The sequence below is a fragment of the Cupriavidus sp. Met-2 genome, assembly GCF_049843575.1.
Taxonomy (GTDB): Bacteria; Pseudomonadota; Gammaproteobacteria; order Burkholderiales; family Burkholderiaceae; genus Cupriavidus; species Cupriavidus metallidurans.
Window position 1 is genome coordinate 172,537 of sequence record NZ_JBBHZL010000004.1, and the last position, 56,237, is coordinate 228,773.

At 64.7% G+C, this 56,237-nt stretch carries 52 protein-coding genes and 1 tRNA gene (2 of these 53 only partly in view); 27 read left to right on the forward strand and 26 right to left on the reverse strand.

The genetic code is table 11. The features are described 5' to 3' along the window. Positions 1–1,068, reverse strand: partial view of an L-histidine N(alpha)-methyltransferase gene (gene egtD, locus WD006_RS11310; protein ID WP_011517146.1) — the 5' portion only. 21 nt of this gene lie to the left of the window's left edge; 1,068 of the gene's 1,089 nt are visible here — the first part of the coding sequence; the start codon lies at positions 1,066–1,068; its stop codon lies beyond the left edge, outside the window. Between the two features lie 569 nt (positions 1,069–1,637). On the opposite strand from egtD, the gene WD006_RS11315 reads away from it, so the two are divergent. From WD006_RS11315 to WD006_RS11325, 3 genes are all read left to right on the forward strand, one after another. After that, on the forward strand, positions 1,638–2,336 hold the full coding sequence (locus tag WD006_RS11315; RefSeq protein ID WP_011517147.1) for a TerC family protein: 699 nt from the start codon (positions 1,638–1,640) through the stop codon (positions 2,334–2,336). Between the two features lie 107 nt (positions 2,337–2,443). Further along, on the forward strand, positions 2,444–3,238 hold the full coding sequence (locus tag WD006_RS11320; RefSeq protein WP_011517148.1) for a thymidylate synthase: 795 nt from the start codon (positions 2,444–2,446) through the stop codon (positions 3,236–3,238). Beyond that, the gene (locus WD006_RS11325; protein WP_011517149.1) at positions 3,235–3,735 is read left to right on the forward strand and encodes a dihydrofolate reductase; all 501 of its coding nucleotides are present in this window, start codon (positions 3,235–3,237) and stop codon (positions 3,733–3,735) included. The genes WD006_RS11320 and WD006_RS11325 overlap by 4 nt, the downstream gene beginning before the upstream one ends. Positions 3,736–3,833: 98 nt before the next feature. Here the strand turns inward: WD006_RS11325 and pmbA are convergent, their stop codons facing one another. Further along, the gene (gene pmbA / locus WD006_RS11330) at positions 3,834–5,201 is read right to left on the reverse strand and encodes a metalloprotease PmbA (protein WP_011517150.1); all 1,368 of its coding nucleotides are present in this window, start codon (positions 5,199–5,201) and stop codon (positions 3,834–3,836) included. Between the two features lie 57 nt (positions 5,202–5,258). Here pmbA and yjgA point away from each other — a divergent pair, with 57 nt between their 5' ends. Together yjgA and mog are read left to right on the forward strand one after the other, a co-directional pair. Continuing rightward, the gene (gene yjgA, locus WD006_RS11335; RefSeq protein WP_017513869.1) at positions 5,259–5,858 is read left to right on the forward strand and encodes a ribosome biogenesis factor YjgA; all 600 of its coding nucleotides are present in this window, start codon (positions 5,259–5,261) and stop codon (positions 5,856–5,858) included. Beyond that, entirely contained in the window at positions 5,855–6,505 is a 651-nt protein-coding gene (gene mog / locus WD006_RS11340) for a molybdopterin adenylyltransferase (RefSeq protein ID WP_011517152.1), read from the forward strand. Before yjgA ends, mog begins: the two co-directional genes overlap by 4 nt. 57 nt (positions 6,506–6,562) lie before the next feature. On the opposite strand, the gene WD006_RS11345 is transcribed toward mog, so the two are convergent. Next, complete coding sequence (locus tag WD006_RS11345) at positions 6,563–7,444, reverse strand: AEC family transporter (protein ID WP_008649930.1); 882 nt, start codon at positions 7,442–7,444, stop codon at positions 6,563–6,565. 73 nt (positions 7,445–7,517) lie between these two features. Then, positions 7,518–8,135 (reverse strand): oligoribonuclease, encoded by a 618-nt coding sequence (gene orn / locus WD006_RS11350; protein WP_024569938.1) that lies wholly within the window; start codon positions 8,133–8,135, stop codon positions 7,518–7,520. Positions 8,136–8,287: 152 nt separating this feature from the next. On the opposite strand from orn, the gene WD006_RS11355 reads away from it, so the two are divergent. The 3 genes from WD006_RS11355 to WD006_RS11365 are packed head-to-tail and all read left to right on the forward strand — an operon-like array spanning position 8,288 to position 10,858. Continuing rightward, positions 8,288–9,538, forward strand: a complete 1,251-nt coding sequence (locus WD006_RS11355; protein ID WP_029307342.1) for a M48 family metallopeptidase — start codon at positions 8,288–8,290, stop codon at positions 9,536–9,538. Then, a complete protein-coding gene (rsgA, locus tag WD006_RS11360) occupies positions 9,535–10,506 on the forward strand; it encodes a ribosome small subunit-dependent GTPase A (RefSeq protein ID WP_029307341.1) in 972 nt (323 codons plus the stop codon). The genes WD006_RS11355 and rsgA overlap by 4 nt, the downstream gene beginning before the upstream one ends. A 34-nt stretch (positions 10,507–10,540) precedes the next feature. Next, positions 10,541–10,858 (forward strand): putative signal transducing protein, encoded by a 318-nt coding sequence (locus tag WD006_RS11365; RefSeq protein WP_017513151.1) that lies wholly within the window; start codon positions 10,541–10,543, stop codon positions 10,856–10,858. A gap of 96 nt (positions 10,859–10,954) precedes the next feature. Here the strand turns inward: WD006_RS11365 and WD006_RS11370 are convergent, their stop codons facing one another. Beyond that, a complete protein-coding gene (locus tag WD006_RS11370; RefSeq protein WP_011517158.1) occupies positions 10,955–11,935 on the reverse strand; it encodes a CobD/CbiB family protein in 981 nt (326 codons plus the stop codon). 195 nt (positions 11,936–12,130) lie between these two features. After that, entirely contained in the window at positions 12,131–12,829 is a 699-nt protein-coding gene (locus WD006_RS11375) for a pirin family protein (protein ID WP_029307340.1), read from the reverse strand. A 144-nt stretch (positions 12,830–12,973) separates the two neighbouring features. Between WD006_RS11375 and WD006_RS11380 the strand changes: the two genes are divergently transcribed. Next, positions 12,974–13,909 (forward strand): LysR family transcriptional regulator, encoded by a 936-nt coding sequence (locus tag WD006_RS11380; protein WP_017513153.1) that lies wholly within the window; start codon positions 12,974–12,976, stop codon positions 13,907–13,909. A gap of 41 nt (positions 13,910–13,950) precedes the next feature. Continuing rightward, entirely contained in the window at positions 13,951–14,883 is a 933-nt protein-coding gene (gene gluQRS / locus WD006_RS11385) for a tRNA glutamyl-Q(34) synthetase GluQRS (protein WP_017513154.1), read from the forward strand. On the opposite strand, the gene WD006_RS11390 is transcribed toward gluQRS, so the two are convergent. Further along, positions 14,826–16,322, reverse strand: a complete 1,497-nt coding sequence (locus tag WD006_RS11390; protein WP_029307339.1) for a DEAD/DEAH box helicase — start codon at positions 16,320–16,322, stop codon at positions 14,826–14,828. The genes gluQRS and WD006_RS11390 overlap by 58 nt on opposite strands. A 257-nt stretch (positions 16,323–16,579) precedes the next feature. On the opposite strand from WD006_RS11390, the gene WD006_RS11395 reads away from it, so the two are divergent. Then, positions 16,580–18,187, forward strand: a complete 1,608-nt coding sequence (locus WD006_RS11395) for an alkaline phosphatase D family protein (RefSeq protein WP_029307338.1) — start codon at positions 16,580–16,582, stop codon at positions 18,185–18,187. 68 nt (positions 18,188–18,255) lie between these two features. Here WD006_RS11395 and WD006_RS11400 read toward each other — a convergent pair whose 3' ends face one another. Together WD006_RS11400 and WD006_RS11405 are read right to left on the reverse strand one after the other, a co-directional pair. Further along, on the reverse strand, positions 18,256–19,269 hold the full coding sequence (locus WD006_RS11400; protein ID WP_011517164.1) for a Bug family tripartite tricarboxylate transporter substrate binding protein: 1,014 nt from the start codon (positions 19,267–19,269) through the stop codon (positions 18,256–18,258). Positions 19,270–19,338: 69 nt separating this feature from the next. Further along, complete coding sequence (locus tag WD006_RS11405) at positions 19,339–20,982, reverse strand: acyl CoA:acetate/3-ketoacid CoA transferase (protein ID WP_011517165.1); 1,644 nt, start codon at positions 20,980–20,982, stop codon at positions 19,339–19,341. A 175-nt stretch (positions 20,983–21,157) separates the two neighbouring features. Here WD006_RS11405 and WD006_RS11410 point away from each other — a divergent pair, with 175 nt between their 5' ends. Beyond that, entirely contained in the window at positions 21,158–21,946 is a 789-nt protein-coding gene (locus WD006_RS11410) for an IclR family transcriptional regulator domain-containing protein (protein ID WP_029307337.1), read from the forward strand. Positions 21,947–22,135: 189 nt separating this feature from the next. Here WD006_RS11410 and WD006_RS11415 read toward each other — a convergent pair whose 3' ends face one another. Continuing rightward, a complete protein-coding gene (locus tag WD006_RS11415) occupies positions 22,136–22,744 on the reverse strand; it encodes a glutathione S-transferase (protein WP_029307336.1) in 609 nt (202 codons plus the stop codon). A 270-nt stretch (positions 22,745–23,014) separates the two neighbouring features. Between WD006_RS11415 and WD006_RS11420 the strand changes: the two genes are divergently transcribed. The 4 genes from WD006_RS11420 to WD006_RS11435 all read left to right on the forward strand — a co-directional run bounded on the left by WD006_RS11420 (position 23,015) and on the right by WD006_RS11435 (position 27,136). Next, positions 23,015–23,998 carry a 2-keto-3-deoxygluconate permease gene (locus WD006_RS11420; RefSeq protein ID WP_008649893.1) on the forward strand — a complete coding sequence of 328 codons (984 nt, stop codon included), beginning with the start codon at positions 23,015–23,017 and terminating at the stop codon, positions 23,996–23,998. Next, entirely contained in the window at positions 23,995–25,227 is a 1,233-nt protein-coding gene (locus tag WD006_RS11425; protein ID WP_029307335.1) for a four-carbon acid sugar kinase family protein, read from the forward strand. Before WD006_RS11420 ends, WD006_RS11425 begins: the two co-directional genes overlap by 4 nt. A gap of 30 nt (positions 25,228–25,257) precedes the next feature. Next, positions 25,258–26,259: a 4-hydroxythreonine-4-phosphate dehydrogenase PdxA gene (gene pdxA / locus WD006_RS11430; protein WP_011517169.1), complete on the forward strand. Its 1,002-nt coding sequence runs from the start codon at positions 25,258–25,260 to the stop codon at positions 26,257–26,259. Positions 26,260–26,359: 100 nt separating this feature from the next. Further along, on the forward strand, positions 26,360–27,136 hold the full coding sequence (locus WD006_RS11435) for a DeoR/GlpR family DNA-binding transcription regulator (protein WP_029307334.1): 777 nt from the start codon (positions 26,360–26,362) through the stop codon (positions 27,134–27,136). 39 nt (positions 27,137–27,175) lie between these two features. On the opposite strand, the gene WD006_RS11440 is transcribed toward WD006_RS11435, so the two are convergent. Then, the gene (locus WD006_RS11440) at positions 27,176–27,772 is read right to left on the reverse strand and encodes a hypothetical protein (RefSeq protein ID WP_035820460.1); all 597 of its coding nucleotides are present in this window, start codon (positions 27,770–27,772) and stop codon (positions 27,176–27,178) included. Between the two features lie 240 nt (positions 27,773–28,012). Between WD006_RS11440 and WD006_RS11445 the strand changes: the two genes are divergently transcribed. After that, a complete protein-coding gene (locus tag WD006_RS11445; RefSeq protein ID WP_029307333.1) occupies positions 28,013–29,251 on the forward strand; it encodes a glycosyltransferase in 1,239 nt (412 codons plus the stop codon). A gap of 117 nt (positions 29,252–29,368) precedes the next feature. Here WD006_RS11445 and WD006_RS11450 read toward each other — a convergent pair whose 3' ends face one another. Next, positions 29,369–30,682, reverse strand: coding sequence for a hypothetical protein (locus WD006_RS11450; protein WP_029307332.1), 1,314 nt, complete (start codon positions 30,680–30,682; stop codon positions 29,369–29,371). A 209-nt stretch (positions 30,683–30,891) separates the two neighbouring features. Here WD006_RS11450 and WD006_RS11455 point away from each other — a divergent pair, with 209 nt between their 5' ends. Both WD006_RS11455 and WD006_RS11460 read left to right on the forward strand, forming a co-directional pair. Beyond that, positions 30,892–31,149 (forward strand): hypothetical protein, encoded by a 258-nt coding sequence (locus tag WD006_RS11455; protein ID WP_011517175.1) that lies wholly within the window; start codon positions 30,892–30,894, stop codon positions 31,147–31,149. A 216-nt stretch (positions 31,150–31,365) separates the two neighbouring features. Continuing rightward, on the forward strand, positions 31,366–32,349 hold the full coding sequence (locus WD006_RS11460; protein WP_011517176.1) for a Bug family tripartite tricarboxylate transporter substrate binding protein: 984 nt from the start codon (positions 31,366–31,368) through the stop codon (positions 32,347–32,349). Between the two features lie 74 nt (positions 32,350–32,423). On the opposite strand, the gene WD006_RS11465 is transcribed toward WD006_RS11460, so the two are convergent. The 4 genes from WD006_RS11465 to WD006_RS11480 all read right to left on the reverse strand — a co-directional run bounded on the left by WD006_RS11465 (position 32,424) and on the right by WD006_RS11480 (position 37,761). Beyond that, positions 32,424–33,527, reverse strand: coding sequence for a CaiB/BaiF CoA transferase family protein (locus WD006_RS11465; protein ID WP_029307331.1), 1,104 nt, complete (start codon positions 33,525–33,527; stop codon positions 32,424–32,426). After that, a complete protein-coding gene (locus WD006_RS11470) occupies positions 33,524–35,650 on the reverse strand; it encodes an acetate--CoA ligase family protein (protein WP_011517178.1) in 2,127 nt (708 codons plus the stop codon). Before WD006_RS11470 ends, WD006_RS11465 begins: the two co-directional genes overlap by 4 nt. A gap of 104 nt (positions 35,651–35,754) precedes the next feature. Further along, the gene (locus WD006_RS11475; RefSeq protein WP_011517179.1) at positions 35,755–36,903 is read right to left on the reverse strand and encodes an acyl-CoA dehydrogenase family protein; all 1,149 of its coding nucleotides are present in this window, start codon (positions 36,901–36,903) and stop codon (positions 35,755–35,757) included. A 108-nt stretch (positions 36,904–37,011) separates the two neighbouring features. Further along, the gene (locus tag WD006_RS11480; RefSeq protein WP_011517180.1) at positions 37,012–37,761 is read right to left on the reverse strand and encodes an IclR family transcriptional regulator; all 750 of its coding nucleotides are present in this window, start codon (positions 37,759–37,761) and stop codon (positions 37,012–37,014) included. A 233-nt stretch (positions 37,762–37,994) separates the two neighbouring features. Between WD006_RS11480 and WD006_RS11485 the strand changes: the two genes are divergently transcribed. The 5 genes from WD006_RS11485 to WD006_RS11505 all read left to right on the forward strand — a co-directional run bounded on the left by WD006_RS11485 (position 37,995) and on the right by WD006_RS11505 (position 42,356). Then, entirely contained in the window at positions 37,995–38,399 is a 405-nt protein-coding gene (locus WD006_RS11485) for a Zn-ribbon domain-containing OB-fold protein (RefSeq protein WP_011517181.1), read from the forward strand. Continuing rightward, on the forward strand, positions 38,396–39,544 hold the full coding sequence (locus WD006_RS11490; RefSeq protein WP_011517182.1) for a thiolase family protein: 1,149 nt from the start codon (positions 38,396–38,398) through the stop codon (positions 39,542–39,544). The genes WD006_RS11485 and WD006_RS11490 overlap by 4 nt, the downstream gene beginning before the upstream one ends. A 73-nt stretch (positions 39,545–39,617) precedes the next feature. Beyond that, positions 39,618–40,409 (forward strand): enoyl-CoA hydratase/isomerase family protein, encoded by a 792-nt coding sequence (locus tag WD006_RS11495; protein WP_011517183.1) that lies wholly within the window; start codon positions 39,618–39,620, stop codon positions 40,407–40,409. 54 nt (positions 40,410–40,463) lie between these two features. Next, positions 40,464–41,276, forward strand: a complete 813-nt coding sequence (locus WD006_RS11500; protein ID WP_029307330.1) for an SDR family NAD(P)-dependent oxidoreductase — start codon at positions 40,464–40,466, stop codon at positions 41,274–41,276. Between the two features lie 51 nt (positions 41,277–41,327). After that, complete coding sequence (locus WD006_RS11505) at positions 41,328–42,356, forward strand: NAD(P)H-dependent flavin oxidoreductase (protein ID WP_029307329.1); 1,029 nt, start codon at positions 41,328–41,330, stop codon at positions 42,354–42,356. A 102-nt stretch (positions 42,357–42,458) separates the two neighbouring features. Here WD006_RS11505 and WD006_RS11510 read toward each other — a convergent pair. After that, positions 42,459–42,537, reverse strand: a tRNA-Ile gene (locus WD006_RS11510). Positions 42,538–42,547: 10 nt separating this feature from the next. After that, positions 42,548–44,827, reverse strand: coding sequence for an RNA polymerase sigma factor RpoD (rpoD, locus tag WD006_RS11515; RefSeq protein WP_029307328.1), 2,280 nt, complete (start codon positions 44,825–44,827; stop codon positions 42,548–42,550). Here rpoD and WD006_RS11520 point away from each other — a divergent pair. Continuing rightward, a complete protein-coding gene (locus WD006_RS11520) occupies positions 44,817–45,224 on the forward strand; it encodes a hypothetical protein (RefSeq protein ID WP_224445210.1) in 408 nt (135 codons plus the stop codon). The genes rpoD and WD006_RS11520 overlap by 11 nt on opposite strands. Positions 45,225–45,306: 82 nt before the next feature. Here WD006_RS11520 and dnaG read toward each other — a convergent pair whose 3' ends face one another. The 4 genes from dnaG to WD006_RS11540 all read right to left on the reverse strand — a co-directional run bounded on the left by dnaG (position 45,307) and on the right by WD006_RS11540 (position 49,553). Then, positions 45,307–47,148: a DNA primase gene (gene dnaG, locus WD006_RS11525; protein WP_011517187.1), complete on the reverse strand. Its 1,842-nt coding sequence runs from the start codon at positions 47,146–47,148 to the stop codon at positions 45,307–45,309. A gap of 227 nt (positions 47,149–47,375) precedes the next feature. Then, on the reverse strand, positions 47,376–47,825 hold the full coding sequence (locus WD006_RS11530) for a GatB/YqeY domain-containing protein (protein WP_029307326.1): 450 nt from the start codon (positions 47,823–47,825) through the stop codon (positions 47,376–47,378). Between the two features lie 124 nt (positions 47,826–47,949). Next, complete coding sequence (gene rpsU / locus WD006_RS11535) at positions 47,950–48,162, reverse strand: 30S ribosomal protein S21 (protein WP_029307325.1); 213 nt, start codon at positions 48,160–48,162, stop codon at positions 47,950–47,952. 149 nt (positions 48,163–48,311) lie between these two features. Further along, positions 48,312–49,553, reverse strand: coding sequence for an NAD(P)/FAD-dependent oxidoreductase (locus WD006_RS11540; protein ID WP_029307324.1), 1,242 nt, complete (start codon positions 49,551–49,553; stop codon positions 48,312–48,314). A gap of 149 nt (positions 49,554–49,702) precedes the next feature. Here WD006_RS11540 and tsaD point away from each other — a divergent pair, with 149 nt between their 5' ends. Beyond that, positions 49,703–50,743 carry a tRNA (adenosine(37)-N6)-threonylcarbamoyltransferase complex transferase subunit TsaD gene (tsaD, locus tag WD006_RS11545; RefSeq protein WP_029307323.1) on the forward strand — a complete coding sequence of 347 codons (1,041 nt, stop codon included), beginning with the start codon at positions 49,703–49,705 and terminating at the stop codon, positions 50,741–50,743. 181 nt (positions 50,744–50,924) lie between these two features. Here tsaD and folE2 read toward each other — a convergent pair whose 3' ends face one another. From folE2 to WD006_RS11565, 4 genes are all read right to left on the reverse strand, one after another. Further along, positions 50,925–51,728, reverse strand: coding sequence for a GTP cyclohydrolase FolE2 (gene folE2, locus WD006_RS11550; RefSeq protein ID WP_008649847.1), 804 nt, complete (start codon positions 51,726–51,728; stop codon positions 50,925–50,927). Between the two features lie 331 nt (positions 51,729–52,059). After that, entirely contained in the window at positions 52,060–53,973 is a 1,914-nt protein-coding gene (dxs, locus tag WD006_RS11555) for a 1-deoxy-D-xylulose-5-phosphate synthase (protein ID WP_011517195.1), read from the reverse strand. Positions 53,974–54,017: 44 nt separating this feature from the next. Continuing rightward, positions 54,018–54,902 (reverse strand): polyprenyl synthetase family protein, encoded by an 885-nt coding sequence (locus WD006_RS11560; protein WP_011517196.1) that lies wholly within the window; start codon positions 54,900–54,902, stop codon positions 54,018–54,020. Then, on the reverse strand, positions 54,899–55,207 hold the full coding sequence (locus WD006_RS11565) for an exodeoxyribonuclease VII small subunit (RefSeq protein ID WP_008649843.1): 309 nt from the start codon (positions 55,205–55,207) through the stop codon (positions 54,899–54,901). The genes WD006_RS11560 and WD006_RS11565 overlap by 4 nt, the downstream gene beginning before the upstream one ends. A 458-nt stretch (positions 55,208–55,665) precedes the next feature. Here WD006_RS11565 and WD006_RS11570 point away from each other — a divergent pair, with 458 nt between their 5' ends. Next, a protein-coding gene (locus tag WD006_RS11570) for an aromatic ring-hydroxylating oxygenase subunit alpha (protein ID WP_011517197.1) crosses the window boundary here: on the forward strand, positions 55,666–56,237 show its 5' portion. Its footprint extends 532 nt past the window's final position; the window shows 572 of its 1,104 coding nt (coding positions 1–572); the start codon lies at positions 55,666–55,668; its stop codon lies off the right edge, out of view.

Genomic DNA, 56,237 nt, shown 5'->3' on the forward strand with positions numbered 1-56,237 from the left:
GGCGAACCAGCCGCGTGGGTCGGTCCAGCTTACGGGGTCGGTGAAACCAGCCGACTCCAGCAGGATCGCGAAATCCTCGGGCCGATATTTGTGCGAGTCCTCGGTATGGATCCGCTCCCCTTTGGCAAAGTTGCGTTCACCATCAGGCCAGCGAACCGTCACCGCGCGCTCGGCCTCAAGGTGCATCTGGATGCGGGATGCCTGCTGATCGAACGATGCCACGTGGCGCCAGTCCTCGAGCGCGAAGTCGCTGCCCAGGATCCGGTTCACATTGCGCAGCACATTGCGATTGAACGCGGCCGTGACACCAAGGGCATCGTCATAGGCCGCGACCAGCGTATCAGCGTCCTTGTAGAGGTCCACGCCAATCAGCACACCATCGCCATGGCCCGTCACCGCGCGCAGCCGCTGCAGTAGCGCCAGCGCGTCGATCGGTGTGAAATTGCCGATGCTGGAACCCGGGTAGAACAGCAACCGGCGGCCCCGCCTGACGTTGGGTGGCAGGTCCAGTGGCCCGCACAGGTCCGTGCCCAGACCGAGCATCGGAATATGCGGATGCTGTTGCTGCAACCCGGACAGGGTGCCACGCAGGAAATCCACCGAGATATCGAGCGCAACGTACTGGGCCGGTTGCAGGCTCGGGAAAAGCCGGGCGGCCTTCTCGCAGTTGCCGGCGCCGAGGTCGATCAGCACGCAACCGCTGCCGGCACGCGCCGCGATCGCCGGGGCGACGCTGGCGAAGATCGACGCCTCGGTGCGCGTCGGGTAGTACTCCGGCAAGTCGGTGATGGCCTCGAACAGGCGCGAGCCGAGCACATCGTAGAAGAACTTCGGGCTGATACCCGCCTGCGACCGGAGCAATCCGGCGACGATCTCGGCGCGCAGCGCGTCACTGTTCTCGTGATATTGCTGAATGAACTCCGGCCTGAGCGCGGCATGGGCGCCGTTCGCCACGACCAGGCGTGGCGTCGGGTCCTGCGCGTGTTCGGGAGCGGAATGGTGGTTGGCGTGGTGGAGAGACTGAGGCTGGGGGCGAGACGGGTTCAGTGGTGTCGTAACAGCCGGCATGACGTTTCCTTATTGTCGATGGGCACTACGTGAATCCCTCAAAGACCGCATGGCACGACGGGCACACGGTTGGCGTGGGGTGCGCTCCTGTCGTGTCTGGCGCACACCGACCGACCGCCAATCCAACAAGCATAGGCGCATATGCATATGCGTGCGTCATGCATTGCATGGCCCGGCAGCCCGCTTTTGCCTACACACCTTGTCCATACATTCAGACACATTGTCGGTGACGCAACATTTTTCCCGCAGCTTCGGTATAATCGCGCCCAACGCAAAACGCCGGAGCATCCGGTGTCAGCGTCCCTTCCAAAGGGAAGTTAAAGGGGAGTAGCTTGGGGGCCCATGCCCTTAGCACAATCGTCATTCCGAGGCGCTGACCCGTCTCCGGTTGTGCTGACCCTGGTGCGCATACCGTACCAGCGTGTCGAGCAAGACCTTTGCAACCTGGTGTTACGGTTTGCAAAGGCAGTCCCGCCCTTGTCGGCAACTTCCGTCGCTCCGTAATCCCAGGTGTCAAAAAAACTTGCTGGCCCGACCGGCCCGCAGCAATTTGCACTTGAGGAGCCTACATGGAGTGGTTTACCGATCTGTTCACGATGCAGTTCCTGACAGCGCTGCTGTCGATCGTCGTCATCGACCTGGTACTCGCCGGCGACAACGCCATCGTGATCGCCCTGGCGGCGCGTAACCTGCCGCCGCACCTGCAAAAGAAAGCCATCGTCTGGGGCACCATCGGTGCCGTGGTCGTGCGTTCGGCGATGACCATCGGCGTGGTCTGGCTGCTGAAGATCCCCGGCCTGCTGCTGGTGGGTGGCCTGGCGCTGGTCTGGATTGCCTACAAGCTCCTGGCGGCCGAGGAAGACGGTGACGAGCATGGCAGCGGCGCCAGCACGCTGGTGGGCGCGATGAAGACGATCATCATCGCCGACGCGGTCATGGGCGTGGACAATGTGCTGGCCGTCGCCGGCGCCGCGCACGGCAGCTTCCTGCTGGTGGTGCTGGGTCTGCTGATCAGTATTCCGATCGTGGTCTGGGGCTCGAGCCTGGTGCTCAAGCTGATGGCACGCTTCCCGTCGATCATCTACGTGGGTGCCGGCGTGCTGGCCTTCACGGCTGTGAAGATGATCCTGGGCGAGCCGATCACCAAGCCGTTCTTCGAGGCGCAACCCATCATCAAGTGGGCGCTGTACCTGGTGATCGTCGGCGGCGTGCTGGGCGCCGGCTACCTGACGCAGAAGCGCCGGGAGCCGTCCACCCAAGCCAACTGACACCCCTCGTCTGACGCAGAAAGCCGCCTTCGGGCGGCTTTCTGCTTTCAGGCTAAAATCCCCGCTTGCGGCCCGCGCGCCGACGTCACTTCCCACTTCCTGTCCCGATGAAACAGTACCTCGACTTCATGCGCCATGTGTACGAGCATGGCACCGAAAAGTCCGACCGCACCGGCACCGGTACGCGCTCGGTCTTCGGCTACCAGATGCGCTTCGACCTGAACGAGGGCTTTCCCGTCGTCACCACGAAAAAGCTGCACCTGAAGTCGATCATCCATGAACTGCTGTGGTTCCTGCAGGGCTCGACCAACATCAAGTACCTGAAGGACAACGGCGTCACCATCTGGGACGAATGGGCCGATGCCAACGGCGAACTGGGCCCGATCTACGGCTACCAGTGGCGCGCATGGCCGACACCGGACGGTCGCCATATCGACCAGATCACCGAGGTCGTGCAGCAGATCCGCGACAACCCCGATTCGCGCCGGCTGATTGTGTCGGCCTGGAACGTGGGCGAGATCCCGCAGATGAAGCTGCCGCCCTGCCACGCGTTCTTCCAGTTCTACGTGGCCGATGGCAAGCTGTCCTGCCAGCTCTACCAGCGCAGCGCCGACATTTTCCTCGGCGTGCCGTTCAACATCGCCAGCTACGCGCTGCTGACGCACATGATCGCGCAGCAATGCGACCTGGGCGTGGGCGATTTCGTGTGGACCGGTGGCGACTGCCACATCTACAGCAACCACTTCGAGCAGGTGGAGACGCAGCTTTCGCGCGAGCCGATGAAGCTGCCAACGCTGCGAATCAAGCATCGTCCCGACAGCATCTTCGACTACAAGTACGACGATTTCGAGCTGGTCGGCTATGAGTCGCACCCCGCGATCAAGGCGCCGGTGGCCGTATGACGCTGCTGACACTGATCGTCGCGCGCGCGCGCAACGGCGTGATCGGCCGTAACAACACCTTGCCGTGGCGCCTGCCGGAAGACTTGCAGCATTTCAAGCGCACGACCATGGGCGCGCCGATCATCATGGGTCGCAAGACCTGGGATTCGATCGGCCGGCCGCTGCCGGGGCGCCGCAATATCGTGGTGACCCGCAACCGCGACCTGCATATCGAGGGCGCCGATGTGGTGGGATCGATCGAGGATGCGCAACGGCTGTGCATAGGTGCGGAACAGGTATTCCTGATCGGCGGCGCACAACTCTATGCGGAGGCACTGCCGAGCGCCGATCGCCTGATCGTCACGGAAATCGACGCGGATGTGGAAGGCGATGCGTTCTTCCCGGCCGTGGACCGCACGACATGGGTCGAGACCGCGCGTGAGCTCCACCATTCGGAGACGAATGGCTTCGACTATGCGTTCGTGACGTACGAACGGCCGGCTTCCGGGGAAGAATAAAAAAGGGCGGCGCAAACGGGTTCACCCGCTTGCGCCGCCCTTCGTCGTCCCTGATCGGCCCTTGTCGTCTCTCCCGTTTGGAAGAGACGCACAAACCATCAGTTCCCGGCGATCGTCATCTGCTCGATCAGGATCGAGCCAGTCTCCTTGGTGCCACGCACCAGCGCATCGGCACCAACAGCAACGATCTGGCGCAGCATCTCGACCATGTTGCCGGCAATCGTGATTTCCTCCACCGGATACTGGATCACGCCGTTTTCGACCCAGTAGCCCGAGGCGCCGCGCGAATAGTCGCCGGTCACGTAGTTCACGCCCTGCCCCATCAGCTCGGTCACCAGCAGACCGGTGCCCATCTTCTTCAGCATCCCGACGAAATCGTCGCCCGCTTGCGTCTGCGAGCTGGTCAGCGTGAGGTTGTGCGAGCCGCCCGCGTTGCCGGTAGTCTTCATGCCGAGCTTGCGTGCCGAGTACGTCGACAGGAAGTAGCCCTGCACCACGCCGTCGCGCACCACGTCGCGTTCGTGCGTGCGCACGCCCTCTTCGTCGAACGGCGCGCTGCCCATCGCGCCCGGCACGTGCGGCCGTTCGTAAACCTGGATGTGCGGCGCGAAAACTTCCTTGCCCAGCGTGTCATACAGGAACGTCGACTTGCGATACAGCGCGCCACCCGACACCGCCTGCACGAACGCGCCTAGCAGGCCAGCAGCCAGTGGCGCCTCGAACAGCACCGGGCACTTGCGCGTGGACAGCTTGCGGGCGTTCAGGCGGGCCAGCGCGCGCTCCGCCGCATAGCGGCCAATCGCTTCCGGCTCAGCCAGCGCTCCGGGAGCGCGCTTCGACGAATACCAGTCATCCCGCTGCATGCCGCCGCCTGAACCGGCGATTGGCGCACACGAGATGAAGTGGCGAGAGTAGGGATAGCCGCCCGAGAAGCCGCGCGACGTGGCCAGCACGAACTGCGAGTGCTGGGCCGACACGCTAGCGCCGTCGCTGTTGCGAATCTTCGGCGAGACGGCGAAAGCCGCCGCTTCGGCGCGGCGGGCAATGTCGATCGCGCCTTCGGCATCGATGGTCCACGGGTGGAACAGGTCCAGATCCTGGGGGTCGCGCTCCAGCAACTCTTCCTCGGCCAGGCCGGCGCAGTCATCCTCGGCCGTGAAACGGGCGATGTTGTATGCGGCTTCGGCCGTGGCACGCAGCGCGGCGGCCGAAAAATCTGACGTGCTGGCATTGCCGCGACGCTTGCCGATCATCACCGTCACACCCACCACCTTGTCGCGATTCTGCTCGATGGTTTCCACCTCGCCCTTGCGCACCGACACCGACAGGCCACTGCCCTCGGAAATCTCGGTGGCGGCATCCGTCGCGCCGAGCTCGCGTGCCACACGCAGCACATCGGCCGCCATGGCCTTGAGCTGGTCCTGGGTGTAGGTGAAATGCGCGGTCTGTTCAGCGGTCTGGCTCATATGGGCGGGCGTGATCAAAAGTCCAAACGGGAATCATAGCAAGATAAAATGCCGCCCATGACGCGAAATACCCGTAACAATCCCAATGGCCGATTCCCGGGCGCCTTTGCCCCGGAGGACGAGGACGACCTGCCCAAGAGCAAGTCCCAGCGCAAGCGCGATATGACGGCGCTGCAGGACATCGGCGCCGAGCTGGAGTCCCTGCCCAAGGACAGGCTGGCGCGCGTGCCCATGCCCGAGGCGCTGGCCGACGCGATCCACGCGGCCCGCAAGATCACCAGCCACGAAGGCAAGCGCCGCCAGATGCAGTTTGTCGGCAAGGTCATGCGTGGCCTGGACGACGACGAAATTGCCACCATCCGGGCAGCTCTGGAAGGCTTCAAGGGCACCAGCAAGGCCGAAACGGCCCGGATGCACCTGATCGAGCGCTGGCGCGAGTTGCTGCTGGCCGACGACGACGCGCTGACCAAGTTCCTTGGCGAGCACCCAAGCGTGGACGTGCAATCGGTACGCAACATCATCCGCAATGCCCGCAAGGAAAAGGAACTGGCCAAGCCGCCGAAGTACTTCCGCGAGTTGTTCCAGGCCATCAAGACCGCACTGGAAGCGAAGGACGCCGACGCGGCCCCAGACAACGCACCGGAGCCCGAAGCATGAACCCGCAGACCCCACCGACATCGCCCGTCGCCCGCAAGAGCCCAGACGAGCTGGTGGTCGGCTTTGTGTCGATTTCCGACCGGGCATCGTCCGGCACGTACCAGGACGAAGGCATCCCCGCGCTGCGCGACTGGTTCGGCAAGACGCTGACCACGCCGTGGCAGTCTGTGGAACGGTTGATCCCCGATGAGCAGGCGCAGATTTCGCGCACGCTGATCGAGCTGGTGGACGTGGCTGGCTGTGACCTGGTGCTGACCACCGGCGGCACCGGCCCAGCCCGCCGCGACGTGACGCCGGAAGCCACGCTGGCCGTCGGCACCAAGGAAATGCCGGGTTTTGGCGAGCAGATGCGCCAGGTCAGCCTGCATTTCGTGCCGACCGCGATTTTGTCGCGCCAGGTGGCCGTGATTCGCGAAACGCCGAGCCGCGCCGCGCTGATCGTGAACCTGCCCGGCCAGCCGCGCGCCATCCGCGAGACGCTGGAAGGCCTGCGCGATGCCGATGGCAAGTCGATCGTTCAGGGGGTGTTCGCGGCCATGCCGTATTGCATCGACCTGATCGGCGGACCGTACATCGAGACCGACGAAGCGGTGGTCAAGGCCTGGCGGCCGAAGAACGCCGTGCGGGCGAAGCCTGCATCGGCTTGAGGTTTGACGTTTTCTCCCCACACCCGCCCGGCGGGAGCGGGGAGAAGACTGAAAGGTTCACTTCAAACCCAGGTACAGCCCGATCGGCACGAATACCACCGCCGCGATATTGCCGAGCAGCACGATCGACGCCACCTGATCCGGCTCCTGCCGGAAGTGGTCGGCCACCAGGAAGTTCAGCACTGCCGGCGGCAGCGCCGCGAAGACGAACAGCAGCCCGCGTTGCAGGTCGGTCATCGGCACCCACCAGGCCAGTCCCAGCGCCACGACGATCCCCGCCAGCGGGCAAACCGCTGCGCCCAGCACCCCCATCCCCCAGTTGCGCAGACTGACGTCCTTCATGCGCACGCCGAGCGCGAACAGCATCAGCGGCACGGTGGCATCGCCCAGCAGCTTGATGGACTCATAGACCGGCTCGGGCAAGGTGAAATAGGGCTTCGCCAGCGACAACGCCACGCCGGCCACCGTGGCCAGCACCATCGGGTTGCGCGCGATCTGCGCCATCGATGCGTGCCGGTTGACGATCTTCATGCCGACCGTGAAATGCATCAGGTTCGATGCCGCGAACAGCGCCACGGCCGGCGCCAGGCCTGCCGGACCGAATGCGAACACCGACAGCGGCAGGCCCATGTTGCCGCAGTTGTTGAACATCATCGGCGGCACGAACGTGCGGGGATTGGCCCCGATCATCCGGGCCACGAGCCAGGCCAGCACCCCCGAGCCGATCACCACGGCCACCGCACAGGCCAGCAGGACAAGCTGGTCCGCCAGCACGAAGTCCTTGCTGATGAACGCCGACACCACAAGTAACGGCGCAATCACTTCCAGCGTCGCCCGATTGATGCCGGTCATGTCCGGATGGGCACGGCGTCCGTAGAGCCAGCCAATCAGGATGATCAGGATGACCGGGGTGATGATCGAGACGATGCGCGTGAACATGGGCGGGGGCGACAGGGTGGCGCGGTGGAGGCCGCGCACCGGCCCGCCGCGTGGAGGTACTGCTCTTGAACGGTCAGGCTGCTGGTGCCTGGGGTGCCTCGGGCGCCTCGGGCGTGGCGGAAGCCGACGTCTTGATGAAATGCTGGCGGTAGTAGCGCAGTTCTTCCACCGATTCCAGGATGTCCGCCAGGGCCGTGTGAAGCTGGCGCTTGGTGAAACCCTTGTGGATCGCCGGCTCCCAGCGCTTGCAGAGTTCCTTGAGCGTCGAGACGTCCAGGTTGCGGTAGTGGAAGAACGACTCGAGCTTGGGCATGTAGCGCGCCATGAAGCGGCGGTCCTGGCAGATCGAATTACCGCACATCGGCGACTTGTTGGCCGGCACCCAGCGCTTCAGGAACGCCAGCAATTCGGCCTCGGCCTGGGCTTCGGTCAGCGTGGACGCCTTGACCTTGTCGATCAGGCCCGAGCGGCCGTGGGTACCCTTGTTCCAGTTGTCCATCGCGTCCAGCACGGCATCCGGCTGATGGATCACCAGCACCGGCCCTTCGGCCAGGATATTGAGTTCGGAGTCAGTGACCACTACCGCCACTTCGATAATCCGGTCGGTGTCCGGCTGCAGGCCGGTCATTTCCATGTCCAACCAGACGAGGTTGTTTTCACTTTTGACGGAGGATGCGGAAGGGCTTGTCATTCTGGCGGTACGGCTCGATATGGAGGTCGGATAAGAGCGCCCGACGAGTTACCCAAGGGTACGGCGGGCGAACAATTTATAATTCTCGCATATCCGCCCCGATGGCCAGGTATGCATGCCTTCCGCCGCGCCATCGTCAACAAGGCCCACAGATGTTCACGCTGATCTTTCTTGCCGCACTGGTTGTCATGGTGCTGACCAAACTCTGGCTGGCCAGCCGCCAGATTCGCCATGTGGGCCGTCATCGCGGCGCCGTGCCAGAGCGCTTTGCCGACACCATCACATTGTCCGCCCACCAGAAGGCGGCGGACTACACCATCGCACGCACGCGGCTGTCGATGCTCGAGGTGCTGGCCGGCGCGGCCGTCCTGATCGGCTTCACGCTCCTGGGCGGCCTGCACGCGCTGAACCAGCTCTGGCTGCACGTATTCGGCGGCGGTGGCTACTTCTATGGCGTCGCGCTGATCGCCAGCGTGGTGCTGATTGGCGGGCTGATTGACCTGCCCTTCTCGCTCTACGGCCAGTTCGTGATCGAAGAGCGCTTCGGCTTCAACAAGATGACGTTCGGACTTTGGCTGGCGGACCTGCTCAAGATGGCCGTGGTGGCCTGCGTGCTGGGCCTGCCGCTGCTGCTGGCCGTGCTGTGGCTGATGGACCAGGCCGGCACGTACTGGTGGGTCTGGACCTGGCTGCTGTGGATAGCGTTCAGCCTGCTGCTGCAGGTGATCTTCCCTACCTTCATCGCCCCGCTGTTCAACAAGTTCGAACCGCTCAACGACGAAACCCTGCGCGAGCGCATCGAGGCGCTGCTACGCAAGTGCGGCTTTGCCAGCAAGGGCCTGTTCGTGATGGATGGCAGCCGGCGCAGCGCCCATGGCAACGCTTATTTCACAGGCTTTGGCGCATCGAAGCGCATCGTGTTCTTCGACACCCTGCTGTCGCGGCTGGATGGCGAGGAAGTGGAAGCGGTGCTGGCGCACGAACTGGGCCACTTCAAGCGTCGGCACGTGGCCAAGATGATGATCGTGACTTTCGCGCTGTCGCTGGTGTTCCTGGCCCTGCTCGGCTGGCTGGCCACGCGCGAGTGGTTCTTCACCGGGCTGGGCGTGCTGCCGAACTTCGGCAGCAGCAACCACGCGCTGGCGCTGGTGCTGTTCTTCCTGACGCTGCCAGTGTTCACGTTCTTCCTGGGCCCCCTGGCCAGCGTATCGTCGCGCAAGCATGAGTTCGAGGCCGACGAATTCGCCGCGCACCAGACCAATGCTGGCCATCTGGTCTCGGCGCTGGTCAAGCTGTACAAGGACAACGCCTCGACGCTGACCCCCGACCCGCTCTACAGCGCGTTCTACTACTCGCATCCGCCCGCAGCCCAGCGGATCGACCGCCTGCTGGCGCACGCATGACCCGCAGCGCGCGCCATCACAACGCCGGGAAAGGCATCGGCAAGAACGACTCGAGCGAATCGGCACTGATTGTCGCGGCACACGGCCGGCACTATGTCGTGGAACGCGCGGACGGCACGCACCTGCACGCGTTTCCGCGCGGCAAGAAGAGCGACGCCGCCGTGGGTGACCATGTACGCGTGGAACTGGCCTCGGTCGATCAGGGTGTAATCACTGCGATCGATCCGCGCAAGAACCTGCTGCACCGCTCCGACCAGTTCAAGTCGAAGCTGCTGGCTGCCAATATCGACCAGGTCATCATCGTCCTGGCTACGGAGCCCAGCTTCTCCGAAGACCTGCTGGGCCGCGCCCTGGTATCGGCCGAAGCGCTGGAAATCCGGCCGCTGGTGATCCTGAACAAGACCGACCTGACCGCGCGGCTCGATGACGCGCGGCGGCGGCTGAAGCTCTACGAGGACCTGGGCTACGAGACGCTGGAGCTATCCGTGCACGGGCGCCCGGATGAGGCGCTCGCCGCGCTCAAGCCGCGCACGGCGGGCGTCTCCAGCATCATGATCGGCCAGTCCGGCATGGGCAAGTCGTCGCTGCTGAACCTGCTGATTCCGGGTGTGGAAGCGCAGACTCGCGAGATCTCCGCGAAGCTCGACTCGGGCAAGCACACCACCACGTTCACGCGCCTGTACCACCTGCCCGAGGAATGGGCAGTGATCGACGGCCGTCCGGGCTATCTGATCGACTCGCCAGGCTTCCAGGAGTTCGGTCTGCACCACCTGAGCGAAGGAATGCTGGAACGGGCCTTTCCGGAGTTCCGGCCAAGGCTGACCGAATGCCGGTTCTACAACTGCCATCACATCAACGAGCCGGGCTGCGGGGTGCTGCAGGCCATCGACGACGGCACGATTTCCACGCGCCGGCATCAGCTCTACACGCAGTTGCTGCACGAGTCACGCCAGCAGAAGCCGTGGTAAGGTAAGCGCACCTGCCCGTTCGCTTCGCGCCATCATGAAACTGCTGCTGAGGACGCCATCGCTGGTCCACGCCGCGCACTGCGAAAACGTGCTGCGCGCGGCTGGCATCCAGGCCGAGGTCCGCAACACATGGCTGGCAGGCGCGGCGGGTGATATCCCGCTGCAGGAAAGCGCGCCCCAGGTTTGGATTCTCGATGACGCTACCGAAGCCGATGCCTGGGCGGTGCTGAATGCCGCCGCGAACCCGAGGCCGGGTCCGCACTGGCAATGCCGGCACTGCGGAGAATGGCACGAGGCACAGTTCGCGGCGTGCTGGCGCTGTGGGCAGCCACAGGAGCAGGCCGCCGGATAGACCAGCCATCGGCCGCCGGGAGAAAGAAAAAAGCGCCAACGATGTGGCGCTTTTTTCTTTGCGAGCATTGCGATAGTCGCGAGAGTCGTTGCGGGCTCAACCCACCCACAACGCCAGCGAGATCATCGCCAGCAGAATCATCCAGAGGACCACGGCACGCCAGACCAGACCAACTGCCGATTGCAGCGTGCGAACACCTGGATCGCTGCCGAATTCGGGCGGCACGGGGTCCGAACCATCGTCCATGCCGGGAGCATAGTCGACGCCCGCCACGCTCATGCGCAGTATCACACTCGAATCGTCCTCGGCCAGCGGCGCGCCGAGCCGGACGCCGAGGGCCCCACCACCACTGGCAAGCAGGATGCCGTTGACCGCGTCGTTCCATTTGCGCGCGTGGTTGCGCCACGCGTAGACCGCATCCTCGAAGTTGCCGACGATCGCAAACCCGATCGAGGTCAGGCGCGACGGGACCCAATCGAGCACGTAGAACGCCTGCGCGGCGAAACAACCCAAGGCCGGACTGCGTTCGTTGGACGGGCTGTTCCACTGCCGGCTCAGATACTCGGCGGTGCGATAGAGGATCACGCCACCCGGGCCGATCGGCACCAGGAACCAGAAGAACACGCCGAAGACATGGCGATGCACGGCGACGATCGCCGCTTCAAGCGTATGGCGCACGATCTCGCTGACCGGCATTTCGACGGTATCGAGCCCGGTCCACTCGTGCAGGATCGTCCTCGCGGTATGTAGGTCGTCGCGGTTGAGCGCCTCGTGGATGTCGGTGAAGTAGTGGCTGAACTGCCGGAATCCGAGGGTCAGGTACAGCAGCAGCACATTCCAGACCAGCGTCAGCGCGATGCTGATCGAAGACAGCAGATAGTGGACGATCACTACCGCCAGCGTCAGCGGCAACACCACGGTCAGCCAGGCCAGCGCGGCGTCGCGCGGGCGTCCGGTATCGAATGCGTGCTCGGCCCGGTCGCCCAGCACGCGCACGATATCGAAAATCGGATTGTTCCGACCCAAGGCGCGGAACTGTTCGGCAATCAGCGCCAGAAGAATGGAAACGAAAGTCATCGGGTGACGATTAATCGGTGTGCGGCGAAGTGCCGCGGCGGTCCCTTGGCCGTATAGCCAGACGATAGCATAGCGCCCCGGTGGCTTTGCAATACTCGTGTAAGCACTGGTAAGCAAAAAGCTAAAAGCGGTAAAAATACAAAACGCCCGCCGAAGCGGGCGTCAATGCCACGAGGTAGGAAACGGATGAGCCGGTCAGGACAGATCGAAGACCAGCACCTCGGCCCCGCTGCCTTGCGACAGGTTCACGGTTTCCACGTCTTCCAGCTTCGCAGCGTCGCCAGCCTCGAGCACCTGGCCGTTCACGCTGATACGCCCACGTGCCACGTGGACATAGGCGCGACGGCCCGGCGCCAACGACAGCGTGGCAGCTTCATCGCCATCGAACAGGCCAGCGTACAGGCGCACATCCTGATGGATCACCACCGAACCTTCGGCGCCGTCCGGGCTACCCACCAGGCGCAGGCGACCGCGCTTGTCGGCGGCTTCGAAGCGCTTCTCCTCGTAGCCGGGTTCGATGCCGGTCTCGTTCGGCATGATCCAGATCTGCAGGAAATGCGTCGTATCGTGCGCCGCGTGGTTGTATTCCGAATGACGCACGCCCGTGCCGGCGCTCATGCGCTGCACATCGCCCGGACGGATCACGCTGCCGTTGCCCATGCTGTCCTTGTGGGCCAGCTCGCCTTCAAGCACATAGCTGATGATCTCCATGTCCCGGTGCCCATGGGTGCCGAAGCCCATGCCCGGCGCCACGCGGTCCTCGTTGATCACGCGCAGCGACCCGAACTGGACATGGCGTGGGTCGTAGTAATCAGCAAATGAGAAGCTGTGGTACGACTTGAGCCAGCCATGGTCCGCATACCCACGTTCTTCAGATTTACGGATTTCAATCATTTTGATGGCCCTCCTTGTGGCCTGGCTATCGACCCAGGTGGCTAGATCCATATGGGTCGTGGCGTTTCGATGCTAGGCAGTTTAGGGCAGCGGGAGTATATTGGCGGGCACAGCATTAGAAGCAGTCGTTCAGAAAATCTGAATATGCCCCTATCCTTGGAATCCCTCGAAGTCCTTGACGCCATCGAGCGCAAGGGCAGCTTTGCCGCCGCCGCCCACGAGATGGGCAAGGTGCCCTCCGCCCTGACCTATGTCGTCCGCAAGCTCGAGGAAGATCTCGACGTGCTGCTGTTCGACCGGCGCCGCCATCGCGCCGAGCTGACACCAGCTGGCCGGGCGCTGCTTGACGAGGGCCGCCACCTGCTGCGCGCGGCCGACGACCTGGAGCGACGCATCAAGCGGCTGGCCACCGGCTGGGAAGCCAGCCTGAACATCACCGTCGACGACCTCGTCAATTTCCGCGCCCTGCTGCCCGTGATCCAGGATTTCTACGCCGAGAACACTGCCACGCGGCTGCGCTTTTCCAAAGAGGTGCTGGGCGGCGCCTGGGATGCGCTGGTCAGCAATCGCGCGGACCTTATCATCGGCGGTGCCTACGAGGCGCCAAGCACGCAGGGCTTCCAGGTGCGTGCCCTTGGTGCCATGCCATTTGTGTTCGCGGTGGCCGCGCACCATCCGCTGGCCGCCGTCGAAGGGCCACTCACGACGATCGAGATTGCCAAGCACCGCATCGTGGCCGTGGGCGATACGTCGCGCAACCTGCCCGCGCGCACCCACGGTGTGCTGGCCGGCCAGGATGTGCTGGTGGTGCCCACCATGCGCGACAAGCTCGAAGCGCAGATCCGCGGTCTGGGCTGCGGCTGGCTGCCCGCGCCGCTCGCCCAACCGCATATCGAGAGCGGCGTGCTGCAGGCCCGGGAGACCGTGGAGGTACGCGCCCCCGGAAACTTCAAGGTAGCCTGGCGGACGAACACACGCGGCAAGGCGCTGCAGTGGTGGACGAACAAGCTCGAGGACCCTCGGCTGGCACAGGCGCTATTGCTTCAACCGCCGCACTCTCCGCTAGATCAGACCGACTGAAACAGACCGACTGCCACAGAGCGACTGAATCCCGCAGTTCCATGTCACAACGCTACCGGGGCCGCTTCGCGCCCTCCCCCACCGGTCCGCTTCATCTGGGCTCCCTGGTTACCGCGCTAGCAAGCTGGCTGGACGCGCGCGCCCATGGCGGCGACTGGCTGGTGCGGATCGAGGACATCGACTACCCGCGCTGCGTCAGGGACGCCGACAATGACATCCTGCGCACACTCGACGCACTTGGCCTGCACCCCGATGAACCGCCGGTCTGGCAAAGCCGTCGCGAAGGCCTCTACGCGGAGGCGCTGCGCCAGCTCGACGCCGCCGGCTATCTCTATCCGTGCGGCTGCACGCGCAAGGAAATCGCCGATTCGCTCGTGCACGTGCGTGAACGGCATCAGACACTCGGCTACCCGGGCACTTGCCGCAATGGCCTGCATGGCAAGCTGCCACGTGCCTGGCGCGTGCGCGTGCCAGATGGCCCGGCGGCAACGATCTGCTTTGACGACCGCTGGCAAGGCCGCCAATGCCAGAACCTGGAAACGGAACTCGGGGATTTCGTACTGAGACGGGCCGATGGGCTATGGGCCTATCAGCTTGCGGTTGTGGTCGATGACGCCGCGCAGGGCATCACGCATATCGTGCGTGGAGCGGACCTGCTGGATTCGACACCGCGACAGATCCACCTCCAGCATTTGCTGGGCTTGCCGACGCCGGACTATCTGCACGTGCCGGTGGTGGTCAACGCAGTCGGAGAGAAATTGAGCAAGCAGAGCGGCGCGCAAGCGCTCGATGCTTCGGCGCCGCTCGATGCGCTCCGCACTGCGGGAACGCATCTTGGCATCGTGAACCAGGAGACGACCGTGGCCGCCTGGCTGGCGACCGCTACCGGTCAGTGGCTGGAACGGCTACGCGCCGTTCAGGACTTGCGCGGCACGCCGCCGAGCAGCGCGGCCACGGGGCGCTTGGGCGCCTGACGTCCACGCGTCAGCGCGGCGGCCAGTTGTTCCTCGGTCTTCGGTGCCGGCGTGTAGCTGCCCGACGGCTCGTACGGACGCGAGAAGAACGGATCGTCCGACGGACGGAACGCCTGGCGACCATTCGGCTCGGTACGGCGGCGGCGCTGCTGCTCCTCGCCCTCGCCATTGTCGCGAACGCGGCGAACTTCCGTACGCGCGCGGCGACGATCGCTGTCTTCCTGACGCGCACGCTCGCCGGTCGGATCGAAGCCGTCCAGCGAGCCGCGCGGAATGCTGCGCTTGATCAGCTTCTCGATGTCGGCCAGCAGACGGTCGTCATTGCCCGGCACGAAGATCGAAAGCGCGTCGCCGCTGGCGCCAGCCCGGCCTGTGCGGCCGATGCGGTGCACGTAATCTTCCGCACTGAACGGCAGGTCGAAGTTGATCACGCAGGGCATGGCGGGAATGTCCAGACCACGGGCCGCCACATCGGTGGCAACCAGCGCGTCGATCGTGCCATTCTTGAAACCGTCGAGCGTCTGCATACGCTCGGTCTGCGTCTTGTCGCCGTGAATCGCGGCGGCGTTGATGCCCTCGCGCTCCAGATGACGCGCCAGACGCGAGCAACCAATCTTGCTGTTGACGAAAACGATGCACTGGCGCGACTGCTGTTCGTTGGCGCGCTGCTTGAGAAGATGCACCACGGCGGCCTGCTTGTGGCCATCCTGCACCTGATACACCACCTGACGCACGTTCTCGTTGGTCGAGTTGCTGCGCGCCACTTCGATCGTCACCGGTTGCTTCAGGTAGCTGGAGGCCAGCTTCTTGATTTCGGGCGAGAACGTGGCCGAGAACAGCAGCGTCTGGCGCTGCGCCGGCAGCAGGTTAATGATGCGCTGCAGGTCGGGCAGGAAGCCCATGTCGAGCATGCGGTCGGCTTCGTCGAGCACCAGCATCTGCACCTGCGACAGGTTCACCGACTTCTGCTGCACGTGATCGAGCAGACGGCCCGGCGTGGCCACGAGGATTTCCACGCCACGGCGCAGCGCATCGGTCTGCGGGTTCATGTCGACGCCACCGAAGACCACCGTGCTGCGCAGATCAGTGTGCTTGGCATACCGGGCGACGTTGTCGTAGACCTGATCGGCCAGTTCGCGCGTCGGCGTCAGCATCAGCGCGCGCACCGGGTGACGCGCGGGAGAGGCACTCGCGTTGGCGAGCGGCAGCAGACGCTGAATGATCGGCAGCGCGAAACCGGCGGTCTTGCCGGTGCCGGTCTGCGCGGCGCCCATCACATCCTTGCCCAGCAACACCACGGGAATCGCCTGCGCCTGAATCGGCGTCGGCTTGGTGTAACCCTGTTCGGTCAAGGCGCGCAGAATGCGCGGATCCAGCCCGAAGCTTTCGAACGTCTGCTCTGCTGCTGGGGCCTGGTCTTGTGTGGTTGTCATCGTCATGGTTGAGGTGTCTGTGCAGGGCGCGAAGCCGTCGCAATCGGACACGCGTCTGGAACTGAGACCGGGCAAAGGGTGAATTGCCCGGAAAATCAAAGACTTGGATTCTACCATTACTGCCCGGGCGCGGTCATCCCGGACGCTAGCCAGTATCGGCGCCTGCGATGTCAACAACATGTCACATCCACGCGCGACGATGTTGCCCCGGCTCAAGCGCCGACCATACAACCCAGACAAAGCGTTCCACCACGGACTCCACCATGACCACCACCCCGCTCGCCGAGCCCAGCGATCTGACCCGACGCAGGTTCCTGCGCACTTCCCGGCGCTTTCTGGGCCTGGGCGCCAGTCTGGCGCTGGTGGGACCGGCGGTGCTCGCGGCCCCGGCCGTAGTGTCGAGCGGACGCCCGAACACGCCCGACGGCATCCAGCTTGGCGATCCGTCGGATGACGGGCTGGTGGTCTGGGCACGCGCCGAGCGTCAGTCGCGCATGGTGGTCGAATACGCCGCCGAGCCGGGTTTCCGCAATCCGATGCGCATTTCGGGCCCGCTGGCGACCAGTGAAGCCGACTTCACCGCCCGCACCGTGCTGACCGGCCTGCTGCCGGGTCAGCAATACCACGTGCGCGTCGCATTCGAGAACCCCGAGCAACGCCGTGGCATGGGCGCCTGGACGGAGGGTTCGTTCCGCACCCCGTCCCAGCAGGCCGATCGCCCGATCCGCTTCGTCTGGTCGGGCGATACGGTCGGCCAGGGCTGGGGCATCAACCCCGACCTCGGCGGGATGCGCATCTATGAAGCGATGCGTCAGCGCAACCCGGACTTCTTCATCCACAGCGGCGACACGATCTACGCGGACAGCCCGATCACGGCCGAGCAGAAAGCCGAGGATGGCCGCATCTGGCGCAACCTGGTGACGGAGGAAGTCAGCAAGGTCGCCGAGACGCTGAAGGAGTTCCGCGGCCGTCATCGCTACAACATGATGGACACCAACGTGCGCCGCTTTGCGAGCCAGGTCCCGCAAATCTGGCAGTGGGACGACCACGAGATCACCAACAACTGGTCAGACTCGAAGGATCTCTCCGGCGACGCGCGCTACACGGAAAAAGACGTGCGCGTGCTGGTGGCGCGCGGCAGCCGCGCCTTCCTGGAAAACGCGCCGATGCGCTGGCACCGCCAGGGGCTGGCCGAGCGCGTGCATCGCAAGATCGGCTACGGACCACTGCTCGACGTGTTCGTGCTCGACATGCGCAGTTTCCGCGGTCCAAATGGATATAACCGCGAGACGACCGAAAGCGCGGCCACGGCATTCCTCGGCAATGCGCAACTCGAATGGCTGGTGGCGGAACTGATGGCATCGCAGGCCACCTGGAAGGTCATCGCCGCTGATATGCCGATCGGCCTTGGCGTGCCCGATGGCAAGGACGCACAGGGGCGTCCGCGCTGGGAAGCCATCGCCAACGGCGACGGTCCGGCGCTGGGACGCGAACTGGAAACCGCCCGACTGCTCACGCGCATCCGACAGGCTGGCATCAAGAACGTGGTGTGGGTGACGGCGGACGTGCACTACTGCGCCGCCCACCACTACTCGCCGGAACGCGCGGTGTACAAGGATTTCGACCCGTTCTGGGAATTCGTGGCTGGCCCGCTCAATGCAGGCAGCTTCGGCCCGAATCCGCTCGACAACACGTTCGGTCCGCACGTCGCATTCCAGAAGGCACCCACCGCGCAGAACATGTCGCCGTTTGCCGGCTATCAGTTCTTCGGCGAGGTCAACATCGACCCCGCCTCGCGCGCGCTGACCGTCGATCTGCGTGACCTGAATGGCGTGTCGCAGTATTCGCAGACGCTGCAGGCGCAAGCCTGAGCGTCCTCGCGAGGCCGCCGATCGAAACGCCGGACGGCGGTGTCAATCACCGGTATCAATCGCCGCTATCAATCGCTCTTGATACCGTTGTCCTGAATGACCTTGCCCCACTTCGCGTAGTCATTGCGCATACGCGTGGCGAACTGGTCGGAAGGCAGGTACGAGGCCACGGTGCCGGCGCCCAGCATCTTCTGCTCGACGGTCGGATCGGCCAGCGCCCCCTTGAGCGCGGCCGACAGCTTCGCCACGATCTCCTTGGACGTGCCGGCCGGCGCCAGCAAGCCACCCCACGACGCGGCGTCGAATCCCGGGAAGCCCTGCTCCGCCACGGTTTTCACCTCGGGCGCGAAGCTCACGCGCTTGCTTGACCCCACCGCGATCGCACGCAGCTTGCCTGCCTTGATGTGCGGCAGCGCGGCAATCATGTCCGAGAACATCATCGGCACCTGTCCCGCCAGCACATCGGACATGGCCGGCGCGCTGCCCTTGTACGGCACGTGCTGCACGTCGAAGTGACCGAGGTTCTTCAGAAGCTCCGTCGACAGATGGCCGAAGCTGCCATTGCCCGCGCTGGTGTAGTTCATCTGGCCGGGGTTGGCCTTGGCCTTTGCGATGTACTGCTGCAGGTTGGTCACATCGGGCAGCGCGTGCGGATTGACCACCATCACGATCGGCAGCTCATATGCGTTACCGATAGGCGCGAAGTCCTTGAAGATGTCGTAGCCCTTGCGCGGCAGCAGATACGGCGCCAGCAGCGTCGGCGTGGCCAGCATCACGATCGTGTAGCCATCAGGCGTGGCCTTGGCCACGGTCTCGGTGCCGATGGTGCCTGATGCGCCCGGACGATTGTCGATGACGATCGGCTGCTTGAGCGTCTCGCTCATCTTCTGGCCGATGATGCGCGCAGCGGTATCGGTGGGACCACCGGCCGGGAACGGCACAACCAGCCGGATCGGCTTGTCCGGGTAGTTTGCCTGGGCCTGCGCCGTGGCAGGAACGAACGGCAGCAGTGCCGCCACGGCGAGCGTGGACAGCGCCAGGCGGCGATGGGTACGTTGATGACGGTGACTACGGTATTGCACGTTGCTTCCTCCAATTGCTGCCGGCGAACAGGACACGCCGGCCTGCTTTTTCGTTTTTGAGAATCCGTTTCAGAGCTTCATGACGCCGGGCCGGAACAACCGCGCGTCCATCAGGCGCAGGTCATCGGCCACGGCGACCGGCGTGGCGCATTGATCGAGCACGTCGCGTTGCAGGTCCACGCCGGGGGCGATCTCGACCAGCGTCAGGCGAGCATCGCCCTGCGCGTCAGCGCGCATTTCGAACACGGCACGTTCGGTGATGTAGAGCACAGGCACACCGAGCGACGCCACATACGGGCCGTTGAAGCTCAGGTGCGATACCTCGGGCACGATCTTCTTCACACGACCCTCGCGCGCGATCCGCAACTGGTCCTGCTCGACCCGTACCTCGAGGCCGCCGGCTGTCAGCGTGCCCATGAACACCACGGCGCGTGCGCTCTGGGTGATGTTGATAAAGCCGCCAACGCCAGCGATCAACGCGCCCTCGCCTTCCCCGAACTTGCTCACGTTGACGTTGCCGTGCCCGTCGAGTTCGGCCAGACCGAGGATCGCAAGGTCGATGCCGCCGCCTTCGTAGAAGTCGAACTGCGCGGGCTGGTCGACCACCGCTTCGGGATAGGCCGACGCGCCGAAGCTCAGTCCATCCGCCGGCGTGCCGCCGATCGGACCGGCTTCCACGGTCAGCGTGAAACCGCCCAGGCCGGCCTGATGCGCCAGCGCGCCAACCGCGGCGGGCATCCCGACACCCAGGTTCACCACGCGCGGTTTGCGTGCCGCAAGCTCCATGACGGCGCGCCGCTGCACAATCGTGCGCGCATCGAGTTGCGCCGACGCATCTGGCAACACCTCGGCTTCCTTCGCCCGCTCCGCGGCCTCGGCGGCTTCACCGCGCCACGGCCTGACATAGGCTTCGTTGTAGGCCTCGGCAAACGTCATCAGGTGATGCCCTGGCTGTTCACTGACCACCACGTAGTCCACCAGAATGCCCGGCACGTGGATGGCCTGCAGGGTCTCGTGGTAGTCGACCACCGACTCCACCTGGGCGATCACGATGCCGCCCGAGTTGTGCGCGGCTTGCGCCATCGCCAGCAGTTCGTGGTGGAAGGCCTCGCGATGCGTGCTGAGATTGCCGCGCGTGTCGGACGCCGTGCAGCGGATCAGCGCGCAATCGATGCGGAAGCTCGGATAGAACAGATATTCGTCGCCACGGAAGTCGACCGCCTCTACCCAGTTCGCCGTACCGGCGGCAATGGCATCGCGGGCACGCTGGTTGACCGCGCCACCGTGGTAACGCGCGTCCTTCTCGACACGAGGATCGACGAACGTATGCAGACCGATCTTGGTCAGTACGCCGGGCTTGCCGCCTGCGATGGCCCGATAGAGGTGCGTGAGCACGCCCTGTGGCAGGTTGAAGCCTTCGCACTGCTCGGTCATCGCCAGCGTGGCCAGCCGCGTGGCGGAGCGCCAGTGACCGCCGACGACCGCGCGGGTCATGCCGACGTTACCGAAATGGTTCACACCACGGGCGCCCCGGTCGCCCTGCCCGGCCGAATACACCAGCGTCAGGTCTCGTGGCAGGGCCTCGCGCAAGAAGCGCTGCTCGAGCGCCTCGGTCACCCCTTCGGCGTGCCCCGCCCCGACAAACCCGGCGCTAGCCACGGTCCAGCCGCTCTGCACGAGCGCGGCCGCCTGCGCGGTGGTGATCACCTTCATCGCTGTCTCCTGGTTCTTCTGGTTTTTTCTGGCGTTTCCGGATTGTCCTGCCATCGTGGTTTTCGCCGAACCACGTTTTGCGAACATTTGTTCGGAAAACGCATATCATACGGATCGGCAGCCCGGACGCAAGCCCGGTTTGACCCTCGGATACCTTTCACTGACCTCCACGCCAATGCCTGACGACCACGCTCCGGAGATCCCGAAGAAGGAAGAACTGCTCGACTCGCTGACCAAGGGGCTTGCGCTGCTGCGGCTGTACGCCAGCGGCGTGGAGCGTCTGACGATGCAGGAGGTGGCGGACGAACTCGACGTCACCCGCGCGGCCGCGCGCCGGCTGCTGCTGACGCTGGCGCACAACGGCTACCTGGCCCAGGAAGGCCGGCAGTTCGCCCTGACACCAAAAGTGATGGATCTGGGCTACGCGTACTTTGCGTCGATGAACCTGCCGCAACTGGCCCGGCCCTACTTGCAGGCACTCTGCGCCGAAGTCGGCGAAAGCTGCTCGGTCGGGATGCTCGACCAGGAATCCGTGGTGCTGGTCGCGCGCGAGGAACCCAGCCAGCTACTGCGCGTGGACATGGCGATCGGGCGCCGGATGCCGGCATATGCACACTCGCTCGGCCGCGTGCTGCTGGCGGGGCTCGACGCCGAAGCGCTCGACGCCTATCTCGCGCAAGCTGAACTCAGGCAACTGACGCCATTCACGATCAGTTCGCGCCCCGCGCTGGCGCGCAAGCTCGAAGCGGTGCGCGCCGACGGCTTCTGCACGTTGATCAGTGAATTGGCGGATGGCTTCGCCGGCATCTCGGTGCCGCTGCATGACCAGACCGGCAAGACCGCGGCTGGCCTCGGCTTGAGCATGGTGCTGGGCAGCCGCGATCAGGCTTATCTCGAGAAACACTACCTGCCGCCTCTGCGACGCACGGCGGCGCAGATCGAGTCCATCCTGAAAGCACGCTGACGGCACACTGCCCACGCGCAAACGCCCCGAAAGGAAAAAGCCCCGCTGGCCGGGGAGGTCGCGGGGCTGAAGTGGTAGCGGGGCAAGGATCCAGTCGCCCCAAGGGCTATCTTGGTGGAAGACCTGCGGCTCGGCATCACCCGAATGTGGGGAAAAGCGTGGGGTAACGCACCTAACTTCCGCGAAAAGTCACGCGTGCGGCAGATCCTGGAACGGAGCGAACCGTTCGACCGCCGACGTGAACGCCGCCAGCACCGGATGCCGCGCTGGGTCGACCTTTCCCGGCAACATGGCCTGCGTGAACGTCCAGACCACGGCAGCAGTCAGCCCTGCCTGATCGAGCGCGCGGGCGTCGGCCGGCACCGGCATCTTGGCGATCTCCTGCTCCAGCAGTTCAAACGCGGCCGCGCGCTGGCCGTCGATCCGTTCCAGCCAGGGCTCATGCTGCTTGGCCTCGGGCCGAAGGTTGTGCTCGTAGACGTTCTGCACAACCTTTTCGCAGGCCGCCAACGCCAGGCCAATCGTGCGCAGCGCGTGCTGGCGATCCGCCAGACCCGCGGGCATCAGGCTGCGGCCAGCCAGCGTTTCCGCGTAGTCGATGATCAGCGTCGAATCCATCAGCACAACACCGTTATCGCAAACCAGCGACGGCGCCTTGACCACCGGATTGATCGCGCGGAACTGGTCGAAGGTACGGAATACCGAAACCGATTCATGCGTGAACGGCAGGTCGAGCAGGCGCAGCGCGATGGCGACGCGGCGTACGTAGGGGGAATCGAGCATCCCGATCAGTCTCATTTCCTTGGCTCCGGTGGCTGGGTGACGCGGCGATTTCCGCGCCGGGACGCATACGATAGCGCAGCCCGGACGCACATGCAGCGTGCCGCACGTGACAGCCCATGACCGCGTCGCTCAAGTAACCTAATGATCATTTCGATCACTTCAATGATTGAACTAGTCAAAAAATCGCATTTCGCCTACACTCCGCACCAGAATTGATCGATTCAATCAATTCATTGATCAAAACACACAGGCTGCCGCGCACCCCAGGCGCGGCTGGAGACGAACATGCAGATTCATATCAAGCGCGCCATCGAGCGCGTGCCGGGCGGCATGATGATCGTGCCGTTGCTGATCGGTTCACTGGTTGCCACCTTCGCGCCCGACGGCCCGAAGTTCTTCGGGTCATTCACTAACGCGCTGTTCACCGGCGCCCTGCCGATCCTGGCGGTGTTCTATGTCTGCATGGGCGCCAGCATCAACATCAAGGCCACCCCATACATCGTCAAGAAAGGCGGCGTGCTATTCGCCACCAAGGTAGGCACGGCGATGCTGCTGGGCGTGATCCTCGGCCACTTCCTCGGCGAGTCGCCGATCAGCGCGGGCATGTTCGCCGGCCTCTCCACGCTGGCCGTCGTGGCCGCGATGAACGACACCAACGGCGGCCTGTACATGGCGCTGATGGGTCAGTACGGCCGGCCCGAGGACGTCGGCGCCTACTCGATCATGTCGCTGGAATCGGGGCCGTTCCTGACCATGGTGACGCTGGGCGTGGCTGGTCTTTCGGCATTCCCCTGGCCGACACTGGTTGGCAGTATCCTGCCGCTGATGCTGGGCATGCTGCTCGGTAACCTCGATCGCGAGATGCGCGACTTCCTCAGCAAGGCCGTTCCCGTGATGATTCCGTTCTTCGCGCTGGCGCTGGGCGCGGGCCTCGATCTGCACAAAGTCTGGCAGGCCGGCATGCTCGGCCTCGGCCTGGGTGTGGCAGTGGTGGTGGTCACCGGCTTCGCGCTGTATATCGCGGACCGCCTGAGCGGCGGCACGGGTGTGGCGGGTGTTGCGGCGGCAAGCACCGCGGGCAATGCCGCGGCGGTACCCACGCTGGTGGCGGCAGCCAACCCCGCCTATACCGAAGCAGCCAAGAGCGCCACGATCCTGGTGGCCGCATGTGTGGTCGTGACCGCCGTGCTGACGCCGCTGGTCACCGCATTCGTGGCACGCCGGGTAGCCAATCGCACCAGCGCGGCCGTGGCCAGGACCACCGCATGACCTGGCTGATCATCGCCGACGACCTGTCCGGCGCCGCTGACTGCGCAATCGGCTTTGCCGCACACGGCGCGCGCGCGGTGGTCACACTCGACGTGGCTAGTTCCGTCGGCATCGCCGATGCCGAGATCGTGGCGGCTGATGTCGATAGCCGCCGCATGACGCCCGAAGATGCCACCACGAGCAACATCGACGCTTGGCATCGCGGCGACGGCCGGCACCGGCGGCTGTACAAGAAAATCGACTCGACCCTGCGCGGTAACTGGGCCACCGAAACGGTGGCATTGCAACCGCTGGCGGGGCTGGCGATCATCGCACCAGCGTTCCCCGCGACAGGGCGCACCACACGCGGCGGCCGTATGTTCGTCAACGGCCAGCCATTGGAAGACACCGACATCTGGCGCCTGGAAGGCCTGAACGGTCACGCTGACATGGTGGCGCTGCTCGCCGCGCGCGGACTGGCCACGGCGCTACTGCCGCTCGACGTCGTTCGGGCAGGCGCACCGGCCGTGCTCGCCGAGTTGCGTGCGCGACAGGCGGACGGCATCGCGGCCGTTGTCTGCGACGCCGAAACCGAACAGGATCTCGTGACCCTGGCCGACGCCTCGAATCAGCTCGACACGCCGGCGTACTGGGTCGGCTCCGGCGGACTGGCGCGCGCGCTGTCCACCGTGGCGCAGGTCACGCGCGCGGAGACGACATCTCCGGTCACGTATCACCAGGGACCGGTGCTGACGATGGTCGGCAGCATGTCGGGCATTTCCGGCAAGCAAGCCGCCTACCTGTGCGAGCGGGCGCGAATGGAAGCCCTGGTCGTGGCGCCGCAGACGCTACGCGATGGCGCGGGCCATCCTGCATGGACCACCACACGGCAATCGATCACGAACTGCCTGAGCGCCGGCCGCGACCTGCTGCTCAGTATCGGCCGCGACGATGCATTCGACCCGGCCGAAGGGCCGCGGCTGTCGACCGCGCTCGCGCAACTGGTTTTGCCCTCCTTCGAACATGTTGGCGGATTGATCGCCACCGGCGGCGAAACCGCGCGCGCCATGCTCGGCGCGGCCGGTATTGCCGCGCTGGCATTGCGGCACGAGGTCGAACCCGGCGTGCCGCTGTCCGACACCATTGAATCCCTCCCTGGCGCGCCGGCGCGCCGCGTGGCCACCAAGGCCGGTGCATTCGGCACCGAAGCTGCGTTGTGGCTGGCGTGGCAAGCCATGCGCCAGAACTGAACCGCCCCACGAAACGGGATAAAGACAAACATGAGCGACTACATTCCTGTCATCGGCATCACGATGGGTGATGCCACGGGCATCGGGCCCGAAGTCATCGTCAAGAGCCTGGCCCACGAAACCGTCTACGCCCAATGCCGCCCGCTGGTTATCGGCGATGCGCGCCGTCTCGAGCAGGCAGGCAGGCTCGTCAACTCGGCACTCAAGATCCGTGCGATCCAGTCGCCCGAGGAAGCACGCTTCGAGCCGGGCACGATCGATTGCATCGACCTGGGCCTGATCCCCGAAGACCTGCCGTTCGGCAAACTGTCTGCCGTGGCGGGCGACGCGGCGTTCCGCTACATCGAGCGCGCGGTCAGACTGGCGCAGGAAGAAAAGATCGATGCGATCTGCACCGCGCCGCTGAACAAGGAAGCCCTGCACGCGGGCGGCCACAAGTTTCCGGGCCACACCGAGATGCTGGCGCACCTGACCGGCACGCCCGAAGTCTCGATGATGCTCGTCGCGCCGAAGCTGCGCGTGATTCACGTCACCACGCACATCGGCCTGCTGGATGCCATCCGCAAGATCGAACCCGGTCTGGTACAGCGCACGATCGAGCGCGGCCAGGTGACGCTGCAGCGCGCGGGCATCGCTGCCCCGCGCATCGGCGTCTGCGGCATCAACCCGCACGCTGGCGAGAACGGCCTGTTCGGTCACGGCGAGGAAGAGCAGAAGATCATTCCGGCCGTGGAAGCGCTGCGCGCGCGCGGCTGGGACGTGGAAGGCCCGCTGCCGGCCGATACACTGTTCTACCGCGCCGGCCGTGGCGATTTCGACCTCGTGGTGGCCATGTATCACGATCAGGGCCATGGCCCGGTCAAGGTGCTTGGCCTGGAAGCCGGCGTGAACATCACCGTGGGCCTGCCAGTCATCCGCACGTCGGTGGACCACGGCACCGCGTTCGACATCGCCGGCAAGGGCATCGCCGACGAACGCAGCCTGCTGGAAGCATTGCGCCAGGGCGCGGAACTGGCTACCCGCCGCGCGTGAGCAGGACGGCGGCCCTGCCGCCCTGCCACACAGCTTGAGCCAGCCACCGCTGCGGTAAGATCGGGGATCGTTTTCGATCCCCTTTTCTCTTTTCCCATCCATGAAAGCCGCCGACCGCCGCCGCGCCATCCTCGAACTCGTACTGTCCGGCGAGGATGCCAACGTTGAACGGTTGACCAGCAACCTCGGCGTATCCGAAGCAACGGTGCGCCGCGACCTCACCGCGCTGGCACGCGAAGGGCGCATCGTACGCACCTACGGCGGTGCCGCACCGCTGATGCAGATCGGCGGACACGAACCCGAGGCTTCGCTCGAGGAACGCAAGGCACTGCAACGCGACCAGAAAGAGTCGATCGCGCGCATGGCGGCGACCTTTGTCGACGACGGTGATGCCGTGCTGCTCGATAGCGGCACCACGGCGGCCGCGCTGGCCTGGATGCTCGCCGCGCGTTCAGACCTGCATGTCTACACGACGAACCTGCTCGTGGTCACCGCCCTGGTCGGCCTGCCCGAAGTCCGCGTCACGCTGATCGGCGGCGATGTGCGGCCGTCGAGCATGGGCACGTTCGGCCCGCTGGCACAGTTGGCGCTGTCGCGCATCAGCGTCGACAAGGCATTCCTGGGCGCCGACGGTGTCGTGGCTGGCGTGGGCCTGTGCGAGGCCAGCGCCGAACAGGCTTATCTGAAGGAATGCATCATCCGGCAGGCCGCCGAGATCTTCGTGCTGGCCGACTCGACCAAGCTGGGCCGCGCCCGCCAGCAGCACTGGACCCCACTGGAACGCGGATGGACGCTGGTGACGGATGGCGACGCCACCGCCGACCAGCTCGAACCGTTCCGCGCACTGAAGCAGGTGCGCGTGGCGGTCGCGAATTAGCATCGCGCCACCCGCGCTTACGCATCCGCCCTACGGCGCTCAGCCACGACGATGCCCGTTGTGCTTGTCGTGGTAGATCTGGCCGCTGGCATGGTTCTCGGCACGATTGATCGAGCGTTGTTCCCCTGCCCCGACATGGCCGTTACGCCCTGCGCGCGCTTCCGCGTGATCGACATGCGCCTGGCCACGCTCGAGTTGCGCCGTCTCCCGGTTGGTCAGCGAGCCATTCTCCACACCATTGCGGACACGCGTCTCCTGGTTGATATTGCGCTGGACGTCGGCCTGCATCCGCTGTGACGACACGCTGTCGGGGTTGCCGACCTTGCCGTTGTGCGTGTCACGCGAAATATCCTGGCTCACGCGGTTCTGCGCGTTCTGGATGCGTGCCTGCTCCTGCGGCGAAAGCCTGCCGTTCTGCAGCGAATTGGCTTCCATGCGATCGACCTTCGACTCCTGCTTCTCCAGGCTCGACGCCTCTCGCGTGGTCAGCGTGCCCGACTTCAGGCCATTCTCGATGCGCTGCTGCTGGTTGACGTCACGCTGGGTGTCGTAGGTCACCGCGCCGGTTTGCGCGCTGGCGATACCCGAGAGGGTGGCTGCGATCAGGCCAGCAAGAAGAACGGAATTGCGCTTCATGATTGATTCCTCCACATACGTTGTCAGGGTGTTCGGGCCGTCGTTTCTGATGGGGACGTCGCCCTTGCCTGCATTAATGCGGCAACTCCGCAGGCAGACGACGCCCGGTCTGTAAGCTGTGTTACGGCGCATTTCGCGCAGCGTGACGAACGACTGCATGTCCGTTCGTGCAGACAAGGTCCTCGCAACCATGAATGCCATAATCACCTCTCACAGGGCCGTACGACGCAAAGGTGAACGATGAAGCTGGCTGTGGTGACCTATGGAACCGAAGGCGACACGCGCCCGCTCGCGGCGCTTGCCCGGGCGTTGATCGACGCGGGTCATGAGGTGCATCTGCTGGCTGATGCCTCGACGCTGCATTCGGCCGACGCACTCGACGTCCCGGCCTCCGCACTCTCGGGCGATATCCGCAAGGCGCTGGCGCCGGGGCAGGCACTGTCAAACGCGGTCTATCGCAAGGGCGGATTCCAGGACACGAGTCGTGCGCTGGCGGCCATCGCCAATGCCAGCACGCCGGCCTGGATGCGCGAGGTCGCCGAGGCATCGGAGGGTTGCGATGCGTTGATCATCTCCGGGCTGACCGCCTTTGTCGGCCTTTCCGTGGCCGAGTATCGCGGCATCCCAGCCATCGGTACCGGACTGATCCCCATCACGCCGACCGCGGACTTCGCTTCGCCCTTCCTGCCACCGGGCAAGGTGCCGCGATGGCTCAATTGCGCCAGCCACCGCCTGGTGAACGAACTGCTCTGGCAGGCATTCAAGAAATCCACCAACGCCGCGCGGGCCGATGTCTGCGGCCTGCCCGCACGCAAGCATGTCTGGAGCGATCATCCAATGCTCTACGGCGTGTCGCCAAGCCTGCTGCCACGCCCACGGGACTGGGCTGCGAACGCATCCGTCTGCGGGCAATGGAGCGCCGCAGCGACCCACTGGATGCCACCTCCAGCACTCGAGGCATTCCTCGCGGCGGGCGAAGCGCCCATCTACATCGGCTTCGGCAGCATGGCCGGGTTCGATCATGCGGCAACGACCGATGCGCTGATCACTGCCATCGCTGGCCGGCGCGCGCTGTTCTATCCGGGCTGGAGCGGCATTGATGGGGCGTCATTGCCAAAGAACTTCTTCGTCGTGGGCGAGACCCCGCATCATTGGCTCTTCCCCCGGACGTCGATGGCGATTCATCACGCCGGATCGGGTACCTCGCATTCGGCGGCGCGGGCCGGCATACCGTCGGTGGCGGTGCCGTTCGCGGGCGATCAGTTCTTCTGGGCACAGCGGCTACGGGACGCCGGCGTGGCCGGCGATCCGGTTCCAGGCAAACGGCTGCGGGCTTCCATGCTGGCGCAGGCGATTGCATTCGCACAACGGCCAGAGGTGCGTGATCGCGCCCGGGCACTTGGCAAACGCATGGCGCAGGAGGATGGATTGGCTGCGGCTGTTGGCATGATCGAACGTCTGGTAGCGGCCAGTCTGTGATCCGGCCCCGCGCGCTACGTCCAGCCCGATGCCGGCGATTGCCAATAGCGTGCAGCGGGACACGACGTCCCGCTGCACGCATGATGACCGCGGTATCCAGCAGCGGTCATCATCAGGCTATAGCGAACACGCGAGGTTGACCGAGAGACCGCCCCAGCCCGTTGCCTGGTTGTTGTCGAGCTGTACCTGCAGCTTGTCGCCATGTGCTATCGCACCTGCCGGAGCCTGCACGCTGCAGTTCTGCTGACCATTGCTGATCTTGCAATTCAACCCGCTGACCGGTGCGTACGTCGCGGAAGCGCCAGAGCCCGTGACCTTGAACACAGCCAGGTTCAACACGCCCGTAGGTTTGCCAAGCGTCGTGGCCGTCAGGCTAACGCTTTTACAGTCGTACGGGATCGTGACACCAAAATCGCTCGGCAAGGCCACCGCGCCGCCGTCGCCAGTCATGACATACGCGCCACGGCTCAAGGTGTCGGGCACGTTGAAGTTGCCGCTGTAGACGGTGCCGGTGGTCATGGTGATACCGGTGCCAGGCCACTTGCCCCCCGTCTTGGGACCGTAGAGGGTGGACGTTGTGGTATCGAGATAGAAGTCGCCGTCGACCCCGATGCTGTCGGACGGAGCGCCGCTCCCGGACAGGATGTGGCCGCCGGTGTCGGAACCGCTGCCCGCACCAGTGCCAGTACCGCTGCCGCTGCCGCTGCCGCTGGAACCCTGGTTGATCAGCGATACGCCCGCCGGCCAGACGCCATTGGCCTTCGGCCCGTAGATCGTCCAGGTACTGGTGTCGAGATAGAAGTCGCCATTGTTGCCAATGGTGTTGCCGGGAGCGCCGCTGCCAGACAGCACGGCGCTGCCGTTGGTGCCAGGCGCGCCGGGGTTTCCGCTCGGGCCAGCCGGCCCCACCAGCGAAGTACCCGGTGGCCACGTGCCATTGGCCTTGGGCCCGAACGACGTGGACGTTGCGGTGTTGATGTAAAAGTCCCCGTTATTGCCAACGCTGTCGGTCGGGTCGACCGAGCCAGAAAGAATGGTGTTGCCGGCTGCGCCGGTATTTCCGGTGGCGCCAGTCGCGCCCTTGGTGCCATTCGCACCTGCGGGCCCCGCCAGAGACACGCCCGTCGGCCACACGCCGTTGGCCTTGGGCCCAAAGATCATCCAGGTGGCGGTATTGATATAGAAGTCCCCATCGTTGCCGACATTCGGACCAGGATCCGTGATGCCTGACAGAAGCGTATTGCGCTGGACGGTCGGAGACTGCGTTGTCGGCGTGGTCGGCGTGGTCGGCGTGGTCGGCGTGGTCGCCTGCGTTCCCGTGCTCGAGGTGGTGGCACTCGTTGGCGTGGAATCGCCCCCTCCTCCACAACCCGCCAACGCGATGGTCAGGCAAGCAAAGGACACTGCAGTCAGCTTCGCAGGATATGTCATACGGCTCCCCCTTGTTCTGATTTCCCTGTACGCGTTGTTCGATGGCTCGCCATGAGCGCGACAACCGTATGGCTACCGTATCCCCTGGCGTTACGTTGGAAAATCAACTGATCGTATGAGGCGCGGAGGGGTAGACTGACGTCCAGGTGGGTTGGCTACCGGACGTCTTGGTGGGCGACTTCGTCGCTTGATTTTGGGGAGGCAGGCAAATGACGAACATCTGTAGAAAGCTCGGCGCGCTGGTCATCGCGATGGTTGTCATCCCGGCGCCGGGATTGGCTGGCGCCACGGAGCAGGCGCAACAACGCCGCGCTGGTCGCGACGTCCGCCAGGACACCCGCCAGGGCTCGCGCGACACCAAACAGGATTGCCGCGCAGCGAATCAGAAGAGCAACTCGCAATGCCGGCAGGACAAGCGGGACACCAAGCAGCAAGGGCGACAGACCGCCCGCGACATCAAGTACTGAAAGACTGAACACACCCGTTTCTGACCAGTCAGGGGCTCCGGCACGACCGCAGCCCCCGGCCCTCCTTTTGCCGGCGTGACCTGAAGCCGGAAGATCCCCCGCGACGCCCAACCACACGGTCTCTTGCCCGGATCGGGGGATTTCTCGTTTGTCTTTTCTGCGATTGGCTGTATAGTTCTTCGACATATCGTAATACATAACCAGAAGGAGACAATCATGAACAGGAGTTTCCGAGTCCGGCTGCGACCGCTGCTGGCAACGCTGGCACTAGCGCCGGCGCTTTCATTCGCGCAAGACAAGTTCCCGAGCAGGCCTATCACCTGGATCGTGCCGTTCACCCCGGGAGGCATCACCGATACGGCATCGCGCACCATCGCCAAGAAGATGTCGGAAACGTTGAAGCAGTCGGTGGTGGTGGAAAACCGCCCCGGTGCGGGCGGCATGGTCGGCACGGAAGTGGCGGCCCGCGCGCCGGCCGACGGCTACACGTGGATATACGGTACGCAGGGCACGATGGCGGCCAACCTGGCGCTGTACAGCAAGGTGCGCTACGACCCGTTGAAGGATTTCGCCCCGGTCCACGCGCTCTCCGAAACTTCCACGATCATGGTCGTGAACGCCTCGCGCCCGTACAAGACGGTCAAGGAGCTGGTGGAGTACGCGAAGCAGCATCCGGGCAAGGTCAACTTCGGTTCGGCGGGCGCCGGCACCGGCACGCATCTGAGCGCAGAGTTGTTCCAGGCCAGCGCCGGCATAAAGCTGACCCACATTCCTTACAAGGGCAGCTCGCCGGCCATCAACGACCTGCTGGGCGGCACGGTGGACGTGATGTTCGACTATCCCAGCATCGTGCTGCCGTTTATCCAGAGCGGCAAGCTGCGCGCGCTCGCCACGACCGGCAAGGATCGCCTGGAGCTGCTGCCGAACGTGCCCACCATTGCCGAATCGGGATTCGCCATGGCGCAGGCCAGCAGCTGGTCCGGCATCCTGGTGCCAGCCGGCACACCGCCTCAGACCGTGGCGCTGATTTCGAAGGCAACGGAGGAAGCGCTGCGCGACCCCGAGGTACGCAAGTCGATCGAGCCTTACGGCAGCATGCCGATGTACGGTCTCTCCGAAGCCAAGTTCGGCAGCTTCATCCAGGCCGAAATCGTGAAGTGGGGGGATGTGGTCAAGAAGTCCGGCGCCAAGCTGGACTGACCATCGGGGCATCAGCAAGGACATCATCGTGGGGCGCGGGCAAGGCCTGCGCCCCACGTGACGTCAGGCCATGTTCAGGCCATGCCTTCCAGCGTCACGGGGAATCCGGGCAGCGGCCCGTCTTCCGTCTCCGTGATCCGCGCACCCGATCTGTGACGGGCTTGCGCGACAGCCTCCACCGCATCCAGCACCGGGAACACCGGCAGGTCCGCATTCGCCAGCCGCGCCATCAGCGTATCGGCGTCATACTCCGCCACGCGCTCGGCTAGGCGCGCATTGATCGTCTCCGCATTCGCGGTCCTCGCGGCGTGGTCCACGCAACACGCATCATTGGCGGCAAACAGACCCAGCACGTCATTCAGACCTCGCCAGAAATGCTCTTCCAGCGCGGCGATGGTCAGATAGCGACCATCCCTGCAACGGAACACGCCATAGGCTGGCTTACCGCCCAGCATCGCTCGCTGTGCGTCAGCCGTAGTTGCGGGCTTCTGGCGGAACAGCCCCAGCCTTGGCGCCATCCAGTGCAGAACGCTATCGGCGAGCGCCGCATCCAGATACTGGCCTCGTCCACTCCCTGTGCGCTGGTAGAGCGCGGCCAGCAGCGCGGATAGCGCCATGGAGGCCCCGGCCAGATCCGCGATCGGCAGCATGGCTTGGTGCACCGGAGGACCACCGGGCGTGCCCGTCAGCGACAGCGCGCCCGCCGCAGCAAGATAGTTGATGTCGTGCCCTGGCAGCAGCGCATGGGGACCGTCCTGTCCAAACCCGGTCAGCGACAGGTAGATCAGCCGGGGAAACTGCTCGCGGAGGCTCTCGTAGTCCAGCCCGAGCCGACGCATCGCGCCCGGGCGATAGGACTCGATCAGGATGTCCGCCTGCGCGATCTGCGCCCGCACCTCGGCCAGTCCGCTGTCGCTCTTCAAGTCGCAATACAGGCTGTGTTTGCCACGGTTGAGCGCTGCGAACAGCCCCGGCGCCAGACGCCGGGCATTGTCGCCGTGCGGTGGGCGCTCGATCTTCACCACCTCGGCACCCATCTCGAGGAGCGTCTGCGTCAGGAACGGGCCGGGGAGCAGTTCGGTCAGGTCGACGACGCGCACGCCCGCGAGTGGCGGCGCTGCGGCTGCATTCGCCGCAGGGGCCGCGGGGGCCGCAAGGGTGGCACCGGACGTGCTCATTTTCCACCCTCCCCTTGCTCCATCACGATCACCGCATCGAGCGGCAATGCGCCCTCTCCCGCAACGCCGACCCATACCGGATTCAGATCCATCTCGACCAGATGGTCACCATGCGCGACGACAAAGTCCGACACTTTCACCAGCAGCGCAGTCAGCGCGGCGATGTCGCGCCGTGGCTTGCCTCGCGCGCCATCGAGCAGCGGGAAGCAGCGCACCTCGCGAATCATGGCCTCGGCCTCCGTGGCCGACAGCGGTAGCATCCGGCGCGATACGTCCTTGAAGACTTCCACGTAGATCCCGCCGAGACCGAAGGTCAGGATGTGGCCGAACACCGGATCGCGCGACACGCCAATCAGGATCTCCAGTCCACCCGGCGCGGCCATGTGTTCCAACAGAATCCCGTCGATACGCGCATCGGGCATATTGCGCTTGACCGACGTGTGAATGCTCTCCCATGCCGCTTCGAGTCCCGCATCATCGTGAATGCCGACCACCACACCGCCGACATCCGACTTGTGCTGAATCTGCTCGCTCACCACCTTGGCCACCAGCGGATACCCCACCTCGCGCGCCAGCAAACGCGCCTGCGCCAGCGTGGCCGCCACGCGGGACACCGGAATAGCGATGCCGGCCGCACGCAGCATCGCCTTGCCCTCGGGCTCTGACAGGGCCCGCGTCGGCACATCGGCGACGGGCCGCGCTGCAGTCTGCATCAGCGGCTTGAAGTCGATATCGGCGCGGGCGCGCCAGTCCGCGTAACCCATCCAGCGCTCCACGGCCTTGACCGCCTTGCTGATGCTGCGCACGGGCGCCAGGCCTGCATCGGCAAACACCTTGTAGGCCCCGCCCTGACGCTCGCTCATCCAGATCGGCAACATCGGCACCGGACTCTCTTTCTGCACGTCGGCCGTGATATCGGCAGCGAGCTTGGTGATGTCGCCATACTCGAGCGCCTGCGGCAAAAGTACCAGCGACACGCTCGGGTCATTGCAGACCGCCTGCAGGCACGTGCGCGCCAGCTCCGGCTTTGCCATCACCGCGGTGGTGGTGTCGATGGGGTTGTCGATTGCGGCATACGACGGCAGCGCGTCGCGCAGCACGGCAAGCGTCTCCGGCGCGAACTCCGCCAGTTTCAATCCGGCATTGCCGACCATGTCGGCGCACAGTGCCGCCGTGCCGCCCGATCCCGAATAGATGGCCAGCGCGCCGCCCTGACGCGGCATGCCGCGCGCGAACAGCCAGGCGGTGTCGATCAATTCGTCGATGTCATCCACCTCCACCACGCCAAGCTGCGCGAACACGGCGCTGTTGACCTCCGCCGAGCCGGTGATCGACGCCGTGTGCGACTGCGCCGCCTTGCGGCCGTACTCGGAGCGTCCCACCTTCAGCACCACCACCGGCTTGCCCTTGCGCGCCGCGTGCTGCACGGCGGCGACGAACTTGCGGCCATCGTTGACGCCTTCGAGCAGCGTGGCGATGACCTTGATATCCGGCGCGTCGGCCATGTAGTGGATGAAGTCGCTCACCTGCAAATCGACCTCGTTGCCGCTGGAACTCCAGAGCGCCACGCCGATGCCACGGTCCATCGCCTGCAGCACATTGCGGCCCAGGCCGCCACCCTGCGTGGCCAGCCCGACCGGCCCGCCGCGAAGATCGTGCCGGAACGATGGCGAGAACGTGAAGCCGAGACGCTCCGTGATATTGGTCAGGCCCGGGCAATTCGGTCCGTAGATGCGCATGCCCGTGCGCGCCACGATCTCCTTCATGGTCTGCTCGGCGGCCTTGCCTTCCTCGCCGGCTTCGCCGAAGCCCGAGGTCAGAATAATCGCGAAGCGCACCCCTTTCTCGCCGCATTGTTCAAGCACCGCGAGCACGTGCTCGGCGGGCACCGCTACCAGAGCGGTGTCGGGCACTGACGGCAGCGAGGCCACATCGGGCCATGCCTTGCGCCCTGCCACTTCCGGCTTGGTCGCGTTGACCAGATAGACGTCGCCTTTGAAGTCGGAATGGTCCATCAGATTCTCGAGTGCGCGCGCGCCAATGCTGCCGCTGCGGTCGCTGGCCCCAACCAGGGCGATGGAACGCGGGCTGACGAGCCGCGACAGGTCTTGGTATGTCTCCATATTTGTTCTCTCGATGCGGAAGTCTGTGGAGCCCGATGAAGCGCCGATGTGCTGACGCACTGGTTCACCGCTACGCCGGGCGGAAAAGGTGACAGCTGTGCCGATCAGGCAATCGCCGACATGCCCAGAATCTCGCGACCGACGATCAAGGTCTGCACCTCCGTGGTCCCCTCGGGAATGGTGCCGCCGCGCGTGTCGCGGAAGATGCGTTCGATCGGATAATCGGTGGCGTAACCCAGACCGCCATGCACCTGCAGCGCCATGCTGGCTACTTCGTGCGCGGCCTCGGTCGCATACAGCTTGGCGATCGACGCTGAGACACGCGTGTCCTCGCCACGGTCGAGTGCCATCGCGGCGCGATACCCGAGCGCGCGAGCGGCTTCCACCCGGATCGTCATGTCCACGATCATCTTCTGCACGAGCTGAAAGCTGCCGATGGCACGACCGAACTGCGTGCGCGTCTTGGCGTAGTCCGTAGCCAGATCGAGCGCGCACTGCGCCGCGCCCACAGCGCCCATCGCGATATTGACGCGCGCGCCATCCAGGCCCTGCAGCATACGCTTGAGCGCGCCGCCTTCCTCGCCGAGCAGGTTCTCGCGCGGCACACGCACGTTGTCGAAACCGAGCTCGGCGGTGCCGGTACTGCGCAGCACCATGGTGTCCACGCGACGCACCTCGTAGGGGCTGACCTCGCGCTCCACCAGGAACGTCGACAGCTGGCCTTCGCAGTTGTCGCTATAGGTGCGCGCCACCACGATGCCGAAGTCGGCAAACGCGCCGTTGGTGATCCAGAGCTTGCGGCCGTTGAGCACGTAGTGGTCGCCCTTCAGGTCGGCGCGCGTCTGGATCTGCGCGATATTGGAACCGGTGCCAGGCTCGCTGATCGCTGTGAACACCTTGCGCTCGCAGGCCAGCAACGGATCGAGGAAACGGGTCTTCTGGTCCGGCGTGCCGACTGCGGCAAGCTTGGCGATCGGGCCGTTAGTGATGTTCAGGATGGTGCGCAGCGAAAGCCAGGCATAGCCGGCCTCTTCCATCATCATCGCCCAAGTGAGCTGGTCCAGCCCCATCCCGCCCTGTTCCTCTGACAGGCGCCCGCCGATGTAGCCGAACTGCGCCAGCCCCTTCAAGATCTCGAACGGAAAGGTCTTCTCCTGATCATGCCGGCTGATCAGCGGAGCAACCTCCGCCTGCATGAATCGGCGAATGTTGTCGCGCAGCAGTCGCTGCTCTGGCGTGGCTTCGAAAAACATGGATGTCTCCTGTAATAGTCCGGTTGGGAAATGCATCCGGCGCCAGCGGCATCATCGCCAGGCACCGTCGAAACAAAGCCGGCCACAGGAGCGGTCCCATGTGCCGGCCTAATCCTTCTGGGCGGTCGGGAAAACCAGATCCCGCGCTGCCTCGATCACCTCCAGGTACTCGTCCTTGCGGCGATTGAATCGTTCGGTGGGGCCCGCCAACGAGATCGCGAACGGCTCGTCGCCGATCCGCCCGGCCACCGCGATGGCCGTCACCCCTTCTCCTCCCTCGTCCTCGACCCACGCCCAGCCGCGCTCGCGCACTTCGGCGACCTGCTTTTCCAGCGCGACCGGATTGACTTCCGTCTTCGGCCCCAGCTTGGGCAGCGCGCGCAGGCGCAACTGCCGCGCGGCGTCTTCCGGCGGCAGCACCGCCAGCAACGCCTTGCCGAGCGCCGTGGCGTGCAAGGCCAGGCGCTTGCCAACGCGCAGTACGTAACGCAGTTCGTAGCGACTTTCCTGGAAGCCAGTCACCCGCACGTAGGCGCCATCCAGCCGGCCGCATAGCGAGGTCTCGCCCGTCTTGCCAGTGAGGAACTCCGTGGCCTCGGCCGCCACGGCGGCCAGCGGATCGTTGCCCGCAATGGCCTCGCAGATCGAATGGAGCCGCATCGTGGGATAGAAGCGGCGCGTGCGCGCGGTACGCATCAGGTACCCCGTCTCGGTCAGCGTATGCAGCAGGTCCGAGCAACTGCTCTCCGGCAGGTCGAGCAGGCGCGCAAGTTCCGAATTGGAGAGCTCGCGCTTCTCGCGCGAGAACACCTCGAAGACGGCAAGGCTGCGCGCGGCAGCAGGAACAAAGCTAGGCATGGGTTCTCCGAAATCTCGTATTGAAAGGGCAACATCCGCCCAAACCGCACAGTCTACGAGATTTCGTACGCGTTTCCGTGTTTGACAGGTGACATGACTACGATATACTGGATACTAATCCGACCTATCGTAGTTGTGCAAGATAAAGATCGGCCGATGGCACCCGCGACGGCGCGTCGACGTACAAGGCACCCGCGCACCGATGGGCAAACAGACACTGAAGAGGAGACACGATGCAGACTGCGGAATCCCGCTCGCCTGAAACACAAGCAGCGCCAAGCCTGGCCGTCCTGCGCTGCGGCGCATGTGGCAAGCCCACCTATCCCGCTTCCGCCTATGGCTGCCAGTACTGCGGCGCCGAGCCCGAGCGCGGCACGGTGGAACAAATGCCGGCGCGAGGCACGCTGCGCAATTACGTGACTGTCCATGCGCCGCTGGTGCGCGACATGCCGCCGCCGTTCGTCGTCGGCGAGGTCGACTTTGCGGAAGGCATTCGCGAAGAGGTCCTGCTCGACGTCGCCAGCGAAGCGGAGCTGGCCCCGGGCATGACGGTTCAGGGCGTGATCCGCGCCGACGCTCCGTGCGGCGACCGCTATCCGCTGCGCTTCGTACCCGCCAGCCAGGAGGTGCAACGATGAACCGCCTGCTGCAGCAAACCTCGGTCTATGTCATCGGCGTCGGCCTGCATCCGTACCAGTTCGCGTCGGATACCCCTTATGTCAGCCTCGGTCTGCGTGCGATGCGCGAGGCGCTGTCGGACGCCGGCATCGCCTGGCCCGAGGTGCAGAGCGCCTACGTGGGCACCTCGGCAATCGGCATGGCAACGGGACGCGTGATGTTCCGCCACCTGGGCTCTACCGGCCTGGCCGTGACACAGGTGGAAAGCGCCTCGGCATCGGGCTGCTCGGCGTTCCGCCAGGCGTGCCTGGAAGTGGCAAGCGGCGTCTCGGACGTGGTGGTGGCAATCGGCGTCGACAAGTTCGGCGATGGCCGCAAGGCGGCCGACAAGGACGGCCTGCCGCACCTTGCGCCCACCGCGACCATGCCGCCCGTGAAGTTCGCGCTGATGGCGCATGAATACCTGCGCCAGCACGGGCTGAAGCCCGAAGCGATGGCGCGCGTCGCGGTAAAGAACCATGGCAACGCTGCGCTCAACCCATATGCGCAGTTCCGCAAGGCTCGTACGCTCGAGCAGGTCATGGCTTCGCCCAAGGTGGTGGGTGACCTGACGGTGCAGCAGTGCTGCCCGCGTGGCGATGGCGCCGCAGCCGTGATCGTGGTGTCCGAGGCCGCGATCAAGCGGCTCGGCCTGGACAAGCGCCGCGCCGTGCGCGTGCTGGCATCGGTGGCGAACAGCGAAGAACTGGAACACGGCGATTCGTCTGCAGCCGTCGACATGGTGCGCAAGTCCACCGCGATGGCGTACGAGCAGGCCGGCGTCGGCCCCCGCGACCTGAACCTGGTGGAGTTGCACGAGGCCTTTTCGATCGAGGAATTGGTCTACACCGAAGCGATGGACCTGTGCGCGCCCGGAGAAGGCGCGGCATGGCTCGAACGCGGCGCTTCCGCCATTGGCGGCGAATGCGCGGTCAATGCTTCGGGTGGCCTGCTCGGCATGGGCCACCCGACCGGCCCGACCGGCATCGGGCAGATCGCCGAAATCACGCGCCAGATTCGCGGCGAGGCACACGGACGGCAGCACCCCGGCGCACGCTTGGGGCTAGCCCACATGATCGGGCTCGGCTCGGTGGCCTTCGCGCACATCCTGGCGGCATCGCACTGACCCCGCGAATGCGCCGGCCACGAGCACGGCTGGCGCATCCGTCGCGCACATCATTCCAGGCAAGGAGACAAGGATGCAATTCGAAACCCTGTTGTACGAAGTGGTCGACGGCGTGGCCATCATCCGGCTAAACCGCCCGGATCGCATGAACACACTCGGCGGCACCATGAAACCCGATCTCGCCCGCGCGTTCTTCGAGTTGGCCCGTGATGACACCAGCGTTCGCTGTGTAGTGCTGACCGGCACCGGCGATAGAGCATTCTGCGCGGGCGCCGACATCAAGGAACGCGCCGGCGGCACGGCCCACCCCGCCGACTACTACGTCACGCAGCAACGCACGCACGAGCTGTTCCGTGGCATCGAGGAATTCGAGAAGCCGGTGATCGCCGCCATCAATGGCGTGGCGCTCGGCGGTGGATTGGAACTGGCCCTGTGTGCCGACATCCGGCTGGCCGCCAGATCGGCACGATTCGGCCTGCCCGAGATCAAGCTCGGTGTCATTCCGGCAGCTGGCGGCACACAGCGCCTGCCGCGCGTGGTGGGTCCGGCCATCGCCAAGGAACTGATCTTTACCAGCGAACTGATCAACGCCGACGCCGCGAAAGACATCCGCCTGGTGAACCGTGTGATCGACGACGACAAGCTGATGGATGCGGCACTGACGATGGCCAGGCGCATCGCCGCGCAACCACCGCTGGCCGTGCGCTTCGCCAAGCGGTCGGTCAACCTGGGCATGCAGGGCTCGGTCGACATGGGCCTGCAGTTCGAGTGCTACGGCGCGGCCATGGTGATGGACAGCGAGGACAGGAAGGAAGGGATGCGCGCATTCGTCGAGAAGCGCGAGCCCCGGTTCGTCGGGCGCTAGTCCGCACGCGAACGGCATCGAAACACGGAACATCGAAAACTGGAGGAGTACGGAATGGAACTGCATCTGCAAGGCAAGGTGGCATTGGTAACTGGTGGCGGACAAGGCGTGGGCCGACGCATCTGCCTGGAACTCGCCGGCGAAGGCGTCAACGTGGTGATCAACGACTACTTCCTGGAGCGCGCGCAGGCGGTGCAAAAGGAGATCGAAGCAGCGGGCGGCCAGGCATTGGCCGTGCAGGCAGATATCGGCGACTCGGAACAGGTGGAACGCATGTTCGCGGCGGCGCGTGAACGCTTCGGCGACGTCGATATCCTGGTGAACAACGCCGGCGTGACCGTGGCGCGTCGCACCAAGGGCGGTATGCCCCCAACGTTCATGGAAATGCCGGTGGAAGACTGGAAGGAAGTCGTCGACCTGAACGTCTACGGCGTGATGAACTGCTGCCACAGCGCCCTGCCCGGCATGCAACGCAAGGGCGGCGGCAAGATCGTCAACATCATGTCCGAAGCCGGACGCGTCGGCGAGGCACGCCTGGCGGTCTACTCGGGCGCCAAGGCCGCCATGCTGGGCTTCGCGAAGGCGATCGCGCAGGAGCACGGCCGTGACTGCATCAACGTGAACACCATCGCACTGGGCGCGGTGTCGCACGAGGGCATCGCCAACGGTCCGCTGCATCCGTCGTCCACCCCCGAGACCGACGACCGCCTCAAGAAAATGCTCGGTGCCTACCCGATCGCACGCGGGCTCGGCAGACTGTCGCGGCCCGAGGACATCTCGGGCGTGGTGGCTTTCCTGGCATCGGATCGCGCGGCCTTCATCACCGGCCAGAGCCTTGGTGTGAGTGGCGGCTACGTGATGCTCTGAAGCCAACCTCTTTGGCACACACACATCCTGACGCCCGACCGAGGAGAACACATGAGTCCGGCAGCATCCGGCCACGCGGCCGAACGCATCTTCCAGACGCGCCTGGCGGCGCTGCTGGATATCCGTTATCCGATCCTGCTGGGCGGCATGCAACTCCTCGGCACATCTGATGTGGTGGCGGCGGTGGTCAACGCGGGAGCCATGGGGTTCATCACCGCGCGCTCCTTCCCGACCCTCGAGGCCTTTCGCGCCGACCTGCGCCGTTGCCGCACGCTGACCCGGGGTCGGCCCTTTGGTGTCAACGTCACGCTCTCGGCTCGCGAGGATCGAAACCAGTTGGCCGCTGCATGGATCGACGTGGCGCTGGACGAAGGCGTGCGCGTGTTCGAGAGCGCGGGCATGTCGCCCGAGCGACTGGTCGCGCCGATCCATGCCGGCGGTGGCCTGCTGATCCACAAGTGCCCAAGCGTGCGCCACGCGGTCACAGCGCAGCGGCTTGGCGTGGATGCCGTCGCGCTGGTCGGGCTCGAGGAAGGGGGACACCCTGGTGCCAACCAGTTGTCGGCCTTCGTCAATGGCGCGTTTGCGCTGGAGCGTGTGGAGATCCCGCTCGTGATCGGCGGCGGCATCGGCAGCGGCCGTCAGATCGCAGCCGCGCTGGTGCTTGGCGCCGATGGCGTGGTGATGGGCAGCCGCTTCATGGTGGCAGCGGAGATCGCCACCCATCGCGCACTAAAGGAACGCATCGTCGCCGCCGACGAGCACTGTTCGATTGCGATCCTACGCAGCCTGAACGATACCTGGCGCGTGCTCGACAACGCTGCCGCGCGCGAGGTGCAACGCCTCGAAGCCGAAGGCGCCCGCTCGCACGCGGCATTCGGCGACCTCATCCTGTCGTCGCGCACCCAGGAACGCGTGTACCTGGGCGGCGATACCGACGCCGGCATCGTCTCGCTCGGCCCGGCCGGCGGGTTCGCCGACGCGATCGAATCGGCGGGAAAGATCGTCGAGAGGTTGGTGGAAGGGGCGTGTGCGGCGTGGGAGGTGATGACAGGGCGGGTGGAACGCGCGTGGGCTTAAGCCCTTGATCGACAGTTTTGGTCGATCTACCGCCAGAAACAGGCCAGAAACAGAAAAGGGGTTACGGCAGAAACCGTAACCCCTTCGCATTTACAACATCAGTGGTGGGCCTCCCGTGAGTCGAACACGGCACCAACGGATTATGAGTCCGCTGCTCTAACCAGGCATGAGCTAGAGGCCCTTGAAAGGCGTTAGTTGCCTTCCAGGAAGCTCTTCAGCTTGTCGGAGCGGCTCGGGTGGCGCAGCTTGCGCAGTGCCTTTGCCTCGATCTGGCGGATACGTTCGCGCGTCACGTCGAACTGCTTGCCGACTTCCTCGAGCGTGTGGTCGGTGCTCATTTCGATGCCGAAACGCATGCGCAGCACCTTGGCTTCGCGCGGCGTCAGGCTGTCGAGCACGTCCTTGACCACGTCGCGCATGGAGCCATGCAGCGCAGCCTCGGCCGGGGCCAGCGTGTTCGTGTCTTCGATGAAGTCGCCCAGATGCGAATCGTCGTCGTCACCGATCGGCGTTTCCATGGAGATCGGTTCCTTGGCGATCTTCATGATCTTGCGGATCTTGTCCTCGGGCATCTCCATCTTCTCAGCCAGCGTTGCCGGATCCGGCTCGTTGCCGGTTTCCTGCAGGATCTGGCGCGAGATCCGGTTCATCTTGTTGATCGTTTCGATCATGTGAACCGGAATACGGATGGTACGAGCCTGGTCGGCGATCGAGCGCGTGATGGCCTGGCGAATCCACCACGTGGCGTACGTGGAGAACTTGTAGCCGCGACGGTATTCGAACTTGTCCACCGCCTTCATCAGGCCGATGTTGCCTTCCTGGATCAGATCCAGGAACTGCAGGCCGCGGTTCGTGTACTTCTTCGCGATCGAGATCACCAGACGCAGGTTGGCCTCGGTCATTTCACGCTTGGCTTCGCGGGCGCGCTTCTCGCCTTCGGACATCTTGCGATTGACGTCCTTCAGTTCCTTCAGCGGCAGCACCACGCGCGACTGCAGGTCGATCAGCTTCTGCTGCAGCTCGTGCACGGCCGGCACGTTACGCTCGACGATCGTGCTGTACGACTTGTTGTCGGCCACGATGGTCTGGATCCAGTCCAGGTTCGTCTCGTTGCCCGGGAAACGGGCCACGAAGTCGGCGCGCGGCATGCCGCACTTGTCGACGACGATATTCAGGATGGCGCGTTCCAGCTTGCGCACTTCGTCCACCTGGCCACGCAGCGTGTCGCACAGACGCTCGACGTTACGCGCGGTGAAGCGAATGCTCATCAGTTCGGCCTGGATAGCTTCCTGGGCCTTCACGTACGGCTTCGACTTGTAGCCTTCCTTTTCGAAGGCACGGCGCATCTTGTCGAACTGCTCGGCGATCACGCGGAATTTTTCCAGCGCGGCAACCTTCAGTTCCTCGAGCTGGCGAGCCGACGCACCGGCGCCACCGCCGCTTTCGTCGTCTTCCTCTTCGCCGTCGTCGCCGTCTTCGTCCGAATCCTCGTCCTCGTCATCGGCGGCTACCGCCTGGGCCGGGGAGTTGTCCTGGACTTCCTCTGCGTTCGGGTCGATCAGGCCATCGACGAACTCGTCGATCTTGATCTCTTCGTTCGCCACGCGCTCGGCGCTGGCCAGGATTTCGGAGATCGTGACCGGGCAGGCCGAGATCGCCATCACCATGTCCTTCAGGCCCGCTTCGATGCGCTTGGCGATTTCGATTTCGCCTTCGCGCGTCAGCAGTTCCACGGTACCCATTTCACGCATGTACATGCGGACCGGGTCGGTGGTGCGGCCGAATTCGGAGTCCACGGTCGACAGGGCGGCTTCGGCTTCTTCCTCGGCCTCTTCCTCGCTCGTGGCGGACGGTGCGTTGTCGTTGAGCAGCAGCGTCTCGGCATCCGGCGCCTGTTCGTAGACGGCGATACCGATGTCGTTCAGCGTGGCGACCAGCGTGTCGATCGTTTCCGAATCGACCATGTCGTCCGGCAGGTGATCGTTGATTTCCGCATAAGTCAGGTAGCCACGCGATTTGCCGAGCTTGATCAGCGCCTTGAGCTTCTGGCGACGGATCTCGAGCTCTTCCTCGCTACCAGCCTGATTCGACGAGGCAAATTCCTTGAGCAGCGCCTTTTCCTTGGCCTTGCGGTCCTTGGCTTTCTGCTTTTCGGTCTTGGGCGCAGCGGCAGGGGTAGCCGGCGCGTCGTTGTCGTAAAACTCTTCAGTCACGTCTTCGATGGTGCTGTCGTCTTGCTGCATCTCGGCCTTGGGCTTGCGGCCACGCTTCTTCGGCTCCGGCTTGACGGCCGGAGCGGCGGGACGCTCGGATGCAACGGGTGCGGGAGTCGCGGCACGGGCCTTGGGCGTCGCGGTAGCGGTGGTGCCTGCCTTGGCGCCTCCACTCCGTGTGCCGGCCGTCGTTGCCGCACGCTTGCTCTCGACTTCGGTATTCTGCTGTTTCGCCACGGTGATACTCTTGCCTTTCACTGGTGCAGCGGCGCTCTTGCCGCTTGTATTGGCGCTCTTGCCGCTCTCGCGTGCCGAAGTCGAGGGCTTTGTATTTTCGGATGTGCGATTCCTGGCGGAAGTGGATCCGGCGGGCGCAGTTGCGCTCCGCGCGGATTTTGCTGGCGCAGACCGGGCTGATGTCGTCCTGACTGACGCGGTCGATGTCTTCGCCGCCGTTGTTTTCACGGACGCCTTGCCGCTCCCTGATTGGGGAGCTTTGGAGGGCGCCTTCACGGCTACCCCTTCGGTTGCTTTGGCCTTTGCCATTGGCACGCTCACTTTCGCCAGTAATGGGAAGAAAGATTTCGCAATCCAAACCGGGCATTGTAGCACGTCACCAACCCCCGGCTTCCTGTCAGGTTGTGTTTTCACCTGAAAAATCAAGGCTTAAGCAGTTTGGCCGCCAATTTTTCCATCGGTTCTGGCCACGTGCTCAACTGCTCACGCCGAAAATCGGTTCAACTATCCTCCATGGCGGCGGGCCGCCAGCCCATTTGCCTGCGCCGCTGCACTTCGCGCGATAGCCAGAGATATCGCGCCTTGGTCTCTTCGTCAGCCGTGCCCGCGCTCACCATGGCCTCGAGCGCCTTCTGCTCGCGCTCCAGCGGCTCGGCCAGCAACTTGTGGACGGCGCCGTCGAACTCATGCGTCGCCGGCTCCTCTTCGATTTCCTCGCGCAGTACCGCCGTGCGTGCGCTCGCGTAGACATCGGCGTAGGGCGTCTGCGCCAACTGCTCGCTGAAGGCCGCAAAGTTCACCTCACCCTGAATGCCATCGCAAGCGGACACCAAGTAGCCCAGCGCCTCGGATCCGGAGTGCTGGGGGTCCAGCAGCAATGCGCGCGCGTCCCCGTCGAGCCGGGCCGCCAGCGACGGGTAGCACATCAGCAACTGGATCACGCGCTGCTCGAGCCCGGTCGGCGCCTGACGCCGCGCGCGCGGGCGCGGCTGGGCGAAACGACCAACCCGCGAGGAATCGCTGCCCAGGCCGCAAATCGCCTCGATCTCGGCCGGCGTGGTGCTTGTGGTATCGGCAAGTTCGCGCACGATCTGCAGTCGCAAGCCACCGGCGGGCATCGCCTGAAGCAGCGGCTTGGCCTCGTACTGCGCGCGGGCACGGCCCTCGGGCTGGCGCAGATCCTGATCTTCCGTGACGATTTGCAGCAAGAAGCGCGACAAAGGCATCGCGTTCTGAACCTGGCGCGCGAACGCGTCAGTTCCCTCCTCGCGGACATAGCTATCCGGGTCGTGTTCGGCCGGCAGAAAAAGGAAGCGGATCGTCTTGTTATCCGCCACGTGCGGCAGGCAGGCTTCCAACGCGCGGCGCGCGGCACGGCGGCCAGCGGCGTCACCGTCGAACGAGAAGACCACGGCGTCGGTCTGGCGCATCAGCTTCTGCACATGAACTGGCGTGCAGGCCGTGCCGAGTGTGGCGACGGCATTGGCAAACCCGAGCTGGGCCAGCGCGACCACATCCATGTAGCCTTCTACCACCAGCACGTAGCCATTTTCGCGGATTGCGTGACGCGCCTCGAACAGACCGTAGAGCTCCGTTCCCTTGCTGAAGAGCGGCGTTTCCGGTGAATTCAGGTACTTTGGCTCGCCCTGCCCCATCACGCGGCCGCCAAACCCGATCACATTGCCCTTCGTATTGCGAATCGGGAACATGATGCGATCGCGGAAGCGGTCGTACCGACGCGGCTTGCCATCGGCGTCGCGCTTCTCCTGGGACTCGATCAGCAGCCCGGCCTCCACCAGCGGACCGGCGATGGCGTCATCGCGATAGCTTCCGAACACGGTCTCCAGCCCTTGCCAGTCGTCCGGCGCGTAGCCAAGACCGAAGTGAGCGGCAATCTCGCCGGTCAGGCCACGGCCCTTGAGGTACTGGATGGCCTGCGGGGCACCGCGCAACTGCTTCTTGTAGAAGTCGGTGGCACGCGTCATGGCATCGGTCAGCGCCAACGACCTGGCCTGCTGCTCTGCCCGCTGGGCGGGTGGCAGACTATTGCGCTCCTCCGGCACGGACAGGCCGACCGACTGGGCCAGCTCACGCACCGCGTCGGGGTAGGACTGCCCCGAGTACTCCATCAGGAACCCGATGGCGGATCCATGTGCGCCGCAGCCGAAGCAGTGATAGAACTGCTTGGTCGGCGATACGGTAAAGGACGGGGACTTCTCGTTATGGAACGGGCACAGGCCCATGAAGTTGGCGCCGCCCTTCTTCAACTGCACGTACTTACCCACCACATCGACAATGTCGACGCGGTTGAGCAGGTCCTGAATAAAGGATTGCGGAATCACCCGACTGACCGTCCTGATGGCACGGACTGCCGGGCAAAACGCCGGCGGCCGTTTCGAAGTTTTCTGGAATACGTGACCGGGGCGTCGCCCGGCGGCTATCGAATCATTGTAGTGCAGATGCAACGCGCCACTTGGGATTGCTAACATCTACGCGCAATTTTCATCAACGCGCAGACAACATCACGCATTACATCCGCTGATGGCAATGATTCTGACCGATGAGAGGCTTACTTCGGCGCAAGCGCGGCCTTCACGAGCGCGGAAACTGCGGTCATGTCGGCACGGCCAGCCAGGCGGGCCTTCACCAGGCCCATGACCTTGCCCATATCCTGCGGACCGGCTGCGCCGCTTTCGGTCACGGCCTTCTGAACCTCGACAGCCACTTCCGCGTCGGAGAGCTGTGCCGGCATATAGGCTACCAGCACGTCGAGCTCGGCCTTCTCCTTTGCAACCAGATCATCGCGGCCGGCCTGCTCGAACTGGGAGATCGAGTCCTTGCGCTGCTTGATCATCTTGTCGATCACGGCGGTGATGCCAGCGTCGTCCAGTTCGATGCGTTCGTCCACCTCGCGCTGCTTGATGGCCGCCAGCAGCAGGCGGACGGTGCCGAGACGCTCGGCTTCACGGGCACGCATGGCGGCCTTCATGTCATCGTTGATGCGGGCTTTGAGGGACATGGCAATCTTCCGAAAAGTTGGATTACGCGCCAGCGACGGACGCGGGCGGGGCAAACCCGACCATAACGCAAAAACCCGCCGGAGCCATGCTCACAGCGGGTTTCGTGCTGACGCTAAGACGCGGTCAGTATAGCTTCTTCGGCAGCAGCTGGCTGCGCAGGCGCTTGTAATTGCGCTTGACGGCAGCGTCGCGCTTGCGTTTGCGTTCGGCGGTGGGCTTCTCGTAAAACTCCCGCGCCCGCAATTCGGGGAGCAGGCCATTCTTCTCGATGGTGCGCTTGAAGCGACGCAGCGCGACTTCAAACGGTTCATTTTCCTTAAGGCGAATCGTCGTCATATGGCGGCCGAAATGCAATGAGAAAACCGGGTGGGATTGCGCCGGCACCCCGCCGGCGGCTTTACGAGAGCGACGATTCTAGCGCAAGGTCTGCCAAGCTGCACGTGAGGGCCGGCACCCGGGCCAACACGAGGGCCGGCACGTGCCGCCTACGCAACAGCGCCTGCGCCACGAGCCGCCTCGGCCACGGCCTCCCCGGCCGCCACCGCCGATGCCCAGGCCCACTGGAAGTTGTAGCCGCCGAGCCATCCGGTCACGTCCACGACCTCGCCAATGAAATAAAGTCCGTCGACTTCCCGCGCCATCATCGTGGTCGACGACAGGCTGCGCGTATCAACACCGCCCAGCGTCACTTCGGCCTTCTTGTAGCCCTCGGTGCCGGACGGCACCAGTCGCCAGCGATTAAGCGATTCGCCGAGCTGGCGCAGCGCCTTATCCGGCATATCGGCCACGGATTGCGTGCCTTGCAGCCCCACCGCCGCGCACCATGCGTCTGCCAGCCGCGACGGCAGACGCTCGCCCAGCAGATTGTTCAGATGCTTGCGGCTGCTCTTCTTGTGCCCGATCAACCACGCGGCGGCGTCCTCGCCATCGAACAGGTCAATCTCGATTGGCGTGCCGGGGCGCCAGTAGCTGGAGATCTGCAGGACCGCCGGTCCGGACAAGCCCCGATGCGTCCACAGCAGGTCTTCCTTGAACGCGCCTGCGGTCTTGCCGCTGCCGGTGGATATATCGACTTCCATCGACACCCCCGCCAACGGCACGAACGGCTGCCACGCCTGGCCATCAAACGTCAGCGGTACCAGGGCCGGTCGCGTGTCGATGATTTTCAGGCCGAACTGACGGGCGATGGCATAGCCGAAGTCCGTGGCGCCGATCTTCGGGATCGACAGCCCACCGGTAGCCACCACCAGCGCGCCGACTCGCACCGTGCCCTGAGATGTCAGCAACAGGTAGTCAGCACCCTCGCGGCGGATCTCATGGATGCTGCAGCCGGTCTGCCAGCGCACGCCGCCAGCCTCGCACTCGGCGCGCAGCAGGTTGATCACGTCCTCGGCGCTGTCATTGCAGAACAGTTGGCCGCGATGCTTCTCGTGCCAACCGATGTCGTAGCGGCGCATCAGCGCCAGGAAATCTTGCGGCGTGTAGCGCGCCAGCGCCGAGCGGCAGAAATGGGGGTTGGACGACAAATAGTTGGCCGGGCTGGCCTGGAGATTCGTGAAATTGCACCGCCCGCCGCCTGAAATACGGATCTTCTCCGCCAGCTTCGTGGCGTGGTCGATCAACACCACGCGCGCGCCGCGCTGCCCGGCCACAGCGGCACACATCATGCCGGCCGCTCCCGCGCCCAGCACCGCCACATCGAACCGGTCTTGTCTGCCCTGAGTCATGCCACCCCTTCAACGAAGCCCGGATTGTATCGAAATGCGGGCCCGCGAGCGCGCCAGGCCCCGGTGTGCTACCCTGCTGCCCTTCAGATTTTGCCGGCACGATCGCTGCAGATGACTGCACGGGCGCTGCCAGCCGCACCAGAAACGCCATGCTTGTCCTCGGTATCGAATCCTCCTGTGACGAAACCGGGCTGGCCCTCTACGACACCGAGGCCGGCCTGCTCGCGCACGCGCTGCACTCGCAGATCGCCATGCATCGCGAATACGGCGGCGTGGTGCCCGAACTCGCATCACGCGACCATATCCGGCGCGTGCTGCCGCTATTGCAGCAGGTACTGGACGATGCAGGCCGCACGCGCGCGGACATCGACGCCATCGCTTACACGCAGGGCCCCGGACTTGCCGGCGCGCTGCTGGTGGGCGCATCGGTGGCCAATGCGCTGGGCTTCGCGCTCGGTGTGCCGATGATCGGCGTGCACCATCTGGAAGGCCATCTGCTCTCGCCACTGCTGACGAGTGCCCCGCCGCCGTTCCCGTTCGTGGCGCTGCTGGTGTCTGGTGGGCACACCCAGCTCATGGAAGTAAAGGGCATCGGCGACTACAAGCTGCTCGGCGAAACGCTCGACGACGCTGCCGGCGAAGCATTCGACAAGACCGCCAAGCTGCTGGGCCTCGGGTATCCGGGCGGCCCGGAAGTGTCGCGGCTGGCCGAATTCGGCAACCCCGACGCCTTCGAACTGCCCCGGCCGATGCTGCATTCTGGCAATCTCGATTTCTCGTTCGCTGGCCTCAAGACCGCCGTGCTGACGCAGACACGCAAGCTCAGCAATGCCTGCGAGCAGGACCGCGCCAATCTGGCGCGCGCGTTCGTCGATGCGATCGTCGACGTACTGGCCGCCAAATCGTTCGCCGCGCTCAAGCAGACCGGCGACAAGCGTCTCGTGGTTGCGGGCGGCGTGGGTGCGAATCGGCAACTGCGCGAACGGCTCAATGAGATGGGCAAGCGCCGCAAGGTCGAGGTGTTCTACCCCGATCTGGCGTTCTGCACCGACAATGGCGCGATGATCGCGTTCGCCGGCGCGATGCGCCTGAAGGCCGCGCCAGAGCTTGCCCGGCACGGCTACGACTATGGCGTGACGCCACGGTGGGATCTGGCCGATATCCGCCTGCCCGAGGCCCGGACTTCGTAGAAAAGCGCTAATCGAGCTGACATCCAGACACATGGCGGTCACAGGGCCACCGACCGATTTGCGCTTCCCGCATCACATAAAGAGGAAGGGAACGCCTGCGGTGACGCTGGTCTGATACCAGCCTGATGCGGCAATGCGCCCCTCTCCCACACGTGGACGAGGGGCGAAAAACAAGCAACCGTTACTGATGCCGCTTGTCGTGCTCGATCACAGCATAGGCGCTGTGATTGTGGATCGATTCGAAATTCTCGGCTTCCAGCGTGTATGCGACGATGCGATCGTCAGCGTTCAGCCGCATCGCGATATCGCGCACCAGGTCTTCCACGAACTTCGGATTCTCGTAGGCACGCTCGGTCACGAACTTCTCGTCGGGGCGCTTGAGCAGGCCCCACAGTTCGCACGATGCCTCTTCCTCGGCCATGCGCACCAGCGCCTCGACATCGAGGTCACCGGCAAGCTCCACGCGCATCGTGATATGCGAGCGCTGGTTGTGCGCGCCGTACTGCGAGATCTTCTTCGAGCACGGGCACAGGCTCGTCACCGGCACCAGAGCGGTCATGAACATGCGTGTCTGGCCGTCACGCGCCTCGGCCACGAGCGTGACTTCGTAGTCCAGCAGCGACTGCACGCCCGACACCGGCGCGGTCTTCGTGATGAAGTACGGGAACGACACTTCGATACGGCCCGCATCGGCTTCCAGGCGAACCAGCATGTCGTCGACCAGCGCGCGGAAAGCGGCCAGGTCCAGTGGCGCGCGGTTTTCCTCGAGCAGCGCCACGAAGCGCGACATGTGCGTGCCCTTCTGGTCGGCCGGCAGGCGCACGTCCATATTGAACGTACCGACCGTGCCCACTGCGCCGGCAGGCGTCTTCAGCGTCAGCGGATATCGCACACCCTTCACGCCGACGCGCTGGATCACGATCTGGCGGGTATCGACGCTCGACTGTACGTCGGGCATGACGAAGGCGGGATTGATGTCATTCATCTACGGTTTCCTCCAGGAGGCCGACAAAGGGGGCGCGGCCGTCCTTACGGTCGCGGCGATTTCGCAGAACATCTCTACGCCGCGCAACGAGTGTGAAACGACGGGTCCAGGCTGGATGGGGGCGCCGGCCCGCAGCTGCGAACACAAAAACGGAAAGGCGATTTTACGGGATATTGGCCAGTCATGTTTCTGCCCGCCGTGAATCCGCATATTTCATGCGGATAATGCCGCCGCGCTGCAGAAAAATGCCATTCCCGCGCGCCCAAAAACAAACCGGCGCGGGGTTGCCGCGCCGGTTTTCAGTACCGCGTATGACCTGTGTCGAATGGCGTCAGGCCACGCTCGCCACCTTGACCGGTTGCGCCGTCAGGCTGAAGCGCTCGCGCACCGAACGCTCGATGCCGGCCGCATCGAGGCCGCACAGCGACAGCAGATGCGCCGGATCGCCATGGTCGATGAACTTGTCGGGCAGGCCCAGCACCAACGTCGGCAGTTCGATACCCGCCTCGGCCAGCGCCTCGAGCACGGCGCTACCGGCACCGCCCATCGTGGCGCCCTCTTCCACCGTGACCAGGAAGTCGTGATTGGCGGCCAGTTGTTTGACCAGCTCCACATCGAGCGGCTTCACGAAACGCATGTTGGCCACCGTGGCATCGAGTTGCTCAGCCGCGGTCAGGGCCGGATGCACCATCGAACCGAACGCCATGATCGCCACACGCTGACCTGCGCGGGCATGGCCTTCGCGGCGGATCTCGCCCTTGCCCACCGGCAGCGCGGTCAGTTCGGGCTGCGTGGCCACGCCGACGCCGGCGCCGCGCGGATAGCGCACGGCGGTCGGGCAGTCCTGCTGGAACGCGGTCGTCAGCAACTGACGGCACTCGTTCTCGTCTGCCGGCACCATCACCATCATGTTCGGGATGCAGCGCAGGAACGGGATGTCGTACACACCGGCGTGCGTGGCACCATCGGCGCCCACCAGACCAGCGCGGTCCAGCGCGAACACCACCGGCAGGTTCTGCAGTGCCACGTCGTGAATAAGCTGGTCGTAACCACGTTGCAGGAACGTGGAGTAGATCGCCACCACCGGCTTCAGGCCCTCACAGGCCAAGCCGCCGGCGAAGGTCACCGCGTGCTGCTCTGCGATGCCGACGTCGTAGTAGCGGTCCGGGAAGCGCTTTTCGAATTCGACCATGCCCGAGCCTTCGCGCATGGCCGGCGTCACGCCGATCAGGCGCTTGTCGGCGGCGGCCATGTCGCACAGCCATTCGCCGAACACCTGCGTGTAGGTCTTGCGCGACGGCTTGGCCGACGGACGGATACCCTCGGCGGGATTGAACTTGCCCGGGCCGTGGTAGAGGATCGGATCGGCCTCGGCCAGCTTGTAGCCCTGGCCCTTCTTGGTCACCACGTGCAGGAACTGCGGGCCGTGGCCTTCCAGCGCGCGCTGGCGGATGTTCTGCAGCGTCGGGACCAGCGACTCGAGGTCGTGGCCGTCGATTGGGCCGACGTAGTCGAAACCGAATTCTTCGAACAGCGTGGCCGGCACGACCATGCCCTTGGCATGTTCTTCCAGGCGCTTGGCGAATTCGAGCACCGGCGGCGCCACCGACAGCACCTTCTCGATGCCCTTCTTGGTGGCCGCGTAGAACTGGCCCGACATCAGGCGCGCCAGGTGCTTGTTCAACATGCCCACCGGCGGGGAGATCGACATGTCGTTGTCGTTCAGCACCACCAGCATCGGCAGGTCCTTGTAGACGCCCGCATTGTTCATGGCTTCGAAAGCCATGCCGGCGGTCATCGCGCCATCGCCGATCACGGCAATACCCACGCGCTTCTCGCCCCGGGTACGGGCACCGAGCGCCATGCCCAGCGCCGCGGAAATCGACGTCGACGAATGCGCAGTACCGAAAGTGTCGTACTCGCTCTCGGCACGGCGCGGGAAGCCGGAGATGCCACCGTACTGGCGCAGCGTCGACATGCGGTCGCGGCGGCCAGTCAGGATCTTGTGGGGATAGCTCTGGTGACCCACGTCCCAGACCACGCGATCGTTCGGTGTGTCGAAGACATAGTGCAGCGCGATCGTCAGCTCCACCGTGCCGAGGTTGGACGACAGGTGCCCGCCGGTTTGCGAGACCGATTCGAGCACGTAGGCGCGGAGTTCCTCGGCCAGCGTGTCGAGCTGGCGACGGTCCAGCTTGCGCAGGTCCGCGGGGTCGTCGATTTTATTGAGCAGCGTGTAGGTCATGGTGTCCGTTCGGCCGCCGGATTCTGTGCGTCCGGCTTTTCAGTTCAGTTTGAGCGCAGCACGATCAGGTCGGCCAGTTCGGCGAGCCGGCCAGCGCGTGTGCCGAATCCCTCCAGCGCCTCGTGGGCGTCGGTGCGAAGCTGGGCAGCCAGCTCGCGTGCGGCATCCAGGCCAAGCAGCGATACGTAGGTCGGCTTGTCGTTCGCGGCATCCTTGCCCGCCGTCTTGCCAAGCGTTGCCGTGTCGGCAGTGACGTCGAGAATATCGTCCACGACCTGGAACGCCAATCCCACGGCCGCGGCATATCGATCAAGCGCCACAAGGCCGGCTTGGTCGATGTTTCCGCACAACGCACCCATGCGCACGCTGGCGCGCAACAGGGCGCCGGTCTTCATGCGGTGCATGCCTTCGAGCGCCTCGCGGGTCATGGCCTTGCCAACGTTCTGGAGGTCGATGGCTTGTCCACCGCACATGCCTATCGAGCCCGATGCCACGGCCAGTTCCGCCACCACTTTCAGGCGCGCTTCCGCAGCCAGAGCCGGGGTCTGGGCCAGCACGATGAACGCCTGGCTCTGCAGCGCGTCACCGACCAGCAGGGCCGTGGCCTCGTCATAGGCCTTGTGGACCGTGGGGCGTCCGCGGCGCAGATCGTCGTCGTCCATGCAGGGCATGTCGTCGTGGACCAGCGAATAGGCGTGAATCATCTCGACGGCGCATGCTGCGGCGTCGCAGGCCTCGGGTGTCGCACCGACCACCTCGCCCGCAGCGTGCACTAACAGGGGGCGCACACGCTTGCCACCGCCGAGCACAGCATAGCGCATCGCCTCATGGAGGGTGTATGGAATTGTGTCCGTGGAAGGTAGGGCCGCTTCCAAAGCGGCTTCGGTGCGGGCGCCCTGCGCCCGCATCCAGGTGGCGAAATCGCTCATTCGAAATCTGCGCTGTTGCTGTCTGCGTTGTTCTGGGTGCGCGACTCGCCGGCTAGCGGCTTCAGTGCGTCACCTTCGAGTACCTTGACCTGCTGCGCCACGCGCTCCAGGCTCTGCTGGCAAAAGCGCACCAGCTCGGCACCACGGCGGTAGGCGGCAAGCGATGCCTCGAGCGGCAGATCGCCGCTTTCCATACTCGCCACCAGCGTTTCCAGCTCGGCCATCGCGGCCTCATAGGAAGCCGGCGGCACGCTGGCGGCCGGCGTATCTTCAGGCTGGACCGGGGCGGTCGTGGTTCTTGGCATGTCAGGCCTTCATCAGAGGAATCCGGGATTTTACGCCAATCCTGAGCTTGGTCGCAGAATCGCCTGACCGGCGCAATAGCCACACCGACCACATGGATATCTGCCTAGCACCGGGTTTTGACAGGGAAGTGACGTGTGCGGCCGGGTCGTCATTCGGAATGCGCCCGAAAGGGCACCTCCATGACGACCCGGGTCGACTTTTTCGCTAAAAAGGCAAAAAAATCAGGCCCTTAACTTTTTGGCTCGGGTACAATCCCGGGCTCGTCAGCGAGTTCCGCGCCGTTGCGTCCGCACCAACATGACCGCTCATACGCGGTGTGTCGGCGGGCACATTTTCCCCATCACCAACCCCGGGGAACCTGGCCGGATCCGGCTCGTCTGACACGGTTTCCCAAATCGATTCATATTTCGATGGTTGGGTTGTTCACTGCTTTCGCCTGTTATAGGGAGTGGGGATAATGTCCAATCTCAGCACCGCGCTCAAGCTGGCGCCGGCTGATTCGCAGTTGCCCGTAAATGTCTACTTTGACGAGGCACTGCATCAACAAGAACTGGAACTGCTGTTCAAGAATGGCCCCGGCTACGTCGGCCACGAACTGATGGTGCCGGAGACCGGCGACTTTCAGACGCTGGCCGCCGAGGACGAAGGCCGTATGCTGGTGCGCAACCCTGACGGCATCGAACTGCTGTCGAACGTGTGCCGCCATCGCCAGGCCATCATGCTCAACGGCCGCGGCAATGCCAGGAACATCGTCTGCCCGCTGCATCGCTGGACATACGACCTCAAGGGTGGCCTGCTCGGCGCGCCGCACTTCGAGAAGCAGCCCTGCACGCACCTGAACCGCTCGCCGCTGCAGAACTGGAACGGCCTGCTGTTTGAGGGCAAGCGCGACGTGCGCGCCGACCTGGCAAAGCTCGGCGTGGCGCAGGACCTGAACTTCGACGGTTACAAGCTCGACCACGTGGAAGTCCACGACTGTGATTACAACTGGAAGACCTTCATCGAGGTCTATCTGGAGGACTATCACGT

What these genes read in the sequence shown, in the direction of transcription:
- WD006_RS11315 (WP_011517147.1), top strand. Translation starts at nt 1,638, where the DNA reads ATGGAGTGGTTTACCGATCTGTTCACGATGCAGTTCCTGACAGCGCTG.
- WD006_RS11320 (WP_011517148.1), top strand. Translation starts at nt 2,444, where the DNA reads ATGAAACAGTACCTCGACTTCATGCGCCATGTGTACGAGCATGGCACC.
- WD006_RS11325 (WP_011517149.1), top strand. Translation starts at nt 3,235, where the DNA reads ATGACGCTGCTGACACTGATCGTCGCGCGCGCGCGCAACGGCGTGATC.
- pmbA (WP_011517150.1), bottom strand. Translation starts at nt 5,201, where the DNA reads ATGAGCCAGACCGCTGAACAGACCGCGCATTTCACCTACACCCAGGAC.
- yjgA (WP_017513869.1), top strand. Translation starts at nt 5,259, where the DNA reads ATGACGCGAAATACCCGTAACAATCCCAATGGCCGATTCCCGGGCGCC.
- mog (WP_011517152.1), top strand. Translation starts at nt 5,855, where the DNA reads ATGAACCCGCAGACCCCACCGACATCGCCCGTCGCCCGCAAGAGCCCA.
- WD006_RS11345 (WP_008649930.1), bottom strand. Translation starts at nt 7,444, where the DNA reads ATGTTCACGCGCATCGTCTCGATCATCACCCCGGTCATCCTGATCATC.
- orn (WP_024569938.1), bottom strand. Translation starts at nt 8,135, where the DNA reads ATGACAAGCCCTTCCGCATCCTCCGTCAAAAGTGAAAACAACCTCGTC.
- WD006_RS11355 (WP_029307342.1), top strand. Translation starts at nt 8,288, where the DNA reads ATGTTCACGCTGATCTTTCTTGCCGCACTGGTTGTCATGGTGCTGACC.
- rsgA (WP_029307341.1), top strand. Translation starts at nt 9,535, where the DNA reads ATGACCCGCAGCGCGCGCCATCACAACGCCGGGAAAGGCATCGGCAAG.
- WD006_RS11365 (WP_017513151.1), top strand. Translation starts at nt 10,541, where the DNA reads ATGAAACTGCTGCTGAGGACGCCATCGCTGGTCCACGCCGCGCACTGC.
- WD006_RS11370 (WP_011517158.1), bottom strand. Translation starts at nt 11,935, where the DNA reads ATGACTTTCGTTTCCATTCTTCTGGCGCTGATTGCCGAACAGTTCCGC.
- WD006_RS11375 (WP_029307340.1), bottom strand. Translation starts at nt 12,829, where the DNA reads ATGATTGAAATCCGTAAATCTGAAGAACGTGGGTATGCGGACCATGGC.
- WD006_RS11380 (WP_017513153.1), top strand. Translation starts at nt 12,974, where the DNA reads ATGCCCCTATCCTTGGAATCCCTCGAAGTCCTTGACGCCATCGAGCGC.
- gluQRS (WP_017513154.1), top strand. Translation starts at nt 13,951, where the DNA reads ATGTCACAACGCTACCGGGGCCGCTTCGCGCCCTCCCCCACCGGTCCG.
- WD006_RS11390 (WP_029307339.1), bottom strand. Translation starts at nt 16,322, where the DNA reads ATGACGATGACAACCACACAAGACCAGGCCCCAGCAGCAGAGCAGACG.
- WD006_RS11395 (WP_029307338.1), top strand. Translation starts at nt 16,580, where the DNA reads ATGACCACCACCCCGCTCGCCGAGCCCAGCGATCTGACCCGACGCAGG.
- WD006_RS11405 (WP_011517165.1), bottom strand. Translation starts at nt 20,982, where the DNA reads ATGAAGGTGATCACCACCGCGCAGGCGGCCGCGCTCGTGCAGAGCGGC.
- WD006_RS11410 (WP_029307337.1), top strand. Translation starts at nt 21,158, where the DNA reads ATGCCTGACGACCACGCTCCGGAGATCCCGAAGAAGGAAGAACTGCTC.
- WD006_RS11415 (WP_029307336.1), bottom strand. Translation starts at nt 22,744, where the DNA reads ATGAGACTGATCGGGATGCTCGATTCCCCCTACGTACGCCGCGTCGCC.
- WD006_RS11420 (WP_008649893.1), top strand. Translation starts at nt 23,015, where the DNA reads ATGCAGATTCATATCAAGCGCGCCATCGAGCGCGTGCCGGGCGGCATG.
- WD006_RS11425 (WP_029307335.1), top strand. Translation starts at nt 23,995, where the DNA reads ATGACCTGGCTGATCATCGCCGACGACCTGTCCGGCGCCGCTGACTGC.
- pdxA (WP_011517169.1), top strand. Translation starts at nt 25,258, where the DNA reads ATGAGCGACTACATTCCTGTCATCGGCATCACGATGGGTGATGCCACG.
- WD006_RS11435 (WP_029307334.1), top strand. Translation starts at nt 26,360, where the DNA reads ATGAAAGCCGCCGACCGCCGCCGCGCCATCCTCGAACTCGTACTGTCC.
- WD006_RS11440 (WP_035820460.1), bottom strand. Translation starts at nt 27,772, where the DNA reads ATGAAGCGCAATTCCGTTCTTCTTGCTGGCCTGATCGCAGCCACCCTC.
- WD006_RS11445 (WP_029307333.1), top strand. Translation starts at nt 28,013, where the DNA reads ATGAAGCTGGCTGTGGTGACCTATGGAACCGAAGGCGACACGCGCCCG.
- WD006_RS11450 (WP_029307332.1), bottom strand. Translation starts at nt 30,682, where the DNA reads ATGACATATCCTGCGAAGCTGACTGCAGTGTCCTTTGCTTGCCTGACC.
- WD006_RS11455 (WP_011517175.1), top strand. Translation starts at nt 30,892, where the DNA reads ATGACGAACATCTGTAGAAAGCTCGGCGCGCTGGTCATCGCGATGGTT.
- WD006_RS11460 (WP_011517176.1), top strand. Translation starts at nt 31,366, where the DNA reads ATGAACAGGAGTTTCCGAGTCCGGCTGCGACCGCTGCTGGCAACGCTG.
- WD006_RS11465 (WP_029307331.1), bottom strand. Translation starts at nt 33,527, where the DNA reads ATGAGCACGTCCGGTGCCACCCTTGCGGCCCCCGCGGCCCCTGCGGCG.
- WD006_RS11470 (WP_011517178.1), bottom strand. Translation starts at nt 35,650, where the DNA reads ATGGAGACATACCAAGACCTGTCGCGGCTCGTCAGCCCGCGTTCCATC.
- WD006_RS11475 (WP_011517179.1), bottom strand. Translation starts at nt 36,903, where the DNA reads ATGTTTTTCGAAGCCACGCCAGAGCAGCGACTGCTGCGCGACAACATT.
- WD006_RS11480 (WP_011517180.1), bottom strand. Translation starts at nt 37,761, where the DNA reads ATGCCTAGCTTTGTTCCTGCTGCCGCGCGCAGCCTTGCCGTCTTCGAG.
- WD006_RS11485 (WP_011517181.1), top strand. Translation starts at nt 37,995, where the DNA reads ATGCAGACTGCGGAATCCCGCTCGCCTGAAACACAAGCAGCGCCAAGC.
- WD006_RS11490 (WP_011517182.1), top strand. Translation starts at nt 38,396, where the DNA reads ATGAACCGCCTGCTGCAGCAAACCTCGGTCTATGTCATCGGCGTCGGC.
- WD006_RS11495 (WP_011517183.1), top strand. Translation starts at nt 39,618, where the DNA reads ATGCAATTCGAAACCCTGTTGTACGAAGTGGTCGACGGCGTGGCCATC.
- WD006_RS11500 (WP_029307330.1), top strand. Translation starts at nt 40,464, where the DNA reads ATGGAACTGCATCTGCAAGGCAAGGTGGCATTGGTAACTGGTGGCGGA.
- WD006_RS11505 (WP_029307329.1), top strand. Translation starts at nt 41,328, where the DNA reads ATGAGTCCGGCAGCATCCGGCCACGCGGCCGAACGCATCTTCCAGACG.
- WD006_RS11530 (WP_029307326.1), bottom strand. Translation starts at nt 47,825, where the DNA reads ATGTCCCTCAAAGCCCGCATCAACGATGACATGAAGGCCGCCATGCGT.
- rpsU (WP_029307325.1), bottom strand. Translation starts at nt 48,162, where the DNA reads ATGACGACGATTCGCCTTAAGGAAAATGAACCGTTTGAAGTCGCGCTG.
- WD006_RS11540 (WP_029307324.1), bottom strand. Translation starts at nt 49,553, where the DNA reads ATGACTCAGGGCAGACAAGACCGGTTCGATGTGGCGGTGCTGGGCGCG.
- tsaD (WP_029307323.1), top strand. Translation starts at nt 49,703, where the DNA reads ATGCTTGTCCTCGGTATCGAATCCTCCTGTGACGAAACCGGGCTGGCC.
- folE2 (WP_008649847.1), bottom strand. Translation starts at nt 51,728, where the DNA reads ATGAATGACATCAATCCCGCCTTCGTCATGCCCGACGTACAGTCGAGC.
- dxs (WP_011517195.1), bottom strand. Translation starts at nt 53,973, where the DNA reads ATGACCTACACGCTGCTCAATAAAATCGACGACCCCGCGGACCTGCGC.
- WD006_RS11560 (WP_011517196.1), bottom strand. Translation starts at nt 54,902, where the DNA reads ATGAGCGATTTCGCCACCTGGATGCGGGCGCAGGGCGCCCGCACCGAA.
- WD006_RS11565 (WP_008649843.1), bottom strand. Translation starts at nt 55,207, where the DNA reads ATGCCAAGAACCACGACCGCCCCGGTCCAGCCTGAAGATACGCCGGCC.